The sequence below is a fragment of the Streptomyces sp. NPDC051563 genome (genome assembly GCF_044454225.1).
In the GTDB taxonomy this organism is placed as follows: Bacteria; Actinomycetota; Actinomycetes; order Streptomycetales; family Streptomycetaceae; genus Streptomyces.
In genome coordinates, this window is record NZ_JBITDL010000004.1 from 1 (window position 1) to 55,517 (window position 55,517).

53 protein-coding genes (1 of these 53 running past the window's edge) are annotated in these 55,517 nt (G+C 72.0%); 22 read left to right on the top strand and 31 right to left on the bottom strand.

Translation table 11 applies throughout. The annotated features are described in order from the left end of the window. Nucleotides 1–398: 398 nt before the first annotated feature. On the bottom strand, nucleotides 399–1,040 hold the full coding sequence (locus tag ACIA8F_RS05965; RefSeq protein ID WP_399377005.1) for a DNA-3-methyladenine glycosylase: 642 nt from the start codon (nucleotides 1,038–1,040) through the stop codon (nucleotides 399–401). Between the two features lie 143 nt (nucleotides 1,041–1,183). Here ACIA8F_RS05965 and ACIA8F_RS05970 point away from each other — a divergent pair, with 143 nt between their 5' ends. The 3 genes from ACIA8F_RS05970 to ACIA8F_RS05980 all read left to right on the top strand — a co-directional run bounded on the left by ACIA8F_RS05970 (nucleotide 1,184) and on the right by ACIA8F_RS05980 (nucleotide 3,258). Next, the gene (locus tag ACIA8F_RS05970) at nucleotides 1,184–1,966 is read left to right on the top strand and encodes a sporulation protein (protein ID WP_399377006.1); all 783 of its coding nucleotides are present in this window, start codon (nucleotides 1,184–1,186) and stop codon (nucleotides 1,964–1,966) included. 82 nt (nucleotides 1,967–2,048) lie between these two features. Continuing rightward, complete coding sequence (locus ACIA8F_RS05975) at nucleotides 2,049–2,582, top strand: YbhB/YbcL family Raf kinase inhibitor-like protein (RefSeq protein ID WP_399377007.1); 534 nt, start codon at nucleotides 2,049–2,051, stop codon at nucleotides 2,580–2,582. Between the two features lie 172 nt (nucleotides 2,583–2,754). Continuing rightward, nucleotides 2,755–3,258 (top strand): HNH endonuclease, encoded by a 504-nt coding sequence (locus ACIA8F_RS05980; protein ID WP_399377008.1) that lies wholly within the window; start codon nucleotides 2,755–2,757, stop codon nucleotides 3,256–3,258. A gap of 79 nt (nucleotides 3,259–3,337) precedes the next feature. On the opposite strand, the gene ACIA8F_RS05985 is transcribed toward ACIA8F_RS05980, so the two are convergent. The 4 genes from ACIA8F_RS05985 to ACIA8F_RS06000 form a co-directional block, all read right to left on the bottom strand. After that, nucleotides 3,338–4,108, bottom strand: coding sequence for a sulfite exporter TauE/SafE family protein (locus ACIA8F_RS05985; RefSeq protein WP_399377009.1), 771 nt, complete (start codon nucleotides 4,106–4,108; stop codon nucleotides 3,338–3,340). 108 nt (nucleotides 4,109–4,216) lie between these two features. Then, a complete protein-coding gene (locus ACIA8F_RS05990) occupies nucleotides 4,217–5,221 on the bottom strand; it encodes an SPFH domain-containing protein (protein ID WP_399377010.1) in 1,005 nt (334 codons plus the stop codon). Between the two features lie 148 nt (nucleotides 5,222–5,369). Beyond that, entirely contained in the window at nucleotides 5,370–5,801 is a 432-nt protein-coding gene (locus ACIA8F_RS05995) for an NfeD family protein (protein WP_399377011.1), read from the bottom strand. Between the two features lie 84 nt (nucleotides 5,802–5,885). After that, a complete protein-coding gene (locus ACIA8F_RS06000) occupies nucleotides 5,886–6,680 on the bottom strand; it encodes an ABC transporter ATP-binding protein (protein ID WP_399377012.1) in 795 nt (264 codons plus the stop codon). Nucleotides 6,681–6,822: 142 nt separating this feature from the next. Here ACIA8F_RS06000 and ACIA8F_RS06005 point away from each other — a divergent pair, with 142 nt between their 5' ends. Beyond that, nucleotides 6,823–7,602, top strand: coding sequence for a hypothetical protein (locus tag ACIA8F_RS06005; RefSeq protein WP_399377013.1), 780 nt, complete (start codon nucleotides 6,823–6,825; stop codon nucleotides 7,600–7,602). Nucleotides 7,603–7,964: 362 nt separating this feature from the next. Here the strand turns inward: ACIA8F_RS06005 and ACIA8F_RS06010 are convergent, their stop codons facing one another. The 3 genes from ACIA8F_RS06010 to ACIA8F_RS06020 form a co-directional block, all read right to left on the bottom strand. Continuing rightward, nucleotides 7,965–8,210, bottom strand: a complete 246-nt coding sequence (locus ACIA8F_RS06010) for a chaplin (protein ID WP_399377334.1) — start codon at nucleotides 8,208–8,210, stop codon at nucleotides 7,965–7,967. 128 nt (nucleotides 8,211–8,338) lie between these two features. After that, on the bottom strand, nucleotides 8,339–8,998 hold the full coding sequence (locus ACIA8F_RS06015) for a response regulator (protein ID WP_399377014.1): 660 nt from the start codon (nucleotides 8,996–8,998) through the stop codon (nucleotides 8,339–8,341). Further along, nucleotides 8,991–10,148, bottom strand: coding sequence for a GAF domain-containing sensor histidine kinase (locus ACIA8F_RS06020; protein WP_399377016.1), 1,158 nt, complete (start codon nucleotides 10,146–10,148; stop codon nucleotides 8,991–8,993). The genes ACIA8F_RS06015 and ACIA8F_RS06020 overlap by 8 nt, the downstream gene beginning before the upstream one ends. A gap of 1,721 nt (nucleotides 10,149–11,869) precedes the next feature. Here ACIA8F_RS06020 and ACIA8F_RS06025 point away from each other — a divergent pair. After that, nucleotides 11,870–12,307, top strand: coding sequence for a hypothetical protein (locus ACIA8F_RS06025; RefSeq protein ID WP_399377017.1), 438 nt, complete (start codon nucleotides 11,870–11,872; stop codon nucleotides 12,305–12,307). Here the strand turns inward: ACIA8F_RS06025 and ACIA8F_RS06030 are convergent. Beyond that, entirely contained in the window at nucleotides 12,292–12,525 is a 234-nt protein-coding gene (locus ACIA8F_RS06030) for a hypothetical protein (RefSeq protein ID WP_399377018.1), read from the bottom strand. The two genes, ACIA8F_RS06025 and ACIA8F_RS06030, sit on opposite strands and share 16 nt — an antisense overlap. Before the next feature lie 950 nt (nucleotides 12,526–13,475). Here ACIA8F_RS06030 and ACIA8F_RS06035 point away from each other — a divergent pair. Then, nucleotides 13,476–14,174, top strand: coding sequence for a transglycosylase SLT domain-containing protein (locus tag ACIA8F_RS06035; RefSeq protein WP_399377019.1), 699 nt, complete (start codon nucleotides 13,476–13,478; stop codon nucleotides 14,172–14,174). A 124-nt stretch (nucleotides 14,175–14,298) separates the two neighbouring features. Here the strand turns inward: ACIA8F_RS06035 and ACIA8F_RS06040 are convergent, their stop codons facing one another. Next, on the bottom strand, nucleotides 14,299–16,824 hold the full coding sequence (locus ACIA8F_RS06040) for an FHA domain-containing protein (RefSeq protein ID WP_399377336.1): 2,526 nt from the start codon (nucleotides 16,822–16,824) through the stop codon (nucleotides 14,299–14,301). 474 nt (nucleotides 16,825–17,298) lie between these two features. Between ACIA8F_RS06040 and serB the strand changes: the two genes are divergently transcribed. Further along, nucleotides 17,299–18,498, top strand: coding sequence for a phosphoserine phosphatase SerB (gene serB / locus ACIA8F_RS06045; protein ID WP_399377020.1), 1,200 nt, complete (start codon nucleotides 17,299–17,301; stop codon nucleotides 18,496–18,498). Nucleotides 18,499–18,593: 95 nt separating this feature from the next. Here the strand turns inward: serB and ACIA8F_RS06050 are convergent, their stop codons facing one another. From ACIA8F_RS06050 to ACIA8F_RS06065, 4 genes are all read right to left on the bottom strand, one after another. After that, nucleotides 18,594–19,112, bottom strand: coding sequence for a SixA phosphatase family protein (locus ACIA8F_RS06050; RefSeq protein WP_399377021.1), 519 nt, complete (start codon nucleotides 19,110–19,112; stop codon nucleotides 18,594–18,596). A 120-nt stretch (nucleotides 19,113–19,232) separates the two neighbouring features. Further along, nucleotides 19,233–19,448 carry a hypothetical protein gene (locus tag ACIA8F_RS06055; protein WP_399377022.1) on the bottom strand — a complete coding sequence of 72 codons (216 nt, stop codon included), beginning with the start codon at nucleotides 19,446–19,448 and terminating at the stop codon, nucleotides 19,233–19,235. Between the two features lie 139 nt (nucleotides 19,449–19,587). Next, on the bottom strand, nucleotides 19,588–19,707 hold the full coding sequence (locus tag ACIA8F_RS06060) for an SGM_5486 family transporter-associated protein (RefSeq protein WP_328297916.1): 120 nt from the start codon (nucleotides 19,705–19,707) through the stop codon (nucleotides 19,588–19,590). Nucleotides 19,708–19,712: 5 nt separating this feature from the next. Continuing rightward, entirely contained in the window at nucleotides 19,713–21,005 is a 1,293-nt protein-coding gene (locus tag ACIA8F_RS06065; protein WP_399377023.1) for a CynX/NimT family MFS transporter, read from the bottom strand. Between the two features lie 135 nt (nucleotides 21,006–21,140). On the opposite strand from ACIA8F_RS06065, the gene ACIA8F_RS06070 reads away from it, so the two are divergent. Then, on the top strand, nucleotides 21,141–21,845 hold the full coding sequence (locus ACIA8F_RS06070; RefSeq protein ID WP_399377024.1) for a FadR/GntR family transcriptional regulator: 705 nt from the start codon (nucleotides 21,141–21,143) through the stop codon (nucleotides 21,843–21,845). Here ACIA8F_RS06070 and ACIA8F_RS06075 read toward each other — a convergent pair. From ACIA8F_RS06075 to fabG, 3 genes are all read right to left on the bottom strand, one after another. Beyond that, nucleotides 21,826–22,260 carry a hypothetical protein gene (locus tag ACIA8F_RS06075; RefSeq protein ID WP_399377026.1) on the bottom strand — a complete coding sequence of 145 codons (435 nt, stop codon included), beginning with the start codon at nucleotides 22,258–22,260 and terminating at the stop codon, nucleotides 21,826–21,828. The two genes, ACIA8F_RS06070 and ACIA8F_RS06075, sit on opposite strands and share 20 nt — an antisense overlap. Nucleotides 22,261–22,528: 268 nt before the next feature. Further along, complete coding sequence (fabI, locus tag ACIA8F_RS06080) at nucleotides 22,529–23,302, bottom strand: enoyl-ACP reductase FabI (RefSeq protein WP_399377027.1); 774 nt, start codon at nucleotides 23,300–23,302, stop codon at nucleotides 22,529–22,531. Nucleotides 23,303–23,307: 5 nt separating this feature from the next. Further along, on the bottom strand, nucleotides 23,308–24,027 hold the full coding sequence (fabG, locus tag ACIA8F_RS06085; protein ID WP_399377028.1) for a 3-oxoacyl-[acyl-carrier-protein] reductase: 720 nt from the start codon (nucleotides 24,025–24,027) through the stop codon (nucleotides 23,308–23,310). Nucleotides 24,028–24,173: 146 nt separating this feature from the next. Between fabG and ACIA8F_RS06090 the strand changes: the two genes are divergently transcribed. From ACIA8F_RS06090 to tyrS, 3 genes are all read left to right on the top strand, one after another. Continuing rightward, entirely contained in the window at nucleotides 24,174–25,736 is a 1,563-nt protein-coding gene (locus tag ACIA8F_RS06090) for a TldD/PmbA family protein (protein WP_399377029.1), read from the top strand. Continuing rightward, nucleotides 25,733–27,133 (top strand): metallopeptidase TldD-related protein, encoded by a 1,401-nt coding sequence (locus tag ACIA8F_RS06095; protein ID WP_399377030.1) that lies wholly within the window; start codon nucleotides 25,733–25,735, stop codon nucleotides 27,131–27,133. Before ACIA8F_RS06090 ends, ACIA8F_RS06095 begins: the two co-directional genes overlap by 4 nt. 114 nt (nucleotides 27,134–27,247) lie before the next feature. Further along, a complete protein-coding gene (gene tyrS / locus ACIA8F_RS06100) occupies nucleotides 27,248–28,513 on the top strand; it encodes a tyrosine--tRNA ligase (RefSeq protein ID WP_399377031.1) in 1,266 nt (421 codons plus the stop codon). A gap of 103 nt (nucleotides 28,514–28,616) precedes the next feature. Here the strand turns inward: tyrS and ACIA8F_RS06105 are convergent, their stop codons facing one another. After that, nucleotides 28,617–28,895, bottom strand: a complete 279-nt coding sequence (locus ACIA8F_RS06105; protein ID WP_399377032.1) for a GlsB/YeaQ/YmgE family stress response membrane protein — start codon at nucleotides 28,893–28,895, stop codon at nucleotides 28,617–28,619. Between the two features lie 178 nt (nucleotides 28,896–29,073). Between ACIA8F_RS06105 and ACIA8F_RS06110 the strand changes: the two genes are divergently transcribed. Further along, nucleotides 29,074–29,406 carry a DUF3099 domain-containing protein gene (locus ACIA8F_RS06110; RefSeq protein ID WP_399377033.1) on the top strand — a complete coding sequence of 111 codons (333 nt, stop codon included), beginning with the start codon at nucleotides 29,074–29,076 and terminating at the stop codon, nucleotides 29,404–29,406. A gap of 136 nt (nucleotides 29,407–29,542) precedes the next feature. Then, nucleotides 29,543–29,803 carry a hypothetical protein gene (locus tag ACIA8F_RS06115; protein WP_399377034.1) on the top strand — a complete coding sequence of 87 codons (261 nt, stop codon included), beginning with the start codon at nucleotides 29,543–29,545 and terminating at the stop codon, nucleotides 29,801–29,803. A 48-nt stretch (nucleotides 29,804–29,851) separates the two neighbouring features. On the opposite strand, the gene moaA is transcribed toward ACIA8F_RS06115, so the two are convergent. The 3 genes from moaA to ACIA8F_RS06130 all read right to left on the bottom strand — a co-directional run bounded on the left by moaA (nucleotide 29,852) and on the right by ACIA8F_RS06130 (nucleotide 33,068). Then, nucleotides 29,852–30,841: a GTP 3',8-cyclase MoaA gene (gene moaA, locus ACIA8F_RS06120; RefSeq protein ID WP_399377035.1), complete on the bottom strand. Its 990-nt coding sequence runs from the start codon at nucleotides 30,839–30,841 to the stop codon at nucleotides 29,852–29,854. Nucleotides 30,842–31,050: 209 nt separating this feature from the next. Continuing rightward, entirely contained in the window at nucleotides 31,051–32,706 is a 1,656-nt protein-coding gene (locus ACIA8F_RS06125) for a cation acetate symporter (protein ID WP_399377037.1), read from the bottom strand. Then, nucleotides 32,703–33,068, bottom strand: coding sequence for a DUF485 domain-containing protein (locus tag ACIA8F_RS06130; RefSeq protein ID WP_399377038.1), 366 nt, complete (start codon nucleotides 33,066–33,068; stop codon nucleotides 32,703–32,705). The genes ACIA8F_RS06125 and ACIA8F_RS06130 overlap by 4 nt, the downstream gene beginning before the upstream one ends. Nucleotides 33,069–33,354: 286 nt before the next feature. Between ACIA8F_RS06130 and ACIA8F_RS06135 the strand changes: the two genes are divergently transcribed. Continuing rightward, nucleotides 33,355–34,905, top strand: coding sequence for a S8 family serine peptidase (locus ACIA8F_RS06135; RefSeq protein WP_399377040.1), 1,551 nt, complete (start codon nucleotides 33,355–33,357; stop codon nucleotides 34,903–34,905). 75 nt (nucleotides 34,906–34,980) lie between these two features. Here the strand turns inward: ACIA8F_RS06135 and ACIA8F_RS06140 are convergent, their stop codons facing one another. Genes ACIA8F_RS06140 through ACIA8F_RS06150 form a run of 3 tightly spaced genes read right to left on the bottom strand, consistent with a single transcriptional unit; the run spans nucleotide 34,981 to nucleotide 37,706 of the window. After that, nucleotides 34,981–36,024 carry a zinc-dependent alcohol dehydrogenase family protein gene (locus ACIA8F_RS06140; RefSeq protein ID WP_399377041.1) on the bottom strand — a complete coding sequence of 348 codons (1,044 nt, stop codon included), beginning with the start codon at nucleotides 36,022–36,024 and terminating at the stop codon, nucleotides 34,981–34,983. An 18-nt stretch (nucleotides 36,025–36,042) separates the two neighbouring features. Further along, a complete protein-coding gene (locus ACIA8F_RS06145; RefSeq protein ID WP_399377042.1) occupies nucleotides 36,043–36,771 on the bottom strand; it encodes a lysoplasmalogenase in 729 nt (242 codons plus the stop codon). Beyond that, nucleotides 36,768–37,706 carry a sterol desaturase family protein gene (locus ACIA8F_RS06150; protein ID WP_399377043.1) on the bottom strand — a complete coding sequence of 313 codons (939 nt, stop codon included), beginning with the start codon at nucleotides 37,704–37,706 and terminating at the stop codon, nucleotides 36,768–36,770. Before ACIA8F_RS06150 ends, ACIA8F_RS06145 begins: the two co-directional genes overlap by 4 nt. 128 nt (nucleotides 37,707–37,834) lie before the next feature. Here ACIA8F_RS06150 and ACIA8F_RS06155 point away from each other — a divergent pair, with 128 nt between their 5' ends. Next, entirely contained in the window at nucleotides 37,835–40,801 is a 2,967-nt protein-coding gene (locus tag ACIA8F_RS06155) for an NACHT domain-containing protein (RefSeq protein WP_399377044.1), read from the top strand. A 44-nt stretch (nucleotides 40,802–40,845) separates the two neighbouring features. Here ACIA8F_RS06155 and ACIA8F_RS06160 read toward each other — a convergent pair whose 3' ends face one another. Genes ACIA8F_RS06160 through ACIA8F_RS06175 form a run of 4 tightly spaced genes read right to left on the bottom strand, consistent with a single transcriptional unit; the run spans nucleotide 40,846 to nucleotide 45,064 of the window. Beyond that, nucleotides 40,846–42,087 carry an amidohydrolase family protein gene (locus ACIA8F_RS06160; protein WP_399377045.1) on the bottom strand — a complete coding sequence of 414 codons (1,242 nt, stop codon included), beginning with the start codon at nucleotides 42,085–42,087 and terminating at the stop codon, nucleotides 40,846–40,848. Beyond that, nucleotides 42,084–43,370, bottom strand: coding sequence for an amidohydrolase family protein (locus ACIA8F_RS06165; protein ID WP_399377046.1), 1,287 nt, complete (start codon nucleotides 43,368–43,370; stop codon nucleotides 42,084–42,086). The genes ACIA8F_RS06160 and ACIA8F_RS06165 overlap by 4 nt, the downstream gene beginning before the upstream one ends. 12 nt (nucleotides 43,371–43,382) lie before the next feature. After that, the gene (locus tag ACIA8F_RS06170) at nucleotides 43,383–44,267 is read right to left on the bottom strand and encodes an SDR family NAD(P)-dependent oxidoreductase (RefSeq protein WP_399377047.1); all 885 of its coding nucleotides are present in this window, start codon (nucleotides 44,265–44,267) and stop codon (nucleotides 43,383–43,385) included. Continuing rightward, nucleotides 44,267–45,064 (bottom strand): acetoacetate decarboxylase family protein, encoded by a 798-nt coding sequence (locus ACIA8F_RS06175; protein ID WP_399377049.1) that lies wholly within the window; start codon nucleotides 45,062–45,064, stop codon nucleotides 44,267–44,269. Before ACIA8F_RS06175 ends, ACIA8F_RS06170 begins: the two co-directional genes overlap by 1 nt. A 141-nt stretch (nucleotides 45,065–45,205) precedes the next feature. Between ACIA8F_RS06175 and ACIA8F_RS06180 the strand changes: the two genes are divergently transcribed. The 6 genes from ACIA8F_RS06180 to ACIA8F_RS06205 all read left to right on the top strand — a co-directional run bounded on the left by ACIA8F_RS06180 (nucleotide 45,206) and on the right by ACIA8F_RS06205 (nucleotide 51,706). Beyond that, nucleotides 45,206–45,829: a TetR/AcrR family transcriptional regulator gene (locus tag ACIA8F_RS06180; protein WP_399377050.1), complete on the top strand. Its 624-nt coding sequence runs from the start codon at nucleotides 45,206–45,208 to the stop codon at nucleotides 45,827–45,829. A 145-nt stretch (nucleotides 45,830–45,974) separates the two neighbouring features. After that, nucleotides 45,975–48,593 (top strand): MXAN_6230/SCO0854 family RING domain-containing protein, encoded by a 2,619-nt coding sequence (locus tag ACIA8F_RS06185; RefSeq protein ID WP_399377337.1) that lies wholly within the window; start codon nucleotides 45,975–45,977, stop codon nucleotides 48,591–48,593. A gap of 59 nt (nucleotides 48,594–48,652) precedes the next feature. Further along, the gene (locus tag ACIA8F_RS06190; RefSeq protein ID WP_399377051.1) at nucleotides 48,653–49,642 is read left to right on the top strand and encodes a DEDDh family exonuclease; all 990 of its coding nucleotides are present in this window, start codon (nucleotides 48,653–48,655) and stop codon (nucleotides 49,640–49,642) included. Between the two features lie 174 nt (nucleotides 49,643–49,816). After that, nucleotides 49,817–50,050: a hypothetical protein gene (locus ACIA8F_RS06195; RefSeq protein ID WP_112453882.1), complete on the top strand. Its 234-nt coding sequence runs from the start codon at nucleotides 49,817–49,819 to the stop codon at nucleotides 50,048–50,050. Between the two features lie 93 nt (nucleotides 50,051–50,143). Then, a complete protein-coding gene (locus tag ACIA8F_RS06200) occupies nucleotides 50,144–50,941 on the top strand; it encodes an SURF1 family protein (RefSeq protein ID WP_399377054.1) in 798 nt (265 codons plus the stop codon). A gap of 9 nt (nucleotides 50,942–50,950) precedes the next feature. Continuing rightward, a complete protein-coding gene (locus tag ACIA8F_RS06205) occupies nucleotides 50,951–51,706 on the top strand; it encodes an SDR family oxidoreductase (protein WP_399377055.1) in 756 nt (251 codons plus the stop codon). 133 nt (nucleotides 51,707–51,839) lie between these two features. Here ACIA8F_RS06205 and ACIA8F_RS06210 read toward each other — a convergent pair whose 3' ends face one another. The 3 genes from ACIA8F_RS06210 to ACIA8F_RS06220 all read right to left on the bottom strand — a co-directional run bounded on the left by ACIA8F_RS06210 (nucleotide 51,840) and on the right by ACIA8F_RS06220 (nucleotide 54,960). Then, nucleotides 51,840–52,619, bottom strand: coding sequence for an enoyl-CoA hydratase/isomerase family protein (locus ACIA8F_RS06210; protein WP_399377056.1), 780 nt, complete (start codon nucleotides 52,617–52,619; stop codon nucleotides 51,840–51,842). A 170-nt stretch (nucleotides 52,620–52,789) separates the two neighbouring features. Continuing rightward, complete coding sequence (locus tag ACIA8F_RS06215; RefSeq protein WP_327307398.1) at nucleotides 52,790–53,011, bottom strand: helix-turn-helix domain-containing protein; 222 nt, start codon at nucleotides 53,009–53,011, stop codon at nucleotides 52,790–52,792. 350 nt (nucleotides 53,012–53,361) lie between these two features. Next, a complete protein-coding gene (locus ACIA8F_RS06220) occupies nucleotides 53,362–54,960 on the bottom strand; it encodes an ABC-F family ATP-binding cassette domain-containing protein (RefSeq protein ID WP_399377057.1) in 1,599 nt (532 codons plus the stop codon). Nucleotides 54,961–55,247: 287 nt separating this feature from the next. On the opposite strand from ACIA8F_RS06220, the gene ACIA8F_RS06225 reads away from it, so the two are divergent. Then, nucleotides 55,248–55,517, top strand: the 5' portion of a protein-coding gene (locus tag ACIA8F_RS06225; RefSeq protein WP_399377059.1) for a neutral zinc metallopeptidase. The gene runs 621 nt beyond the window's last position; the window shows 270 of its 891 coding nt (coding positions 1–270); the start codon lies at nucleotides 55,248–55,250; its stop codon lies beyond the right edge, outside the window.

Here is a 55,517-nt window from a genome sequence, read left to right on the forward strand (position 1 = left end):
AGGAACCTCATCCACCGAAATGGACGGGGTATCAACTTTTTGGCGTTGATTTTTGGCACGCTGTTGAGTTCTCAAGGAACGGACGCTTCCTTTGTTCCTGTTTCCAGGCCCTCCGGGCGCTTCCTTCGTTTCCAACTCTACCAGATCATTTCCGTTGTCGTTTCCGACTTGGATTTGAATTCGGTGACCGTTGGGGGTCTGTGCCTTTCGGCGCTCCACCACATTAGCGCTTATCCCGTGCGGCTCATAATCGGCCGTTCGGAATCGAATTCGGACATGCCGAATAAGACCCCGCCAGGGGTAAGTCGTAGGTAGTGGGTTGGCCGCTCTGGGGGTCTGCCGATAGCAGTGCCCCGTTCAAGCGGCTCGGGCTACGTTAGGTGTCCGTCCGCGCCGAGTCAAGTTGAGCGGCGGCGCGGCGCGTGGGCCCGGTGGGGGCTCACCGTCGGGTCGTGGGTGATCCAGTAGCGGTACGGGTGGGTCGCGCCGGCGCCGCCCACCCCGGTGCGGGGGCCGCTGCTCAGCAGGTCCGGCGGTGCGGGGGTGCCTGCCAGCAGGGACAGGGGGGAATCCGGGCCGGTGCAGAGGTCGGTGCCGTCCAGCGAGCGGTCCACGTCCAGGGCGGTGGCCAGGCGGGCCGGACCCTTGGCCAGTTCTCGGTCGTTTCTGGCTGAGACTCGGCGTTTGCGGGCCAGGTCCGCGCCCACGGTGATCTCCCCGGCCCTGAGCAGGACACCGCTCGCGTGGTCCTGCGGGCCGCAGACCAGGTTGAGGCTGAACCACATGCCGTAGATGAAGTAGACGTACGCGTGTCCGGGTGGGCCGAACATCGACGCGTTGCGCGCGGTGCGGCCGCGGTAGGCGTGGGAGCCCGGGTCGGCTTCCCCCTCGTACGCCTCCACCTCCGTGATGCGCAGTTCCATGGGGCCGTCCGGGGTGCGGCGGACCAGGGTGCGGCCGAGGAGGTCCGGGGCCACGGTGAGGACCGGGCGGTCGAAGAAGGACCGGGGCAGGGGCGTACGGTCGGGGCGCGCGCTCATCCGGTCGAGCGTAGTGGACTGCGCCCTCCTGCAACCGGGGCCTAAGGTTCCGCGTTTGTAGGGGTAGTGCCGCGCGCAATGGCGGGCACCTTGCCGAGCAGGGCCTTTTCGAGCACGTCGTAGTCGTATAGGGGAGTCAGAGCATGGGGTTCAGGAAGCTGTTCGCGAGCCTGGGTGCCGGTGGTGCTTCGGTCGACACCGTCATCACCGAGCCGAACGTCGTGCCGGGCGGGATCGTCCAGGGCGAGGTTCGGATCCAGGGCGGATCCGTGGAGCAGCAGATCGAGGGGCTGTCCGTCGGCCTCCAGGCGCGGGTCGAGGTGGAGGGCAACGACCAGGAGTACAAGCAGGACGTGGTCTTCACCAAGCAGCGTCTCGGTGGTGCCTTCCAGGTGCAGGCGGGCGCCCTGCACGTGGTGCCGTTCGGGCTGGAGATCCCCTGGGAGACGCCGATCACCCACTTCGGGGGGCGTCAGCTGCACGGGATGAACATCGGGGTCAGCACGGAGCTGGAGATCGCGCGCGCGGTGGACGCCGGCGACCTCGATGCCATCAACGTGCACCCGGTGCCGGCGCAGCAGGCGATCCTCGACGCCTTCGGCCAGCTGGGCTTCACCTTCCGCAGTGCGGACATGGAGCGCGGGCACATCCGGGGGACGCGGCAGACGCTGCCCTTCTACCAGGAGATCGAGTTCCTGCCGCCGTCGCAGTACCGGGGGCTGAACCAGGTCGAGCTGACCTTCGTCTCCGACGGGCGGGAGATGGACGTCGTGCTGGAGATGGACAAGAAGCCGGGCCTGTTCAGCGAGGGGAGCGACACCTTCCGCTGCTTCCAGGTGGGGCTGCAGTCCTACCAGGGCACCGACTGGGCGGCCTACCTGAACCAGTGGATCTCGTCGGTGGGTTCGCAGCGCAACTGGTTCTGAGCGGATCTAGGCTCGGTGCCGGTACAGCGACCGGTGTGCAGGCGCCGGTCGGCGTCGACTCGATCCAGTAGGAGGTTCCGCAGTGGCCGAGCAGAGCAGGGCGCCGCTCCCCCACGATTTCCACCCGGCGGTGCACGCGTTCAAGGTGAGCAGTGCGGACCTGGAGCCGGGGGCCGATCTGGGCTCCGGCCAGGTGCTGTCGGGTGGGAACGTATCGCCGCACCTGCGGTGGGAGGGGTTCCCGGAGGAGACGAAGAGCTTCGCCGTGACCTGCTTCGACCCGGATGCTCCGACGGGGAGCGGGTTCTGGCACTGGGTGCTCTTCGATCTGCCGGTCTCGGTCACCGAGCTGCCGGCCGGGGCGGGCAGCGGGACGTTCGAGGGGCTGCCCGCCGGGGCCGTGCACGTGCGCAACGACTACGGCACGCAGGACTTCGGCGGGGCGGCTCCCCCGGCCGGGGAGCGGCACCGCTACGTGTTCACCGTGTATGCGGTGGACGAGGAGAAGCTCGGTCCCGGTGCGGAGGTCTCGCCGGCCGTCGTCGGGTTCAATCTGCGGTTCCACACGCTGGGGCGTGCGCAGCTCGTCGGTGAGTACGAGGCTCCCGCGGGCTGAGCATTTCCGGGCACGACCCGGCTTCGTTCTCCGAGCGTTTGCCCGGTCCTGGTCTAAAGACGGCCAGGACCGGGCATTTTTATTGCGTTGTCCCGCGTGGCGCGCGCGACCAGAGTGGTTGCGGGCCCTGCCGCCAGGGTGGTCGCGGGCCTGCACACGGGAGGTGGGCGAGATGCGGGACACGCTGGTGCTGAACGCGAGCTTCGAGCCGCTGTCGACGGTGACGATGAACCGGGCTGTGGTGCTGGTGCTCCAGGACAAGGCCGTGGTCGAACAGGCGCATCCCGAGTTCCGTGTGCGCGCTGCCACGATGGATCTTCCGCTGCCGCGGGTGATCAGACTCTGCAGGTACGTACGGGTGCCCTTCCGGAGACATGCTCCCTGGTCACGGAGGGGGGTGCTGATCCGCGACCAACACCGTTGCGCCTACTGCGGGAGGCGCGCGACGACCGTGGACCACGTGCTTCCGCGGGCTCAGGGGGGTGGGGACACCTGGCTGAACACGGTGGCCTCCTGCTCCGAGGACAACCACCGCAAGGCCGCCCGGACTCCGGAGGAGGCGGGGATGCCGCTCCTCCGGAAGCCCTTCGTTCCCTCTCCCGCCGACGCCATGCTGCTCGCGCTGGGCGTGGGCGGGCGGGATGCCCTGCCGGAGTGGCTGGAGCGGTCCGCCTAGGGCTGCGAGTGATCGCGTAGGGCGGGATCGTCCCGCCGGGTAGACGGCTGCGCTGGGCGACGTACGTTTTCTACGTCGCTCAGCGGAGCAGCAGTTGGACGATCGCGATGATCCCGACGGTCACGATGACCCCGCGCAGCACGGTGGGCGGCAGCTTGCGGCCGACCTTGGCGCCGAGTTGGCCGCCGATGGTGGAGCCGACGGCGATGAGCAGGACGGCCGTCCAGTCGAACTCGGCGACGAAGAGGAAGAAGACGGCCGCGATGCCGTTCACCATCGCCGCGACGACGTTCTTCACCGCGTTGATCCGCTGGAGGTCCTCGCGGAGCAGCAGGCCCATCAGGCCGAGGTAGAGGACGCCTTGGGCGGCCCCGAAGTAGCCCCCGTACGCGCTGGAGAGCAGCATGCCCGACAGCAGGAGCGGGCCTCCGTCGGGATGGCCGGTATCGCCTCCGGCGGCCTCCTGGCGCTTGCGCAGGGCGGCGGCGAGCCGGGGCTGGAAGACGACGAGCAGGAGGGCCAGGCCGATCAGGACGGGCACGATCGTGTCGAAGGAGTCCGACGGCAGGGTGAGCAGCAGGATCGCTCCGGCGAGTCCGCCGACGAGGGAGACGGCGCCGAGCCGGATGATGCGGGCGCGCTGGCCCTGGAGCTCCTTGCGGTAGCCGATGGCTCCGCTGATGGAACCGGGTACGAGGCCCAGGGTGTTGGAGACGTTGGCGGTGACCGGCGGCAGGCCGGTGGCCAGCAGCACCGGGAAGGTGATCAGGGTGCCGGAACCGACGATGGTGTTGATGGTGCCGGCGCCGATGCCGGCCGCGAAGACCGCGAGTGATTCCCAGATGGACATGGGCGGGGTCGTCCCCTTTGCATGAGTGAGTCGCCTCCCCGCCGTGAAGGTCGGGGGGCCTCACTGATCATGCCGGAGGGGACGTCCCGTTCGGGCCGTCGGGGCCGTTCAGTCGATCGGGGGCTGCTCGCGGCGTTCCGCGGCGTCCTTGTCGCGGGCGGCGGGGATCCCGCCGGTGCCCCCGGTGCCGCCGCCGTCCTTCCCGATGTTCTGCGGGTTGAAGCCGGAAGCGGCGCCCATCGGGCCGAAGTTGCCCATAGCTCCGGAGAGGCCCTTGAGGGCGTCGCCGATCTCGCTCGGCACGATCCAGAGCTTGTTGGCATCGCCCTCGGCGAGCTTCGGGAGCATCTGGAGGTACTGGTAGGCGAGCAGCTTCTGGTCGGCGTCGCCGGCGTGGATGGACTCGAAGACCGTACGGATGGCCTGGGCCTCGCCCTCGGCGCGCAGGGCCGCGGCCTTGGCGTCACCTTCGGCGCGCAGGATGGAGGACTGCTTCTCGCCCTCGGCGCGCAGGATCTCCGACTGGCGGACACCTTCGGCCTGGAGGATCGCGGCGCGCTTGTCGCGGTCGGCGCGCATCTGCTTCTCCATCGAGTCCTGGATGGAGGTCGGCGGCTCGATGGCCTTGAGCTCGACGCGGTTGACGCGGATGCCCCACTTGCCGGTGGCCTCGTCGAGGACTCCGCGCAGGGCCGCGTTGATCTCCTCGCGGGAGGTCAGGGTCCGCTCCAGGTCCATGCCGCCGATGATGTTGCGCAGCGTGGTGACGGTGAGCTGCTCGATGGCCTGGATGTAGCTGGCCACCTCGTACGTCGCGGCGCGGGCGTCGGTCACCTGGTAGTAGATGACGGTGTCGATGTTGACGACCAGGTTGTCCTGGGTGATGACCGGCTGCGGCGGGAAGGGGACGACCTGCTCGCGGAGATCGATCCGGTTGCGGATCGAGTCGATGAACGGGACGACGATGTTGAGGCCCGCGTTGAGGGTGCGGGTGTAGCGCCCGAACCGTTCGACGATGGCGGCGCTGGCCTGCGGGATCACCTGGATCGTCTTGACCAGTGCGATGAAGACCAGAACCACCAGAATGATCAGAACGATGATGATCGGTTGCATGCGGTTCCCCGTGCCCTTCCGGCTGTCTGTGCTGCCCCGTTCAGCGGAGTCTCGCAGACCCCGGGGCCGCGGGTCGGCTGCTTGCCCACATGTGGTGTGCACACAAGGGAGTTGCTCACGTGCTGGTCCGTCACATACTGCCGGTCCGTCACATGACGACCGCGGTCGCCCCGTCGATCTCCACGACGTCGACGGACTGGCCCGGTTCGAAGGTGGTGTCGGCGTCCAGGGAGCGCGCCGACCAGATTTCGCCGGCGAGCTTGATGCGGCCGCCGGCGCTGCCGTCCACGCGTTCCAGGACGACGGCGCTGCGGCCCTTCAACGCGTCGATTCCGCTGCGGTGTTGGGGTTTCTGATTGCGGTGCCGGCCGGCGATCGGGCGGACGACCGCGAGGAGCGCGACCGACACGGCCAAGAAGACCAGTACTTGGGCGACCACTCCCCCGCCGAGGGCCGCCGTGACGGCGGCCGCCACCGCTCCGGCGGCGAACATGCCGAACTCGGGCATCGCGGTCAGGACGAGGGGAATGCCCAGTCCGACCGCGCCTATGAGCCACCACACCCATGCGTCGATGTCCACATGGTCATGGTAGGTCGGGTGGGCGCGGTCCGGACAGGGTGCGGGCGGACCGGCCGGTGCCGCGGGGCCCGGCCGGTGCGCGGACTACCGCAGGGGCAGGCCCTGGGCGGTCCAGCGGTCGCTGTCGTTGCGCTCGACGACGAGCGGCAGCCCGAAGCAGAGCGAGAGGTTGCGGGAGGTCAGTTCGAGGTCGATGGGTCCGGCCGCGACCACCCGGCCCTGACGGATCATCAGCACGTGCGTGAAACCGGGGGCGATCTCCTCGACGTGGTGCGTGACCATGATCATCGACGGGGCGAGCGGATCGCGGGCGAGCCGGCCGAGGCGTCGCACGAGGTCCTCGCGGCCGCCGAGGTCGAGACCGGCGGCGGGCTCGTCGAGCAGCAGCAGCTCGGGGTCGGTCATCAGCGCACGGGCGATCAGGGTGCGCTTGCGCTCGCCCTCGGAGAGGGTGCCGAACTTCCGGTCGAGGTACGGCGTCATCCCGAGGCGGTCGAGGAAGGCGCGGGCGCGCTGCTCGTCGATCTCCTCGTACTCCTCCGTCCAGGTGGCCGTCATGCCGTACGCGGCGGTGAGGACGGTCTCCAGGACGGTCTGGCGCCTGGGCAGCTTGTCGGCCATCGCGATGCCGGCCATGCCGATGCGGGGACGCAGCTCGAAGACGTCCACCTTGCCGAGGGTGCTGCCGAGGATGGTGGCGGAGCCCTTGGTGGGGAAGAGGTAGCTGGAGGCGAGGTTCAGCAGCGTGGTCTTGCCGGCGCCGTTGGGGCCGAGGATCACCCAGCGCTCCCCCTCCTTGACCGACCAGGAGACCTGGTCCACCAGAGCCCGGCCCTCGCGGACCACGGATACGTCCACCAGCTCCAGAACATCGCTCATGAGCGTGTTGTCTCCCCTTGCAGTCTCGGTTCGTCTGTGCGCCGCCCCGTCGGTGGGCGCAGCCCCAGGGGAAAACCTACGCCACTCGGGGAGGGCTCCGGGCGCGGGCCCGGGTCCGGGGGGCCGTCCGTAAAGTGGGGGGATGCTTTTCGAACCGCGTTCAGGGCGGCTGGCCGCCTGGGGGAACGCTCTGCTGGCCGGTCTCGTCTCGCCCGACGAGGCCGCGCTGTCGATCGTGGGCGAGGACTCCGTGCACCGGGTGGAGGGACTGCCCGGGGAATCCGGGCCGGTGGGTCTCACCCTGGCGCTGGGCCGGCTGCGGGTGCTGGGCGTGACCGGGCTGCGGATCGCGCTCCCGGCGCCCGGGCATCCGCTGGGGCTGAGCGGGCCGCCGGAGTTCAACGCGAGGGCGCTGGACGCGGAGGAGGCGGTCGTGGCCGTGGGCGCCGCGGTCGGTCTGGTCCCCGAGGTCCGGGAGGTCGGGCCCGCGGGTGATGTGCACGTGACGGTGACCTGGCACTGCCTGCCGGTACGGGAGGCCCCGCCGGCGGACGTGCCGTCGCTCGGCGAGGCGGAACGGGAACTCGCGGAGGCGCTGCGCGAGGCCACGGTGGTGCTGACCCGGCTGGACGTGGCCGGATCCGGGCCGGTCGCGGAGGCCGCGCTGTCCGCGTACCGGGCGCGGACGGAGGCCGGGCGGGACGCGCTGGCGCCGGGGTATCCGCCGCGGGCGGTACGGGTCCTCTCGCTGGCGCAGCGGGTGGACCTGATGGTGTCGCTGGCGACGGAACGGGGACACGGGGCGGCGGTGGCCGCCTCGGAGATGGCGGCACGGGCGGAGGCGCTGCGGCCCGTGGAGCGGGTCGCCCGGCGGGCGCTGGTCGCCGCGTACAACTCGGCCGTTGAGGAGCGGATGCGGTAGCCGCTGGCCGCGGGGTGCGGGATCGGGGTGCGGCACCGCTGCGCGGGGCCGGGTGTGCCCGGCTGCGCGCCGGCGTGCGGTGGTGGGCGGAGTTCCGTGCGGCGCCGTTGCGCAAGCGGTCCCGGCTGCGCCGGGCTTTCCGGGGCTCCGCCCCGGACCCCGCTCCTCAAACGCCGGAGGGGCTGTTCTGGGACGGCTGCCGGCTGTCGCCGGATGTGGCTCGGCCCCGCTTCCCAGGGAGAGGGGGGAAGCGGGGCCGGGTGCGGGGGCGCCGTGCAGGGCGTCTGCCTTCGTCGGCCGGAGGCCGGCGGGGCGCAGCCTGCGGAGCAGGCGGGGTCCGCGTCGAGGAGGTGCGGTGCGGGCTAGCCGTTCACGCCGGTGTTGCCGAAGGCGCCGTTCAGCAGGCCGATCACGTTGACCGTGTTGCCCACCACGTTCACCGGGATGTGGACGGGGAGCTGGAGCTGGTTCCCCGAGGCCACGCCGGGCGAGTTCAGGGTCTCGCCCTCCGCCGACGCACCGCCGTGCGCCGACGAGACACCCGCGCCGGCGGCGAGGAGGCCGCCCGCGATCATGGTGACGGCGGTGGCCTTCTTGAAGTTCTTCACGTTCTCGTCCTCCAGTACGTCTGCCGCGGCCAGCCGCCGCGGCACGTCATGAAGAACGCTCATCCGACGAACGGGATACGCCATGTGGGCTACATACACCCGACCGTATGAATCACCGACCGTATGCGTTACTGCCCGATGCCGTGTCTGACGGCCCACAGCGCCGCCTGCGTCCGGTCGGAGAGGTCCAGCTTCATCAGGATGTTCGAGACGTGCGTCTTCACCGTCTTCTCCGACAGGACGAGCGCGCGGGCGATCTCCCGGTTCGAGCGCCCGTCCGCTATGTGGTGCAGCACCTCGCGCTCGCGGTCCGTCAGGTTGCCGCCGCGGCCGGAGGACGGGCCGGGGCCCTCCTCGGCGAGCAGGGCCCCGGCGACCTCCGGCTGGAGGAGGACGTGGCCCGCGTGCACCGAGCGGATGGCGGCCGCGAGGGCGTCGGGGTCGATGTCCTTGTACACGTAGCCGGCCGCGCCCGCCCGGAGGGCGGGGACCACCGTGCGCTGCTCGGTGAAGCTGGTGACGATCAGCACCCGCGCCGGGTTCGCCAGCGCGCGCAGTCTGCGCAGGGCTTCGACGCCGTCGGTGCCCGGCATCTTGACGTCCATCAGGATGACGTCCGGGTGCAGTTCCTCGGCGCGGTCGATGCCCTCCTCGCCGTCGGCCGCCTCACCGACCACTTCGATGTCGTCCTGGACCTCCAGGAAGGTGCGCAGGCCCCGGCGGACCACCTGGTGGTCGTCGACAAGCAGGACCCTCACGCGGGCGCGACGGCCCGGTGTGTCAGCCACCGGGTACCTCCAGTTCGATCGTGGTGCCGGTGCCGGGCTCGGACCGCACGGTGAGTCTGCCCGCGACGCCCGCGGCCCGGTCCCGCATGGAGACCAGGCCGAGGTGCCGGCCCGCGCGGCGGACGGTGGGAGGGGAGAAGCCGGTTCCGTCGTCGGTCACCCGGAGCAGCGCTCCCCCGGTCTCCCGACGGGTCAGGGTGACGTCGATCCGCTCGCCGGCGGAGTGGCGCAGGGCGTTGTGCAGGGCTTCCTGGGCCACGCGCAGGACCGCCTCCTCCTGGGCCGCGGGCAGGGCCCGTACGCCGTCGCAGGTGAAGGTGACGTGCGCGGTGTGGGCCCGGTCCAGGACGCGGACCTGGTTGCGCAGGGTGGCGACCAGGCCGTCCTCGTCGAGGGCGGCGGGGCGGAGCTCGGTGACGGCCGCGCGCAGTTCGTCGGCGGCCTCCGCCGCGAGGACGGCGACCTGGTGCAGCTCTTCCTTGGCACGGGCCGGGTCGCGGTCCACCAGGGCGGCGGCGGCCTGGGCGGTCAGGCGGAGCGAGAAGAGCTTCTGGCTGACCGCGTCGTGCAGCTCGTGGGCCAGGCGGGAGCGCTCCTCAGCGATCGTCAGCTCGCGGCTGCGTTCGTAGAGGCGGGCGTTGGTGAGGGCGATCGCCGCGTGCTGGGCGAGGAGGGAGAGGAGTTCCTCGTCCTCGTCGGTGAAGCCGGGCCCGCCGCGCGGGGAGCTCCGCTTATTCGCGAGGAAGAGCGCGCCGAGGGTCTCCTCGCCGTCGCGGATCGGCAGCCCGAGGAAGTCGGACATGTCGGGGTGCGCCGCGGGCCAGCCCTCGAAGCGGGGGTCCTTGCGTACGTCGGCCAGCCGCTCGGGGCCGTCCTGGTGGAGCATCGCGGCGAGGATGCCGTGCTGGCGGGGCAGCGGGCCGATCGCCCGCCACTGCTCCTCGCTGATGCCGTCCACGACGAACTGGGCGAAGCCGCCGTGGTCGTCCGGGACGCCCAGGGCCGCGTACTCGGCGTCGAGCAGCTCGCGGGCCGAGACGACGATCGTGCGCAGCACGTCGCGGACCTCCAGCCGACGGCTCATGGCCAGCAGCGCGGTGCTCACGGCGGCCAGGCCGCCGCCGCGGGGTGCCAGGGGTCCGGAGTCCATGGCCTCACCGTACTCGCGGCGCGGGGGCGGGCGGATCGGGCCGGGGGCGTAGGCCTCTCCGGTCGGCGGCGTAGGGCTGGGCGTAGGGCTGGGCGTAGGGCTCGGCCTGGGCCGAAGAGACCTGGCGGGGTGCGGCCGATGGCCGCGGCGGCGGGGGCGGGGGGCGGGTTCCTGCGTTGGGGGCATCCGCAGGGCGGTTCGGAAGCTGGGGGTGCGGTCATGGCGGTGGCGATGGTGACGGGGGCGTCGAGGGGGCTGGGGCCTGTCGTCGAACTCCCGTCGTCGCCCCGAGGGCGGCCGCGCGGCGTCTGGTGCGTGCTCTCGGTGCGGCGAGAGCGTGTGCCGGGCGTCGCGAGTCAGACGACAGGCCCCTGGGGCGGGCGTTGGCCGGGAAGCCGGCGGCCCGGGGCCGGGGCCGGGTGCTGAGTGCACCGGGTGCCGGTCCGCCGGCGGAGGCCGGGGAGACTCTGCGCGCTGCGGGGGTGCGGGTCGCGGTGGGTGGTGGCCGGGGACGTGGGCTCGGCGGCGTGCCGGGCGGAGCTGGTGGTGGCGCGGGGCGCTGGGCGCGGGGCGAAGCTGGTGGTGGCGCTGGGCGCTGGGCGGGCTGGACCTGCGGGTGAACAACGCGGGCGTGCTGGGCGCGGAGCCCCTGGTGCCGCCGGCGGTGCACCCGCTGGAGGGGCTGCGCGAGGCGGGGCCGCTGGGGCTGGTCCAGGAGGCGCTGCCGCTGCTGCGGGCGGCGCACGCCGGGGCGGAGCTGGGCATCAGCTCGGACGTGGCGGTGCTGGCGTGCCGGACCTGGGGGCCTACGGGGCGACGAAGGCCCCCGGGGGACCTGATGTCGGCGGTACTGGCGGTCGAGGAGCCGGGGCTGCGCGGGTGGTGGGCGGATCCGGGCTCGATGCGGACGCGGAAGACGGCGGCGGCCGGGCCCGGGGTGGGCCTGGCAGGGATGCCGGGTCCCGGGGAGGTGGCTCCGCTGCTGCTGAGGCTGGTGGAGGAGGGGCTGCCAAGCGGCCCGTACACGGCGCGGGGCCCGTCGGGGGTGGAGCGGAGAGCGGCCGGTACACGGCGCTGGGCCTCTCGGGGGTGGAGCGGGGAGGGGCTCGGGGGTACGGGAGAAGGGACTGCATATAAGGGACATTCCGCCAGGTCTTGCGGCCCGGGTTCCGGCCGGGCGGTGGGGCCCGGGCGAGCAGCGGGTTCCGGCCGGGCAGCGGGGCTCGGGTGCAGCGGGCCTGGGCGGGACCTCGGTGCGGCTACTGGTCTCGCGGGGCGCCTCGGAGGTGTCACTGCACGCCTTCCGGAAGCTGCCGGGGCTGCTGCGGGCCGGGCCGGGGACGCGCTGGTGGTGAACACCTGGTCGATGCCGCCGGCCGCGGTGGGCGGGCGGCTGGGCCCCGGGCGGCGAGGAGCTCGTCGCGCACGTCTCCACGCGGGGCGAGGGCGGCCGCTGGGCCGCGGAGCTCTCCGCGGCCGGGGCCGGGCCGTACGGGGGACGACCCGGCCCCGGCCCGGAGGGCCCGCCGGGCCGTCGAGCTGCCGGGGGCGGGTGGCGCTTCGCCCTGGAGGAGCCGCTCGCTCCGGGGCGGACGGGCTGTGGTGGGTGCGGTACGCGCCCACCCGGCCCCGGCCCCGGCCCGGAGGGCCCGTCGCGCCGCCGTGGAGCTGCCGGGCAGGTGGCGCCTCGCCCCGATGGAGCCGCTCGCGGACCGGCTGCCGTGGGTGCGGTACGCGCCCACCCGGCCCCGGCCCCGGCCCGGAGGGCCCGTCGCGCCGCCGTGGAGCTGCCGGGCAGGTGGCGCCTCGCCCTGGAGGAGCCGCTCGCCTCGGGGGCGGACCGGCTGCGGTGGGTGGGGTACGCGCCGCCGGCGGGGTCCCCGGAAGAGGAGGTGCCGGTGTTGCTGCGCTCGCACGGGCGGCCGACCCGGTACGCCTGCACGGAGCGCGAGCAGACGCTGTCGGCGTACCAGACGGTGTTCGCGATGCCGCGGGCCGGCGGGGCAGGTGCGGCGGAGATGCCTGCCGAGCGCGGGCCGGCCCCTCACGGCGGAGCTGGTGCCGGAGCTGGCGCGCCGGGGGGGCGCCTCGCCCCGCTGACCCTGCACACGGGGGTGGCTTCGCAGGAGGCGCACGAGCCGCCCTACTCGGCGCGGTAGGAGATGCCCGCGGCCACGGCCCGGCTGGCGCTGGTGAACGCGACTAGAAGGGCGGGTGGGTAGGTGATCGCGGCGGGGACCACGGCGCTGCGGGCGATGGAGTCGGCGGCCGGCGGGGATGGGGCCGTGCGGGCCGCCGCGGTCCGGACCCGGCCGGTCGTGACGCCGGAGCCCGAGGTGCGGGATGCGGGGGGGGCGGGCCGGACCCGGCCGGTCATGACGCCGGAGCGCGAAGTGCGGGACGCGAGTGGCGGACGGGCCGCCGCGGGCCGGACCGGGCCGGTCCTGACGCCGGGCCACGAGGTGCGGGATGCGGACCGGCCGCCACAGGCCGGACCCGGCCCGTCGTGACGCCGGAGCCCGAGGTGCGGGATGCGGGGGGGGCGGGCCGGACCCGGCCCGTCATGACGCCGCAGCCCGAGGTGCGGGTGGTCGGCGGACGGGCCGCCGCAGGCCGGACCGGACCCGTCGTGACGCCGGAGCACGAGGTGCGGGTGCGGGGGGGGGCGGGCCGGACCCGGCCGGTCGTGACGCCGGAGCACGAGGTGCGGGTGGCGGAACGGCCGCCGCGGGCCGGACCCGGCCCGTCGTGACGCCGGAGCCCGAGGTGCGGGATGTGGACCGGCCGCCGCAGGCCGGACCCGGCCGATCGTGACGCCGGAGCCCGAGGTGCGGGACGCGGGTGGTGGACGGGCTGCCGGCCGGGCTGCGGGGGCTCGGGGGCTTGCAGCTGGTGATGGTGGAGGGGGTGGCCGGGTGGGAGGGCGTGCTGCGCGGGTGCGCCTCAGTTGTAGCGGGGCTGTGCCTTAGGTACGAGTTCGGGGGCGGCCGCCTGCTACTCAAGGATGAGAACGGTCACTGAGCGGATTGCTGTCGCAACTGCTGGTGAGATTGATACGTGACCGATGTGAGCCCGCACATAGGACGCACATCACTTACGAAGCTCCCTAGTGGACGCATAAGAGCGCTGTTAGCGCGGGCTCACGTACGCCGGTCCGTGAAATCGGGGCTCGGCTCCGGGGCCTGATCCACTAAGCGGGATCGTACGTCACACCTTTGCCACAGGATTTTGCCACCGCTAAGAATTGCTCCCGTCGCACAGCGCCGCGGATCCCGGATCCGACAGGCGCTTTCCTGCGGCCCCCGCTATTCGAAGAGGTTGCTACTCATGACCGAGACCACCACTCCCGGCCACAGTCGTCGTCTGACGAAGGCCCACAAGCTTTCCGTCGCCGGCGTAGCCACCCTGGGCGCCGCCGCTCTCGCCTTCTCCCTCGTTCCGGCCTCCGCCGGTGAGGCCTCCGCGACCGCGACCGTGGCCACGGCCCCCGTCGCCTGGTCCAAGGTCGTGGACAGCGCGCAGACGCAGGCCATGCAGCAGCACCTCACCGTTCAGCAGGTCGTCGCGGGCCAGCAGGCCAAGGTGGCGAAGGACGCGAAGGACGCCCAGGCCGCGGCCGCCAAGGCCAAGGCCGAGGCGGACGCGAAGAAGGACCGCGAGCAGAAGGCGGCCGCCAGCCGTTCCGCGACCCGCACGCCGGTCTTCGCGAACAACCTGGACGGCTGGATCAAGGAAGCCCTCTTCATCATGAAGCGCGAGGGCATTCCGGGCACCTACGCCGGGATCCACAAGAACATCATGCGCGAGTCCAGCGGCAACCCGATGGCGATCAACAACTGGGACATCAACGCCCAGAACGGCATCCCCAGCAAGGGTCTGCTCCAGGTCATCGCCCCGACCTTCAAGGCGTACCACGTCAAGGGCACCAAGTTCGACCTGTACGACCCGGTCGCCAACATCGTCGCGGCCTGCAACTACGCGGCCGACCGCTACGGCTCCATGGACAACGTCAACAGCGCCTACTAGGCCCCTGGCGTCCTTCCAAGCCCCCCATGCGCCTCAGGGCGGCCCCGGTGTTCCGGAGCCGCCCTGAGGCGTTTCGTGTGGACCCGCGTGCGCTGCGCGGCTCCGCTGCCTACTTGCCCGCTGCCTACTTGCCCGCGCGCATGACCTCCGGCTCGTGGCGGCGCAGCAGACGCTGCACGGCGAAGCCGCAGGCGACGCCGAGGAGCAGCAGGACCGTGATGTTCAGGCTCCACTGGCCGATCGTGGCGTCCCAGAGCGGGTCGGTGTTCGTCGGGTTCTCCGCGTCCCACGGCGGCATGAGCTTGCCGAGGTTCAGCGTGGTGCCGGCGGCGGCGATCGCCCAGCGGGAGGGCATCAGCCAGGCGAACTGCTCCAGGCCGGGAGAGTCGTAGACCTGGAAGAGGATGCCGGTGAAGACGACCTGGACGATCGCGAACATGACGAGCAGCGGCATGGTCTTCTCGGCGGTCTTCACCAGCGAGGAGATCACCAGGCCGAACATCATGGAGGTGAAGCCCAGCGCGATGACCGACAGGCAGATCTCCACGGCCGGCGGCATCAGGAGGCCTTCGGCGGGCAGCTCGCGCGGGTAGAAGCCGATCGCGCAGATGATCACGCCCTGGATGGCCGTGATGAACCCGAGGACGATCACCTTCGAGGCGAGGTACGCCGACCGGGACAGGCCGGTCGCGCGCTCGCGCTCGTAGATCACGCGTTCCTTGATCAGCTCGCGGACCGAGTTCGCGGCGCCGGAGAAGCACATGCCGACCGCGAGGATCAGCATGATCGTGCCGGCGTCGCCGTTGAAGCGGGAAGGCGCCACGGGCGGCCCGAGTCCGAACTTCGCGGGGATGACGACGGAGACCACGCCGAGGACCGCCGGGAGGATCAGCATCAGTCCGATGAAGCCCTTGTCGGACGCGATGACCGACATGTAGCGGCGCATCAGCGTCCAGAGCTGGGACCCCCAGCCCTGCGGCTTGGGCGGCCGGGTCTGCTGCACGGCGGGGTGGACGGACTGGGGGGCGACGGCGTCGATGTCGGCGGCGTAGAGCTGGTAGTGCTGCGAGCCCTTCCAGCGGCCGGCCCAGTCGTAGTCGCGGTAGCTCTCGAAGGCGGAGAACACGTCGGCCCAGGTGGAGTAGCCGAAGAAGTTCAGCGCCTCGTCCGGCGGGCCGAAGTACGCGACCGAACCGCCCGGGGCCATGACCAGCAGCTTGTCGCAGATGGCCAGCTCGGCGACCGAGTGCGTGACGACGAGGACCGTGCGGCCGTCGTCGGCGAGGCCGCGCAGCAGCTGCATGACATCGCGGTCCATGCCCGGGTCGAGGCCCGAGGTGGGCTCGTCCAGGAAGATCAGCGAGGGCTTGGTCAGCAGCTCCAGGGCCACGGACACGCGCTTGCGCTGGCCGCCCGAGAGCGAGGTGATCTTCTTGTCCTTGTGGATGTCGAGCTTGAGCTCGCGCAGCACCTCGTTGATGCGGGCGGCGCGCTCGGACTCCGCGGTGTCGCCGGGGAAGCGGAGCTTGGCCGCGTACTTGAGGGCGGTGCTGACCTTCAGTTCCTTGTGCAGGATGTCGTCCTGCGGGACCAGGCCGATGCGCTGGCGGAGCTCCGCGAACTGCTTGTACAGGTTGCGGTTGTCGTAGAGGACGTCGCCCTCGTTGGCCGGGCGGTAGCCGGTCAGCGCCTTGAGGAGCGTCGACTTGCCGGAGCCGGAGGGGCCGATGACGCCGATCAGCGACTTCTCGGGGACGCCGAAGGTGACGTCCTTGAGGATCTGCTTGCCGCCGTCGACCGTGACCGTGAGGTGGCGGGCCGAGAAGGAGACGTCACCGGTGTCGACGAACTCCTCGAGGCGGTCCCCGACGATCCGGAACGTCGAGTGGCCGACGCCGACGATGTCGTTCGGGCCGAGCAGTGCGGTGCCCGACTTCGCCAGCGGCTGGCCGTTGACGTAGGTGCCGTTGTGGCTGCCGAGGTCGCGGATCTCGAAGCGGCCGCCCGGCATCGAGCGGAATTCCGCGTGGTGGCGGGAGACCTGGAGGTCGGAGACCACCAGCTCGTTCTCCAGCGCACGGCCGATCCGCATGACGTGACCCAGCGCGAGCTGGTGGAACGTCGTCGGGCTGCGATGGTCGCCGTAGCCCGGGGTCCCGCCGCCGCCCGGCTGCTGCTGGTGCTGCTGGTGCTGCTGCGGGAAGGACTGCGGCTGCTGCTGGGCCTGCTGCTGCGGGAACGGCGGGGCCTGCTGGACCTGCTGCTCCCAGGGCTGCGGTGCCTGCTGCGGCGTCTGCTGCTGGGCCTGCGGCTGCTGCGCGTAGGCCTGCGCGGGCGACTGCTGCGCCACCGCCGGCTGCGGCGCCTGGCCGGCGGCCGCACCCGCGACGGGATTCAGCCTCGGCCCGTCGGTGGCGTTGCCGAGGTGCACCGGCGTGCCGGGTACGAGCTCGGCCTGCTGGACCCTCGCCCCGCGCACGTACGTGCCGTTGGTGCTGCCGTGGTCCTCGATTCCCCAACCGCGCCCGTTCCAGGCGATGGTGGCGTGCCGCCACGACACCCGGGCGTCATCGATCACCACGTCTCCCTGGGGATCGCGCCCCAGCGAGTACGACCTGGACGGATCGAGCGTCCAGGTCCTTCCATTCAATTCCAGTACGAGTTCCGGCACTCCAGCCCCACTTAAGTCCCCCGAGAATCCCCCATGACGTCAGGGAGTCTAGGGATGGCGAACATCCGGGGGAACTATTTCAGGCGCACGGCCGCAAGGGGAATCCGGGCCACGTCGCGGGAGCCGGAGGACCCCGGCGAGGGGGCCGAAAGCCTCCCGGAAGGTGTGTTTCCGGACGCCACGGCATCCCTCCGGGCGGGCCGGGGCATCGCTTCGTCCCGCCGGGCGGGCTCGCACGCCCGTGCTCGCCCCGCGTTCCGCGCGCAGGCACCTGCCGTCCGGCGTCCCCCGTCGCCGGACCTCCACGCGCCCGCTCCAGGGTCCGCCCATGGCCACCGCACGACCTCCACACGTCCACCGGGTGGCTCCCGCACGTCCGTACGGAGCGAATCGGTTCCGCCAGGTGGGACGGGGCTCCGTGCGCGCAGGCCGGGGAGATACGGTGAAGGCACCATGAGCGCTTCGCAGACCTCCGACGTCCCCACCCTCCTCGTCAAGATCTTCGGCAAGGACCGTCCCGGGATCACCGCCGGGCTGTTCGACACCCTCGCCGCCTACTCCGTCGACGTCGTCGACATCGAGCAGGTAGTCACCCGAGGCCGCATCGTCCTGTGCGCCCTCGTCACCCACCCGACCGCCGGCACCGAGGGCGAGCTGCGGGCCACCGTCCACAGCTGGGCCGAGTCCCTCAAACTGCAGGCCGAGATCCTCTCCGGCACCGGTGACAACCGGCCGCGCGGAAGTGGCCGTTCGCACGTCACCGTGCTCGGGCATCCGCTCACCGCCGAGTCCACGGCCGCCATCGCCGCACGGATCACCGCGACCGGCGGCAACATCGACCGCATCTTCCGGCTCGCGAAGTATCCGGTGACGGCCGTGGAGTTCGCCGTCTCCGGCACCGCGACCGAGCTGCTGCGCACCGCGCTGGCCACCGCCGCCGCGCAGATCGGCGTCGACGTGGCCGTGGTCTCGGCCGGGCTGCACCGCCGGGCCCAGCGCCTCGTCGTCATGGACGTGGACTCGACCCTGATCCAGGACGAGGTCATCGAGCTCTTCGCCGCGCACGCCGGCTGTGAGGCCGAGGTCGCCGAGGTGACCGAGCGGGCCATGCGCGGGGAGCTGGACTTCGAGCAGTCGCTGCACGCCCGGGTCGCCCTGCTGGCCGGACTGGACGAGTCCGTGGTGGACAAGGTCCGGGCCGAGGTGCGCCTGACCCCGGGCGCCCGGACGCTGATCCGCACCCTCAAGCGCCTCGGGTACCAGGTGGGCGTGGTCTCCGGCGGGTTCACGCAGGTGACGGACGATCTGCGGGAGCGGCTCGGGCTGGACTTCGCCTCCGCCAACACCCTGGAGATCGTCGACGGGAAGCTGACGGGCAAGGTCACGGGCGAGATCGTGGACCGGGCCGGGAAGGCCCGGCTGCTGCGCCGCTTCGCCGCGGAGGCCGGCGTACCGCTGGCCCAGACGGTGGCCATCGGTGACGGTGCCAACGACCTCGACATGCTGAACGCGGCCGGGCTGGGCGTGGCCTTCTGCGCCAAGCCGGTGGTCCGCCAGGCCGCGCACACCGCGGTGAACGTGCCCTTCCTGGACGCCGTGCTCTACCTGCTCGGGATCACCCGCGAAGAGGTCGAGGCCGCCGACCTGGCCTGACCTCGGATCCCTCTCCCCCTACGACGCAGCGGGCCCCGGCACTGTCGACGTGCCGGGGCCCGCTGCGTCGGCGGAGTCGTCGGGGCGCGTGCGCGTCAGCTGTGCGGGGTCCAGAAGTCCAGCAGGGTGCCCACGCCGTGTTCCACGGACTTCCAGGAGCCGGCGAAGGAGACGACGGCGATCCCCGAGGTCGGGAACCCGCTGCGGTTCATCCGGGCCAGTACGTCGCCCTGCGCGCTCCCCGCGAGGGCGTCGGCGAGCGCGTGCATGCCGGGGTTGTGGCCGATGACGAGGAGGTTCTTCACCTCGTCGGAGGTCTCGTTGACCAGGGCGATGAGCTCGCCCAGCGAGGCCTCGTAGAGCCGTTCCTCGTACGTGGTCTTCGGCCTGTGCGGCAGCTCCTGGACGGCCAGCTTCCAGGTCTCCCTGGTGCGGGCCGCGCTGGAGCAGAGGGCCAGGTCGAAGGTGATGCCGGTCTGGGCCAGTTTCTGGCCGGCGGCCGGGGCGTCGTGACGGCCGCGCTCCGCGAGGGGGCGGTCGTGGTCCGTGCCGTCCGACCATTCGGCCTTGGCGTGCCGGAGGAGGACGATCCTGCGGGGTGTGTCGGCGCTCATGACTCCCAGCTTCGCATGAATCGAGCCACGGGGCGCAGGGTGTTGGGGCGCTCACCCGCAGGTGTGGGGCGTGTCCGGGCGCACGGGGGCGCGGGCGGGCTTCCGGTGGCTGGCGGCCCGTCAGCCGACGGCGCTCAGCAGCCGTTCGGTGACGTGGACGAGCGTGGAGCCCTCGTCGGAGGCGGCGTGGGCCTGGCCGGATCCCGCGAGGAGTATGAGCAGGAGGCCGAAGGCGAGGGCGGGCAGGGCGAGTGCCCACCAGGGCAGCCGGGCGTCGGCCCCGGCGGCGCGGGGGGCGGACGGGTGGCGGGGGGCCAGGTGCGTGGGGGCCGACATGGCCGCCTCCGTGGGTGCGTCGGACGGGCTCGCTCTTGCTCTTCGAATCTAAGGATTCGAGCAGGCGGTTCCCATCGGGGACGCACCCCAGATGACCCTGAGCCTGACCCCCTAGGGGTTGGGGGGTTAACCCCACCCCTTACGGGGAGGCGAGGGTGGCGATGACGGCGATGATCACGGTCACCAGCAGCATCGCACCCAGCACGAGGCCGAGCTTCCGGTGGCCGTTCTGGGGGTTCGGTTCAAGTACGGGCGACATGCCGATCAGTCTCGCATGCCGCATTCGTCCTCGATCGTGCGGTCCCGGCCGGCCAGCACGCCGAGCGCGATCTGCGGGACGAGCAGACCGGCCATCAGGGCGAGGGGCAGGTCCCAGCCGCCGGTGTGCTGGTAGAGGGTGCCGATGAGGAGCGGTCCGGGGATGGAGATGAGGTAGCCGGTGCTCTGGGCGAAGGCGGACAGCTTGACGACGCCGGCCGGGGACTTGGCCCGCAGTCCGATCATGGTGATGACGAGCGGGAAGGCGCAGTTGGAGACGCCGAGCAGGAGGGCCCAGGCCCACGCTCCGGCCGCGGGGGCGAAGTAGAGCCCGAGGTAGCCGAAGAGGCCGAAGAGGCCGAGCGCGACGGCGATGGGCCCCTGGTGCCGCATCCGGCCGGCGAGGCCCGGGATGACGAAGGCGAGCGGGACGCCCATGACCATGGTGACGGCGAGCAGGATGCCCGCCGTGGAGGCGGAGACGCCGGCGTCGCGGAAGATCTGCGGGAGCCAGCCCATGGTGATGTACGCGCCCGTGGCCTGGAGTCCGAAGTAGCAGGCGAGGGCCCACGCGGTGCGGCTGCGCACCACGCTCGGCCCGGCGTCGGGGCGGACGGCCGGTGCGCCCGCGGCCGCGGCCTTCTCCTTGCGGGCCGCCGCGGCGATGGCCAGCCAGGGCAGGACGGCGGCCACGGCGAGGAAGGCCCAGATGAGCAGGCCGCTGCGCCAGCTGCCGCCGAGGGCCTCGGTCATCGGGACGGTCGCGGCCGCGGCGAGCGAGGTGCCGGCGGCCAGGGCCATGGAGTAGAGCCCCGTCATGGTGCCGACCCGGTCGGGGAACCAGCGCTTGACGATCACCGGCAGGAGCACGTTGGTCAGGGCTATGCCCGCCAGGGTCAGGGCGCTGGCCGCGAGGAATCCGGCGGCGTTGCTCGCGAAGGGCCGGATCAGCAGGCCGGCGGCGACGGCGGCCATGCCCGCGCAGACGACGGCGGCCGGGCCGAAGCGGCGGGAGAGCCGGGGTGCGGTGACGCCGAAGACTGCGAAGCAGAGGGCGGGCACGGAGGTGATGAGTCCGGCGACGGTGCCGCTCATGCCGAGGCCCTCGCGGGTCTCCTCGAAGAGGGCGCCGAGGCTGGTGATGGCGGGCCGCAGGTTGAGGGCGGCCAGCACGATGCCGACGAGGAGCACGGGTCCGAGCCACGCCGGCTGCGGGGCGGCGGGGGCGGAAGGGGGCTGGTGGGATGCCGTGCGCGCGGCCGGGGGCCGGTTCAGGGTCTGGATTTCTTCGTCGGACATTCCGACATCATAGAATCATGGGATGATTGGTTGTCCACCCCGCAGCCGTATCGTGCCCGTCACGCGCACCGCTCCCACGGCTCTTACGGCGCCCGACACGCCCGCCGCGCCCGCCCCGAGAGGAACCCCGACCGCATGCCGCTGACCTCGCCCCGGCGATCCGCGCTCGTCGACCAGGTGATCGCCCAGCTCAGGAACCAGATCACCACCGGCGAATGGCCCGTGGGCTCCCGCATCCCCACCGAGCCGGAGCTCGTGGAGCTGATGGGCGTCGCCCGCAACACCGTGCGGGAGGCCGTCCGGGCCCTCGCGCACAACGGCCTCCTGGACATCCGCCAGGGCTCGGGGACGTACGTCATCGCCACCAGCGAGCTGGCCGGGGTCATGCACCGCCGCTTCGCCGGGGCGGACCCGCGGCACATCGCGGAGCTGCGCTCGACGCTGGAGTCCTCGGCGGCCCGTCTCGCGGCGGAGCGGCGGACGCCGCGGGACCTCGTACAGCTGGACGCGCTGCTGGCGAGGCGCGAGGAGGCCTGGTCGGGCGGGGAGGCGGAGACGTTCATCGCGGCGGACGTGGCCCTGCACATGGCGGTGGTGGCGGCCTCACACAACGAGGTGCTGATCGAGCTGTACGCGGACCTCGGCGATCTGGTGGCCGACTGGCTGCGCACCGACGTGGGTACCGAGCTCGACGCCGCCTCGCACCTGGACCACGCCCGGCTGATCGAGGCGATCCGGCGCGGGGACGGGGACACGGCGGCCTCGGAGGCGGCCGGCTATCCGTTCGTCTGCCTGGCCAAGGAGGGGCGGCCCGCGGGGGTCACTGCCGCTGGTGGCTGACCCAGGCGGAGCGGACTTCCTTCCAGCAGCGGCCGGAGAGCTCCACCCGGCCCGCCGGGCCGACGGCCACGGCGGCGCCGTCCCCGTCCACGTCCCACCAGCGGTCGCACTCCACGTGCAGGCGGACCAGGTCGGTCTGGGGATAGCCGTTGTGGCAGAACGCGACCACCTGCGAGCCGTTGATCTCGGTGTCGCAGTCGGCCCCGAAGAGCTCCCGGGCGGCGGGCTTCGCGGGCTGTACGGGCGGTTCGGCGGGGATCTGGGCCAGGTCGACCACGGCCGGGGCATGGACGTCCGTGCCCGGCGCCGGGGCGGCGGGCCCCTCGTCCTGCGCGAGGGCTCCCGGGAGCAGGAATCCGGTCAGGACCACCGAGGTGACCAGCAGGGATACCGCTCGGCTACGCCTCGCGCGCACTCCCGTACCTCCTCCCCGCAGGAGCCGGGAAGATCCCGACGGGCCCAGTTTGCAGGGAAATGTCCGGATTCTCGACTCGGGAAGATCCGGCCCGGGGGCGGACATCTGATCGAGCAACCCCGTACGGTCCCCTCCCCGCGCGCCGAAACGGCGGCGGCCGCGCCTCCCGGAAGGGAAGGCGCGGCCGCCGCCGTACGGATGGAACGGGCCGCCCTCGGGCAGCGGCCCGGCCGCCCCCGATCAGGGGCGGCCGGGCCGGCCGGGAAGGTCAGGCACCCACCGCGTGCAGGCCGCCGTCGACGTGGATGATCTCGCCGGTGGTGCTGGGGAACCAGTCCGACAGCAGGGCGACGACGCCCTTGGCGGCCGGCTCCGGGTCCGACATGTCCCAGGCCATCGGGGAGCGCTGGTCCCAGATGTCCGCCAGGCCGGAGAAGCCCGGGATGGACTTCGCGGCCATGGAGCCGATCGGACCCGCGGAGATCAGGTTGCAGCGGATCTTGTCCTTGCCCAGGTCACGGGCGAGGTAGCGGCTGGTGGCCTCCAGGGCGGCCTTGGCCGGGCCCATCCAGTCGTACTGCGGCCACGCGTACTGCGCGTCGAAGGTGAGGCCGACGACCGCGGCGCCCTCGTTCTCCGGGAAGAGCGGCTTGCAGGCCATGGTCAGCGACTTCAGCGAGAACGCCGAGACGTGCATGGCGGTGGCGACCGACTCGAACGGGGTGTTCAGGAAGTTGCCGCCGAGCGCGTCCTGCGGCGCGAAGCCGATGGAGTGGACGACGCCGTCGAGGCCGCCGAGCTCCGCCCGGACGAGCTCCTCCACGCGGGCCAGGTGCTCGTCGTTGGTGACGTCGAGCTCGATCACCTTGGCGGGCTTGGGCAGCTTCTTGGCGATGCGCTCGGTCAGGGTCGGGCGCGGGAACGCGGTGAGGATGACCTCGGCGCCCTGCTCCTGAGCCAGCTTGGCGACGTGGAAGGCGATGGAGGACTCCATCAGCACCCCGGAGACGAGGATGCGCTTGCCGTCGAGAATTCCGCTCATGGTGATCAGTGACCCATGCCCAATCCGCCGTCAACGGGAATGACGGCACCAGTGATGTACGCGGCGTTGTCGGACGCCAGGAAGCTGACCGCGGCCGCGATCTCCTCGGGCTGCGCGTAGCGGCCCAGGGGCACCTGGCCGACGATGCCGGCCCGCTGCTCGTCCGTGAGCACCTTCGTCATGTCGGTGTCGACGAAGCCGGGAGCGACGACGTTGAAGGTGATGTTGCGGGAGCCCAGCTCACGGGCGAGGGAGCGGGCGAAGCCGACCAGCGCCGCCTTGGAGGCGGCGTAGTTGGCCTGGCCGGCCGAGCCGAGGAGGCCGACGACCGAGGAGATCAGGACGACACGGCCCTTCTTCGCGCGGAGCATGCCGCGGTTCGCGCGCTTGACCACGCGGAAGGTGCCGGTGAGGTTGGTGTCGACGACCGAGGCGAAATCGTCCTCGGACATGCGCATCAGCAGCGTGTCCTTGGTGATGCCGGCATTGGCCACCAGGACCTCGACCGCGCCGTGCGCGTCCTCGACCTGCTTGTACGCCTGGTCGACCTGTTCCGAGTCGGTGATGTCGCAGCGGACCGCCAGCACGCCCAGAGCCGTGAGCTCCGCCGGCGGTTCGCCCGACCGGTACGTGATCGCGACCTTGTCCCCCGCTTCCGCGAAGGCTCGGGCGATGGCGAGGCCGATGCCCCGGTTACCTCCGGTGACGAGAACCGAGCGGCTCAACGGATCACCCTTTCGACTAGCGGTCTGAATACCAAAAACCTATAGGTCAAGTACCCCTTACGGAGAATCCGGCTCCGACAGGGCCGCGGTACCCGCTCTGTCGAGTCCCTACAGAAAGATGTAGGCACCGCGAGCCCCGGCGCGACATGATCGTGCCTGCTGCCCCAACCCCCGGGAGGACCTCCGTGCCCCATTCCATCGACGCGGCCTTCACCGCGCTGCCCTTGCGGGCGCTCGCCGACGCGGCGCTCGCGCGGGCCCGCGCACTGGGCGCCGACCATGCCGATTTCCGTCTGGAGCGCATCCGCAGCGCCTCCTGGCGCTTGCGCGACGCCAAGCCCTCCGGCGGGTCCGACACCACGGACCTCGGCTTCGCGGTCCGTGTCGTGCACGGGGGCAGCTGGGGGTTCGCCTCCGGTGTGGACCTGACCATGGACGCCGCCGCCAAGGTGGCCTCGCAGGCCGTGGCCATGGCGAAGCTCTCCGCCCAGGTGATCAAGGCGGCCGGATCGGACGAGCGGGTCGAGCTCGCCGACGAGCCGGTGCACGCCGACAAGACCTGGATCTCCGCCTACGACGTGAACCCCTTCGAGGTGCCGGACACCGAGAAGGCCGCGCTGCTCGCCGACTTCAGCGCGCGTCTGCTGGCGGCCGACGGCGTGGCCCACGTGGACGCCTCGCTGCTCGCGGTCCACGAGAACAAGTTCTACGCCGACACCGCGGGCACCTCCACCACCCAGCAGCGGGTGCGCATTCACCCGCAGCTCACCGCCGTCGCCGTGAACGCCGCCACCGGCGAGTTCGACTCGATGCGCACCATCGCCCCGCCGGCCGGGCGCGGCTGGGAGTACCTGACCGGCACCGGCTGGGACTGGAACGCCGAACTGGAGCAGATCCCCGGGCTGCTCGCCGAGAAGATGCGGGCCCCGAGCGTCGAGGCCGGGCGCTACGACCTGGTCGTGGACCCCTCGAACCTGTGGCTCACCATCCACGAGTCCATCGGCCACGCCACCGAGCTGGACCGGGCGCTGGGCTACGAGGCGGCGTACGCCGGCACCTCCTTCGCCACCTTCGACCAGCTCGGCAAGCTGGCCTACGGCTCCCCCGTCATGAACGTCACGGGCGACCGGACGGCCGAGCACGGGCTGGCCACCATCGGGTACGACGACGAGGGCGTCGAGGCGCAGAGCTGGGACCTGGTCAAGGACGGCACCCTGGCCGGCTACCAGACGGACCGGCGGATCGCGAAGCTGACCGGCCTCGGCCGCTCCAACGGCTGCGCCTACGCCGACTCCCCCGGGCACGTGCCCGTCCAGCGCATGGCGAACGTCTCGCTCCAGCCGGATCCGGGCGGCCTCTCGACCGAGGACCTGATCGGCGGGGTGGAACGCGGGATCTACGTGGTCGGCGACCGTTCCTGGTCCATCGACATGCAGCGCTACAACTTCCAGTTCACCGGGCAGCGCTTCTTCCGCATCGAGAACGGCGAGCTCGCCGGACAGCTGCGCGACGTCGCCTACCAGGCCACGACCACGGAGTTCTGGGGCTCGATGGAGAAGGTAGGCGGTCCGCAGACCTACGTCCTGGGCGGCGCCTTCAACTGCGGCAAGGCCCAGCCGGGCCAGGTCGCGGCGGTCTCGCACGGCTGCCCGTCCGCGCTGTTCCGCGACGTGAACATCTTGAACACCACGCAGGAGGCCGGACGATGACCTCGTCGAGTCGCACCACCAAGCCCCACGAGATCGTCGAGCGGGCGCTGGAGCTGTCCACCGCGGACGGCTGCGTCGTCATCGCCGACGAGCAGTCGAGCGCCAACCTGCGCTGGGCGGGCAACGCCCTGACCACCAACGGGGTCACCCGCGGCCGGACCCTCACGGTCATCGCCACCGTCGACGGCAAGGAGGGCACGGCCTCGGGGGTCGTCTCGCGCTCCGCCGTCACGGCCGCCGAGCTGGAGCCGCTGGTCCGGGCCGCCGAGGCGGCCGCCCGCGGCGCCGGACCGGCGGAGGACGCCCGCCCGCTGGTCACCGGTACCCCGTCCGCGCCCGACTTCGCCGACGCCCCGGCCGAGACCTCCTCGGCGGTGTTCGCGGACTTCGCCCCGGCCCTCGGCGAGGCCTTCGCCCGGGCCCGCGCGGGCGGCCGCGAACTGTACGGGTTCGCCAACCACGAGCTGGTCTCCACGTACGTCGGGACCTCTACGGGGCTGCGCCTGCGCCACGACCAGCCCAACGGCACCCTGGAGCTGAACGCGAAGTCCCCGGACCGCCAGCGCTCGGCCTGGGCCGGCCGCGCGACGCGGGACTTCAAGGACGTGGACCCGACCGTGCTCGACGCGGAGCTGGCCGTACGGCTCGGCTGGGCGGAGCGGAAGATCGACCTGCCGGCCGGGCGGTACGAGACGCTGCTGCCGCCCACGGCGGTGGCCGACCTGCTGATCTACCAGATGTGGTCGGCTTCGGCGCGGGACGCGGTGGAGGGCCGGACCGTCTTCTCCAAGCCCGGCGGCGGCACCCGGCTCGGCGAGCGGCTCTCCCCGCTGCCGCTGAACCTGCGCAGCGATCCGAACGCGCCGGGCCTGGAGTCCGCGCCGTTCGTGATCGCGCACAGCTCCGGCGACGACGCCTCCGTCTTCGACAACGGCCTGCCGGTCCCGGCGACCGAGTGGATCAAGGACGGGGAGCTGGCCCGGCTGACCACGACCCGGCACACGGCGGAACTGACCGGGCTGCCGGTCACCCCGTCGTTCGGGAACCTGATCCTGGAGGCCGGCGGGGAGAAGTCGCTGGAGGAGATGGTGGCCTCGACGCAGCGCGGGCTGCTGCTGACCTGCCTCTGGTACATCCGCGAGGTGGACCCGGCGACGCTGCTGCTCACCGGGCTGACCCGGGACGGGGTCTACCTGGTGGAGGACGGCCAGGTCGTCGGCGAGGTCAACAACTTCCGGTTCAACGAGTCCCCCGTGGACCTGCTGTCGCGGGCCTCGGAGGCCGGCCGGACCGAGAAGACCCTGCCGCGCGAATGGAACGACTGGTTCACCAGGACCGCGATGCCGGCGCTGCGCATCCCGGACTTCAACATGAGCTCGGTCAGCAAGGGAGTCTGATCAACAAAGCGTGAGAGCTGTCCGCCTTCCCCGCCTAGACTGGCGGGGAAACCCTCAGCTTTCCGTTTCATCTCGTTCCACCCCGTTTCATCTCGCTCAAGGAGACCCAGAACCGTGACGGACATCGTCGACGAACTGAAGTGGCGCGGGCTCTTCGCCCAGTCCACCGACGAAGAAGCGCTGCGCAAGGCGTTCGCGGACGGTCCCGTCACGTTCTATTGCGGCTTCGACCCGACGGCGGCCTCGCTGCACGTGGGTCACCTGGTGCAGGTCCTCACCGTGCGCCGGCTCCAGCAGGCGGGCCACCGCCCGCTGGCGCTGGTCGGCGGTGCCACGGGTCAGATCGGTGACCCGCGGCCGACCGCCGAGCGCACCCTGAACGACCCGGAGACCGTCGCGAACTGGGTGGCGCGCCTGCGCACCCAGATCGAGCCGTTCCTGTCCTTCGAGGGCGAGAACGCGGCGCTCATGGTGAACAACCTGGACTGGACGGCGGGCCTGTCCGCCATCGAGTTCCTCCGGGACATCGGCAAGCACTTCCGCGTGAACAAGATGCTGACGAAGGACTCGGTCGCCAAGCGGCTGGAGTCCGACCAGGGCATCAGCTACACGGAGTTCAGCTACCAGCTGCTCCAGGGCATGGACTTCCTGGAGCTGTACCGCCGCCACGGCTGCGTGCTCCAGCAGGGCGGCTCGGACCAGTGGGGCAACCTGACGGCCGGTCTCGACCTGATCCACCGCGTGGAGCCCGACGCGCACGTCCACGCCATCGCGACCCCGCTGATGGTCAAGGCGGACGGCACCAAGTTCGGCAAGTCCGAGAGCGGCGCCGTCTGGCTCGACCCGGAGATGACCACCCCGTACGCGTTCTACCAGTTCTGGCTGAACGTGGACGACCGGGACGTCTCCACCTACATGCGCATCCTGTCCTTTCAGACCCCCGCGGAGCTGGAGGCGCTGGAGGCGCAGACCGCCGAGCGGCCGCAGGCGCGTGCCGCCCAGCGGGCGCTGGCGGAGGAGCTGACCACGCTGGTGCACGGCGCGGACCAGTGCGCCGCCGTGATCGCGGCGTCCAAGGCGCTGTTCGGCCAGGGCGAGCTGGCGGAGCTGGACGAGGCCACCCTGGCCGCGGCCCTGTCCGAGCTGCCGCACGCGAAGGTGGCCGAGCCGGGCCTGGTCGTCGACCTGCTGGCGGAGACCGGGCTGGTCGCGAGCAAGTCGGCCGCCCGCCGGACCGTGAAGGAGGGCGGCGCCTACGTCAACAACGTGAAGGTCGCCTCCGAGGACGCGGTCCCCGCGAAGGAGGACCTGCTGCACGGGCGCTGGCTGGTGCTGCGCCGCGGCAAGAAGAACCTGGCGGCGGTCGAGGTCACCGGCTAGACGCCGCCCGCGGTACGACGCAGGGGCCGGCCCGGACGTATCGTCCGGGCCGGCCCCTGCGTCGTGCTCCGTCGCGCTGCGCCGCGCGGCGGGGCCGGAGCCCTCAGGTCATCTGCCTCTTGTTGCCGCGGAGCGAGCTGTAGATCAGGTCACCGAGACCGACGATCACGACGGCTCCGGCGATCTGCAGCAGGTGCCGGATCCAGTCGATGCCGCGCGTTTCGTTGACGCCGATCCAGGTGGCCACGGCGTTGCCGAGGACGGCGCCGATGATGCCGAAGATCGTGGTCAGCCAAAGGGGCTGGTGCTGCTTGCCCGGCAGGATCGCCCGGGCAATCAGTCCCAGTACAAAGCCGACGATGATCGCCCACAACCAACCCATGTCGAGCCTCCTCCTTGCGCGTTGTGCGCATGTGGGCCCAGTCTCGACCCGTCCGGCCTACTGCGCATTTCGGACGGCTCCATTCGGGGGACACCCCCTCTGCCGGGCTGCGGGCGGGCGGCGTACCGTGGAGGCGTCCGGGCCGGGGAGTGCCCGGCGGTCGATCGGGTGGTGGGTTGTGGAGCGGACGAAGCGGAACGGGTCCGAGGTCTTCCGGATCACCGGGGCCAGGATGAGCCTCGCCGAGGACGTACGGGGACGCCAGCGCCGGTACGTGATCTCGATGCTGATCCGGACCCTGTCGGTGATCGCCACGATCGTCCTGTGGAACGTGGAGCGGCCCGTGGCCGTCGTGACGCTCGTCGCGGGGGCGCTGCTGCCGTACATCGCCGTGGTCATCGCCAACGCGGGGCGCGAGTCGACGCCCTCCCTGCCCTCCCACTTCGTCCCGGCGCCCGTGCACCCCGCGCTGGGTGACGGGAACCTCAAGAAAAGCTCAGATCAATCATGAAGTTCCAGTGCACCGCACCGGGTCCTGCGTGACATACTGCCTACGCGCTCCGCATCCCCCGTCGGAGCGACGGACCGACGCCGGGCAGCTCCCCCCGTGGCTGCTCGGCGTCGCCATTCCGTCTTAGGGTTGAGCCGTGACTCCCCTTGATGCGCTTCTGAACGACGCTTCCGCCCCCGACGTACCCACCTGTTCCGCCAAGGCCTGCCGCGCGCCGGCCGTCTGGGTCCTGGCGTGGAACAACCCGAAGCTGCACACCCCAGAGCGCCGCAAGACCTGGCTGGCGTGCGAGGAGCACCGCGAGCACCTCTCCCAGTTCCTGGGGGTCCGCGGCTTCCTCAAGGACGTCGTGCGGCTCGACGCGTGGGAAGCGCCCGAGGGCTCGCAGCGGCCGTAGCCGCTGCGAGCCCTCGGGGTCGCTCGGAGCCGTTGCCGGCGGCGGAGCTCAGCCGCCGATCGCCGACATCGGGCGGTCGGGCTGCAGGAAGGTCGGGTCGTCGAGACCGGATCCGGCCTTCTTGCCCCACATCGCCACCTTCCACAGGCGGGCGATCTCCTCGTCCGGGGCGCCCGAGCGCAGGGCGGCGCGCAGGTCGGACTCCTCGGTGGCGAAGAGGCAGGTGCGGATCTGGCCGTCGGCCGTGAGGCGCGTACGGTCGCAGGCTCCGCAGAAGGGGCGGGTGACCGAGGCGATGACCCCGACGGTGGCGGGGCCGCCGTCGACGACCCAGCGCTCGGCCGGGGCGGAGCCGCGCTCCTCGGACCCCTCTTCGGTGAGGGTGAAGCGGGTGCGCAGGGATTCCAGGATGTCACCGGCGGTGATCATGCCGTCGCGCTTCCAGCCGTGCTGGGCGTCGAGCGGCATCTGCTCGATGAAGCGGAGCTCGTACTCGTTCTCCACGGCCCAGGCCAGCAGGTCGGGGGCCTCGTCGTCGTTGAGTCCGGGCATCAGGACCGCGTTGACCTTGACGGGGGTGAGGCCGGCTTCGCGGGCGGCGGCCATGCCCTCGATGACGTCCTTGTGGCGGTCGCGCCGGGTCAGGGTCTTGAAGACCTCGGGCCGCAGGGTGTCCAGGGAAACGTTCACCCGGTCCAGGCCGGCGGCCTTGAGCGCCTGGGCGGTGCGCTTGAGGCCGATGCCGTTGGTGGTCAGCGACATCTTGGGGCGGGGCTCCAGGGCCGCGCACTGCTCGACGATCCCGACGAGGCCGGGGCGGAGCAGCGGTTCGCCGCCGGTGAAGCGGACTTCCTTGATCCCGAGCTCGGTGACCGCGATGCGGATCAGCCTGACGATCTCCTCGTCACTGAGCAGATCCGACTTGCCGAGCCACTGCAGGCCCTCCTCGGGCATGCAGTACGTACAGCGCAGATTGCACCGGTCGGTGAGTGAGACGCGCAGGTCAGTGGCTACGCGGCCGTAGGTGTCGAGAAGCACTGTAAGCCCCCTCCCCTGTCCGGTTTGTAGAGGTTTGCGTCGCGATGGATGAGAGTACGAGCGCTATCAACGAGCCTACGCGACACCTGTGACGTATAGGGGTGCCCGAATGAACGAGACGAGGCGTGGCCGTGTCGTAGGGAAATACGACACGGCCACGCTCGGTGTTCGGAGCATCCGTTTAGGTGCCGGCGCCGAGGCGCAGGGGGTCAGTGCGCGCCGGTTCCGGTGAGCGAGCGGACCTCGAGCTCGGCGAACTTCTGCGGGTCCGCCTTCTCCTTGGACAGGACGGTTCCCAGCCACCCGAGCAGGAAGCCCAGCGGGATGGAGATGATGCCGGGGTTCTCCAGGGGGAACCAGTAGAAGTCGGCGCCCTTGAACATCGAGGTGGGCTTGCCGGAGACGACCGGCGAGAACAGCACCAGGACGACCGAGGAGACCAGGCCGCCGTAGATGGACCACAGGGCGCCCTGGGTGGTGAAGCGCTTCCAGAAGAGGCTGTAGAGGATGGTCGGCAGGTTCGCCGAGGCGGCGACCGCGAAGGCCAGGGCGACGAGGCCGGCCACGTTCAGGTCGCGGGCCAGGGCGCCGAGGCCGATGGCCACGGCTCCGATGACCACGGTCGACCAGCGGGCCGCCCGTACCTCCTCCTTCTCGCTCGCCTTGCCCTTGCGGATCACGTTCACGTAGATGTCGTGGGCGAAGGACGAGGAGGAGGCCAGCGTCAGGCCCGCGACGACCGCCAGGATCGTGGCGAAGGCCACCGCGGAGATCACGGCGAGCAGCACCGCGCCGCCGGTGGAGCCGGCGCCGCCGCCGATCTCCTGGGCGAGCAGCGGGGCCGCGGTGGTGCCGGCCTTGTTGGAGGCGATGATGTCGGCCCGCTTGAGCAGGGCCGCGGCGCCGAAGCCGAGGACGATCGTCATCAGGTAGAAGGCGCCGATGATGCCGATGGCCCAGTTCACGGACTTCCGGGCGGCCTTGGCCGTGGGGACCGTGTAGAAGCGGATCAGGATGTGCGGCAGGCCGGCGGTGCCCAGGACCAGGGCGAGGCCGAGGGAGATGAAGTCCAGCTTCGTGGTCGAGTCCTTGCCGTACTTCAGGCCCGGCTCCAGGAACTTCACCCCCTGACCGCTGTTGTCGGCGGCCTTGCCCAGCAGGTCCGAGATGTTGAAGCTGAACTTCCACAGCACCAGGAAGGTGATCAGCAGCGTGCCCGCGATCAGCAGGACCGCCTTGATCATCTGCACCCAAGTGGTGCCCTTCATGCCGCCGATGGTGACGTAGAGGATCATCAGGACGCCGACCAGGGAGACGATCACGACCTTGCCGAGGTCGCTGGTGATGCCGAGGAGCAGCGAGACGAGCACGCCGGCGCCGGCCATCTGGGCGAGCAGGTAGAAGATCGAGACCACGATGGTGGAGGTGCCGGCGGCGGTGCGCACGGGGCGCTGGCGCATCCGGTAGGCGAGCACGTCGCCCATCGTGTAGCGGCCGGAGTTGCGCAGCGGTTCGGCGACCAGGAGCAGGGCCACCAGCCAGGCGACGAGGAAGCCGATGGAGTAGAGGAAGCCGTCGTAGCCGAAGAGGGCGATGGCTCCGGCGATGCCGAGGAAGGACGCGGCGGACATGTAGTCGCCGGAGATGGCCAGGCCGTTCTGGAATCCGGTGAACTGGCGGCCGCCCGCGTAGAAGTCGGCGGCGTCCTTGGTCTGGCGTCCGGCCCAGATGGTGATGGCCAGGGTGGCGATGACGAACGCCCCGAACAGGGTGATGATCAGCGGGCGGTGCTCGGAGGCGCCGGCGGCGGTGGTCGTGCCCGCCGTGGCCGCTCCGGCCAGCGCCACGTACAGCGGGGCGCTCATTCGCCGGCCTCCATCCTTGCCTTGATGGCCGAGGCCTTGGGGTCGAGCTGGGTCGCCGCGTGGCGCGAGTACAGCCAGGCGATGAGGAAGGTCGTCGCGAACTGGCCGAGGCCCAGGACGAGCGCGACGTTGATGTTGCCGAAGAGCTTCGTCCCCATGAAGCCGCCCGCGTAGTTGGAGAGCAGGACGTAGAGCAGGTACCAGGCGATGAACGCCACGGTGAGCGGGAAGGCGAAGGAGCGGTGGGCGCGGCGCAGTTCGGCGAACTCCGGGCTCTGCTGGACGCGTACGAACTCTTCGGCCGCCGGGGTCGCCGGCGGCGCTCCCGGACTGCCCGGAGGCGGCGCTGCTTCGGTGGTCACGGGGGACTCTCCTTGTGACGCGGGGGCGGTGGGAACAGCGGGAACGGCAGGGAAGGCGGACAAAACAACCTCCGTGCGGGGGAAGGTGGTACCGGTCCCCCTGTCAACGGCACGTCCGGCGCGTCGGGGCGGTTCAACACCTGTTTGTTTCTTTGGGAACTGATTCCTCGAACTGATTCCTCGAACTGATGGCGCCGAGTCGAACGGCGGCACTAGGTTCACGTGTCATGAACCCGTCGGGTGCGACCGCGCCCGCACGGCTTTTTCACGATGATGTGGAGAACCCATGGCTCATCTGGGAACCGGTAACCGGCGGCGCGCCCTCGCCGTTCCGGTCGGCCTGGCGCTCACCGCCTCGCTCGCCTTCCTGCCCACGGTCGCGGCCTCCGCCGCCCCGGTCGGCGTGACGGCGGACTCGGCGGCCACGGCCAGGCCCGACACCTCCGGCCCCAAGCTTTCCTACGTGGCCAACCTGACCTCGTACGGAAGCGTGAAGCAGGCGAAGAAGGCGATCGAGCGGGCCGGTGGCACCGTGGTGATCGCATATGAGCAGATCGGTGTGGTCGTAGCCCACTCCCAGAACCCGGAGTTCGCCAAGCAGCTCCGCGGGCAGCGCGGCCTGTTCGTCTCGGTGGGCGCCACCCGTACGGCCCCGCTCTCGGTCGTGCAGACCACCGAGGAGGGCACCACGCAGCGGCTGAGCGACTCCGACGCCGCGAAGGCGGCGGCGCAGGCCGAGCCGGGGCAGGAGCCCCTGGAAGCGAACCAGTGGGATCTGCGGGCGATCAAGGCCGATCAGGCTCACAAGATCAACGATGGCAGCCGCAACGTCACGGTGGGCGTCATCGACACGGGCGTGGACGACACCCACCCCGATCTGGCCCCGAACTTCTCCAAGGGCCAGTCCGCCAACTGCGTGGGCGGCGTCGCCGACACCACCGAGGGCGCGTGGCGTCCGTACGCGGACGGCAGCGACCACGGCACCCACGTGGCGGGCACCATCGCGGCCGCGCGCAACGGCATAGGCATCAGCGGTGTGGCGCCCGGCGTCCAGGTCGCCGCGATCAAGGTGAGCGAGCCCGCGACCAGCCTCTTCTTCACCGAGGCGGTCGTCTGCGCGTTCATGTTCGCCGCCGAGAAGGGGATCGAGGTGACCAACAACAGCTACTACGTCGACCCCTGGCTCTACAACTGCAAGTCGGACGACGACCAGAAGGCGCTGGTGGAGGCCCTCGGCCGGGCGACGAAGTACTCCGAGCGCAAGGGCGTGCTCAGCGTGGCCTCGGCCGGCAACTCCAACCACGACCTGGCGTCCGACGCCATCGTGGACGACACCAGCCCGGACGACGTGGAGACCCCGGTCACCCGCACCATCGACCCGCACGTCTGCCTGGACCTGCCCACGCAGCTCCCGGGCGTGGTGACGGTGAGCGCGACCGGCGTCCAGGGCTTCAAGTCCTACTACTCCAGCTACGGCCTGGGCGTCGTGGACGTCGCGGCCCCCGGCGGCGACAAGTGGCAGATCCCCGCCACCCCGGACGCCAACGGCCGCGTACTGTCCACCCTCCCCGGCGGCGGCTACGGCTACAAGCAGGGCACCTCGATGGCCGGCCCGCACGTCGCCGGTGTCGCGGCGCTGCTCAAGAGCGCGCACCCGTGGGCGAACCCGGCGCAGCTCCAGCTGCTCCTCAAGGCGCAGGCCACGAAGACGGCCTGCCCCGAGAAGGTCTACGACGCGGCCGGCGTGCTGGTCGACGCCACCACCTGCAACAGCAAGTGGGGCCAGAACAGCTACGACGGCTTCGGCGTGGTCGACGCGCTGAAGGCCGTGAAGTAGCGGCTCGGACCTGAAGGAGGGGCCGGCCCGGGGGTGATCCCCCGGCCGGCCCCTCCGTCGTCTTCCCGGCACGCCCTACGGCTTGATCATGACCTTGAGCGCGCTGCGGTCGTCCATCGCCCGGTAGCCGTCCGGGACCTCGGCCAGGCTGACGGCCCGGTCGAAGACCGGCGACGGGTCGATCGCACCGCTGAGCACGTCCGCGAGCAGCTCGGGGATGTACGCGCGGACCGGCGCGACGCCGCCGCGCAGGGTGAGGTTGCGGTCGAACATGACGCCGAGGTCCAGGCCGGTGCCGCTGCCGTGCGGGACGCCGACGTAGCCGATGGCCCCGCCGTCGCGGGCGATGTTCACGGCCGTGCGCATGGACTGCTCGGTGCCGACCGCCTCGATGACCGAGTGGGCGCCCTGGCCCCCGGTGAGCTCGCGCACGGCCGCCTCGGCGGCCTCGCCGCGCTCGGCGACCACGTCGGTGGCCCCGAAGAGCTTCGCGATGTCCGTACGGACGGTGTGGCGGCCCATCGCGATGATCCGGTCGGCGCCCAGGCGCTTGGCCGCGAGGACCCCGCACAGGCCGACCGCTCCGTCGCCGACGACGGCGACCGTGGAGCCCCTGCGGACCCCCGCGCCGAGCGCCGCGTGGTGGCCGGTGCCCATGACGTCGGACAGCGCGAGCAGCGCGGTCAGCAGGTGGTCGTCGGAGGCGGCGTCGGCGGGCAGCTTCACCAGCGTGCCGTCGGCGTGCGGGACCCGGACGGCCTCGCCCTGGCCGCCGTCGTGGCCGACCGAGCCCCAGAAGCCGCCGTGCTCGCAGGAGGTGTAGAGGCCCTCGGTGCAGTAGGCGCAGGTGCCGTCGGACCACATGAAGGGGGCGACGACGAGGTCTCCGGCGCGCAGGTCCGAGACGGCGGAGCCGGTCTCCTCGACGACGCCGAGGAACTCGTGCCCGATCCGCTGGCCGGGCTGGCGCTTGGCCACGCCCTGGTAGGCCCAGAGGTCGCTGCCGCAGATGCAGGCGCGCAGGACGCGGACGACGGCGTCCTCGGGGCGCTGGATCGCGGCGTCGGGCACCTCCTCCACGCGGATGTCGTGCGGGGCGTGGATGACGGTGGCGCGCATGGTGGTGCAGTCCTCCGGTTAGGAAATGGTGGGGCCCTGTAGGGCTTCCCTACCGTACGCCCGCTGCGGCGCGAGCGCTCCGGTGGCCAGCAGGTACTGGGCCGCCGCGTACGTGGCCATGACCCAGAAGTCGGGGCGGGGCAGCTGGGGCCACTCGGCGACCCCGGTGGCGATGAGCGTGTCGGAGAGCAGGAACAGCGCCCCGCCGATGGCGGCCCGCCGCCCCAGGGCGCTGGAGCGGTAGGCCATCGCGGTGAGCAGCAGGCTGTACCCGGCGACCGGGATCCGCAGCTCCGCGGGCAGGTCGCCCCAGAGCAGCGTGACGGTGGACAGCAGCGCGGCGGCGTACGCGGCCCCGAGCAGGGGTCCCGTACGGCGGCGGCCGAACAGCACCAGGTAGCAGACGTGCCCGGCGGCGAAGGAGCCCATGCCGATCAGGAAGGCGGGATCGGCGTCGAAGAGCAGGGCCAGGTCCCCGCCCCAGCCGAACAGCAGGGCCGCGATCAGCAGGCGGGGGGCGCGGCGGGTGGCGGCGTAGGCGACGAGCAGCGGCATCAGCAGCGGCTTGGCGATGAGGTGCCCGGTGTGCCAGCCCGCGAGCAGGGATCCGAGGTCCACGGCGGTGGCGGCCGCGAAGGCGACGAGCAGCACCCTGGTGGCGGGGCCGGAGCCGGGGGGAAGGGCGGGGCGCGCCCAGGAGGGCGTACGGGCCTGCGTGCGATCGGGGGCGGACCCGGTGGCGCTCACGCGGCGTGCTCCGGGGCGGGGGCGGAAGCGGGGGCAGGGGCGGGGGCAGGGGCAGGGGCGGAAGCGGGGGCGGGGGCGGGGGCGGGCGCCTCGGCCTGCGCCGGCTGCGCGGGCTGCCAGCCGGGGCCGCGGAACACGCGTCCCGCGCGCTCGCGCCAGGTGGCGGCCCCGCGGACGTCGCGGGCGATGGAGGCGTACTCGTGGGTGGCGACGCGCAGCGGGTTGTAGGTGCCGATGTTCTTGGTGAGGCCGAAGACGGGCTTGTCGGTCTCCCCCACCCAGGAGCCGAACATCCGGTCCCAGACGATCAGGATGCCGCCGAAGTTCCGGTCCAGGTAGCCGCCCTGGGAGGCGTGGTGGACGCGGTGGTGGGAGGGCGAGTTGAAGACGAACTCGATCGGCCGGGGCAGTTTGCCGATGCGCTCGGTGTGGATCCAGAACTGGTAGACGAGGTTGACCGAGTAGCAGAACGCGATGGCGGCCGGGTGCACGCCCAGCGCGATCATCGGGAGGTAGAACGGCCAGGAGGTGGCGCTGGTCCAGGGCTGGCGCAGGGCGGTGGTGAGGTTGAACTTGCGGCTGCTGTGGTGGACGACGTGGCAGGCCCACAGGATCCGGATGACGTGGTGGCCGCGGTGCTGCCAGTAGTAGAGGAAGTCCTGGGCGAGCAGCATCAGCGGAACGGTCCACCACAGGACGGGGACGCGCAGCGGGGTGAGCTCGTAGACGGCGGTGTAGATCGCGACGATCGGGATCTTCCAGAGGAAGTCGAAGCCGAGGCTGCCGATCCCCATGCCGAGGCTGGTGACGGCGTCCTTGGTCTCGTACCCGGCGGAGTCCTCGTCGGGATGGATGCGGTAGCTCACGAGCTCTACGACGGTGAGCAGGACGAAGGCGGGTATGGACCACAGCACGACATCGGGCAGGTTCGGCATGTCCGCACCATAGAGGCGGGTTCGGGGGCTCGGCTAGAGGTTGTTACCGATCGGTATCCATCGGTGTTACCGACGGTTCACGAGATGCTTCCGGGTGACGGCGTCCGGGACCGGGGGAAGGCGTGGGCATGGGGCACGAAGCGGGATTCGGGGAGATCGCCTCGGCGGCGGCGGACGCGGTGGCACGGGCCCTGGTCAGGGCGCGGCCGCCGGGGGGACCCAGGCTCAGCCGTCCGCGGGAGGACGCCCCCGGACGGCTGCGCCGCGCCCAGCGGCTGGCCGCCCTGCTGACGGAGGGGAGCGCGGGGCTGGACGAACCCGCCCGCCGCGCGGCGGTGGGCGCCGTCGGCCGGGCGTTCGCGGCGCTCGGTGCGCGGCAGGCCGGGGCCCTGCTCGTGGCCGCCTCCGGACCCGCGCCCGTCCCGGTGCCCCCGGCGCCCGCGGAGCTGTCCCCCGCCGCGGAGGCCGCCTACCGGAAGCTGTTCGTGCTGTGCCTCGGCGGCCGGCCGCAGGAGCAGGAGGAGGACCCCGCCGCGGTCTTCGAGGAGCGGTACGCCCGGTACGTGGCCGGGGCCCAGGGGCGGGTCCAGCTGTACGGGCTGACGCTCAGCCAGGCCCGCCAGGACTGGTCGCTGGACCTGGCCTACATCAGCCTCGCGGTCAGCGGCGGGGAGTTCCTCGAGGAACCCGGCCTGCAGAGCTCGGTGAAGGCCGAGGTGGCGCTGAACGCGACGGAGCGGGTCCTGCTGCGGGGCCCGGCCGGCTCGGGCAAGAGCACCCTCGTGAAATGGCTGGCCCTCAATGCCTCCCGGAGCAGCTTCGGGCCCCAGCTGCGGGACTGGAACGGCCTGGTGCCCTTCGTCCTGCCGCTGCGCTCGTTCAACTCCCCCGCCGGACTGCCCCGGCCGCAGGACTGGCTCGGCGCCACCGGTGTCCCGCTGCCGCCGCCGGAGGGCTGGATCGCCGGACTCCTCGCCTCCGGCCGGGCGCTGGTGCTGATCGACGGAGTGGACGAGGTGCCCCCGCGGCTGCGCGACCGGACCGAGTCCTGGCTGCGGGACCTGCTCACCGCGTACCCGGCGGCCCGCTTCGTGGTCACCACCCGTCACTCGGCGGTTCCCGAGGACTGGCTCACCGCCCACGGTTTCACCTCCCTCGCCCTGCTGCCGATGGACCGGGACGACGTCGGCGCCTTCATCACCCACTGGCACGCCTCCGCCCGGGCGGAGGCGGACGGCGAGGGAGCGGGGCCCGAGCGCGACCTCCTCGACCGGTACGAGAAGGCGCTCCTGGAGGCCGTGGGAACGCGCCGGGACCTGGGCAGGCTGGCGACGAACCCGCTCATGTGCGCCCTGCTGTGCGCGCTGAACCGGGACCGCCGGATGCATCTGCCCCGGGCCCGCAAGGAGCTGTACGACACCGCGCTGGACATGCTGCTGATCCGCCGCGACAGCGAGCGGGACATCTCCGGGGTCGAGGGCGTCTACCTCAGCCGGGACGAGCAGACCCTGCTGCTCCAGCGGCTGGCCTACTGGCTGATCCGCAACGGGCAGGTGGAGGCCTCCGCCGAGGAGGCGGTCCGGATGATCGACTCCTCGCTCGACTCCATGCCCCAGGTCAAGGCCCAGGGTGACGCGCGGACGGTCTTCCGCCATCTGCTGATCCGCAGCGGGCTGCTCCGCGAGCCGGTACCGGGCTCGGTCCTGTTCGTCCACCAGACCTTCCAGGACTACCTCGGCGCCAAGGCGGCCGTGGAGGCGCGGGACTTCGGGGTCCTGGTGCGCAATGCGCACGAGTACACCTGGGACAACGTGGTCCGGATGGCCGTGGGGCACGCCCGCCCCGACGAACGCGCCTACTTGCTGCGGGAGCTGCTGGCACGGGTCGACCGGTCGGAGCCCGAGCGCAGCCGGCTCGTGCTGCTCGCGGCGGCTTGTCTGGAACACGCGCCGGAGCTGGATCCGGAGGTCCGGGGCGAGGTGACGGCCCGGACGGCGCTCCTGCTGCCCCCGCGCTCCCCGGGCCAGGCCGAGGAACTGGCCAAGGCCGGGGAACTGGTGCTGGAGCTGCTGCCGGAGCCGGGCGGGCTCGTGGAAGCCGAGGCGGCCGCGACGATCCGTACGGCGGCGCTCGTCGGCGGCGACCGGGCGCTCCAGGTGATCGCGGGCTTCCGCGGGGACGACCGCTACGAGCCCGCCCGCGAACTCTCCGACGCCTGGGGGCGGTTCCCCGTGGACGTGTACGCGGACACGGTGCTCGCGGACGCCCCCATGACCACGGCCCACCTGCACGTGCGCACGCCCGGACAGTTACGGGCCCTGGACCGGCTCCGGCACGTACGCCGGCTGCACGTCACCTGGGACGGCCCGGTCCCGCCGGAGATCGCGGGGCGGCCGGACCTGGAGTCGCTGACCCTGCACCGCAACCCGCGGCTGGCCGACCTGTCCCCGCTGGCCGGCCGGTCCTCGCTGCGGCACCTGGGCGTCCTGGACTGCCCGCAGGTCACCGGGATCGAGGTGGTGGGCGAACTCCGGGCGGACAGCCTCGCCTTCGGCTACCTCCGCGACGACCTCTCGCTCGCCCCGCTCGCGGGGGCGGCCGGGCTGCGCTCCCTGATCATCGGTTTCGAACCGGAGGAGCGGCGGATCGGGGACGTTCCCGCCGCGGACTCGCTGACCGCGCTGCACCTGTGGCAGGGCGCCCGGCGGATGACGCTCGACGGGATCGAGCGCTGGCCGCGGGTGGAGAAGCTGACGGTCGCCGGGAGCACCCAGTACCGGCAGCTGGTGCGCTCGCTGCCGCTCAGGGGGCTGACCGCGCTGCAGATCCGGCACGCCGCGCCCGTATCGGCCGGCGCGCTGCTGCCGTACGAGCGCCTGGGCCGGCTCACGCTGATCCGGTGCGCCCTGGAAGGGTCGCTGGAGGCGCTGCGCGAGGTCCCGGCACTGCGCCGGCTGGTGCTGAGCGAATGCCTGGGGACCGTGGACCTGGCCCCGCTCGCCCCCTTGGCGGACCTGGTGATCGAGCTGCGCCGGGGCACGCACGTCACCGGGGCGGAGCTGATCCCGCCGGAGCGGCTCGTCCGCAGGGACTGAGCCGCCCCGGTGGGGCGCGGGTACCGCGGGGCGGGGCGCCGGTGCTACCAGACCCGGACCGAGCCCCCGCGGGCGAAGGCCGGGCTGGTGGCGGCGGGCGGGACCTCGGTCAGGGGCTGTGCGACCTCCGAGACGAGGGGGCCGTGTTTGGCGGCGACCGCGTCGAGGAGGGCGAGGTCGAAGCCGTAGACCCGGGCGGCGTTGCCGCCGACCATGGCGGCTACCTCCTCGCGGGGCAGGCCCGCGTAGGCGATGCGCAGGCCCTCCCGGGAGTAGGGCGTGGTGCCCTCGTCGTGGGGGTAGTCGCTGCCCCACATGATCTTGTCGAGGCCGATCCGGTCCCGCAGCGGGACCTCGTGGGGGCGCATGAAGCTCGCTCCCACGAAGCAGTTCTCCCGCCAGACCTCGCTCGGCCCCTTGCCCATGGACTCCGCCAGCCCGGCCCCGAACTTGGCCTCGGCGGTGGCCGAGGCCGCGACCAGGCGGCCGTGGTAGTAGTCCAGCATCTCGATCACGCCGGGGATCCAGCCGGAGCCCTGCTCCGTCAGGACCAGTTTCAGCCCGGGGTTGCGGCGGAAGGCACCGCCGAAGATGAGGTGCCACAGGGCCCGGTGGGAGAACCAGGTGGTCTCCACCATGAAGACGGCCCGCGCCGCCGGTTCGTCGCCCAGCGGCGGCGAGGCGGAGCCGCCGTGGTGGTTCACCGGCACGTCCAGCTCGTCGCACACGGCCCAGATCGGGTCGTAGACCTCCGAGTAGAGCTCGGGAACGGTGGAGCCGGGCGGGACGCCGGGCAGCAGGATGCCGCCGGTCAGGCCCGCGTCGCGGGTGCGGCGGATCTCCTTGACCGCCGCGTCCACGTCGTTGAGCAGGATCTGGACCACGCCCGCCCGGCGGCCCGGCGCGTCCGCGCAGAAGTCCGCCAGCCACCGGTTGTGGGCCTGGAGCCCGGCCCAGCGCATCTCGTACTCGGCCGCCGTCGGGGGCTGGGCCATCAGCGAGGCCTTGGGGAAGAACGGCGGGATGGTGTTCGGGAAGAGCACCTCCGCGACGATCCCGTCGGCTTCGAGCTCGGTGAGGCGGCGCTGCGAGTTCCAGTTGCGGTCGGCCGTGTCCGCGAGGAGGTCCTCGTACGGGTTGACGTAGGTCGCGGCCCAGGCGTCGAACTCCTCGTGGTGGCGCTTCTCCAGGTACGGCTTGTAGTCCAGCAGGTCGGCGCCCGCGTGGCAGTCGGCCGAGATGACCGTGTAGCGGTCCTCCCCGGCGGCCGGGTTCTCGGTGCTCACGGGTTCACCCCCAGCACCGGGAAGTCGTTGTCGGTCAGCCAGTGCCGGCCCACGTCGCGCGAGCGCGCCCAGGAGGCCTCCACGGCCGCCTGGTCCTCGCTCTGGCCGAGCTCGGCCGGGGTGGGGCCGATGCGGCGGGCGACCGGCGCCAGCTTCTCGGTGTCGAAGCCGAAGACCTCGGCCGCGGCCAGGCCCAGCATCCGGCGGGTCTCCCCGACCGGGATGTCGTGGAAGGTGTTCTTCAGCCAGCCGCGGGTGTTCGGCCAGGTCCCCTCGGGGTGCGGGAAGTCCGAGCCCCACAGGATGTTGTCCACGCCGATCTCGTAGCGCTGGGCCAGCTCGCGCCGCTTGGTGTTCGTCGCGCAGATGAACACCTGCCGGTCGAGGTACTCGCTCGGCGGCCGCTTCAGCTCCTCGAACGGCGAGAGCTTCTTGCCGCCGTGGGCGCCGAGGTAGAGCCGGTCCATGAACCAGAGCTGGTTCGGCAGCCACCAGCAGCCCGACTCGGCGACGCCGAACTTCAGCCCCGGGTGCCGCTCGAAGACCCCGGACCAGAGCAGGAACCACAGCGGGCGGGCCGGCCACCAGGTGACCTCGGAGACGAAGATGCCCAGGTGGTCCCCGTACTCGTGGCGCGGCGAGGAGCCGGAGTGGGTGACGATCGGCATCTGCGTCTCGGCGGCGGCCGCCCACACCGGGTCGTAACGGCGGTCGTGGTACGGGGCCTTGTCGACCCACATCGCCGGGATCATCAGGGCGCCGAGCCCGGAGGCCTTGGCGCGGTATATCTCGGCGACGACCTTGTCCGGTTCGCCGGTGATGGGCAGCAGGGCCACCCCGCAGTGCCGTTCGGGGTTCTCCGACACGAACTCCGCCAGCCACCGGTTGTGGGCCTGCGCGCCGGCCATGCCGAGCTCGGGGTCCTGGTCGCCGGAGAGTCCGAGGCCCACTCCGAAGGGGGCCGCGGTCTGGCTGTCCACGGCGTCGGCGTCGGGGAAGACGACTTCGGCGGCCACGCCGTCGCCGTCGAGTTCCTTCAGGCGCTGCCCGACGTCCCAGCCGCCCTTGAGGCCCTCCTCGTGGTCGTGGAACCACTTCTCGGCGAAGGCCTCGTTGCGCACGCCCAGCTTGGTGGCCTCGGCGCGGCGGGCGTCGCGCTGGCCGAGGAACTCGTCGAACTGCGGGTGGAAGGCGCTGTCCAGGTAGGGGCGGTACTGCTCGGTGGGCAGTCCCGCGTGGCAGTCGGAGGAGATGATCAGGTACGGGTCTTCGTACGCACTCACGATTGAGGCTCCTCAGTCGAGGATGAAGCTTTCCAGGTAGGCGGGGTTGGCGCGGTCGAGCATCGACTGCGACCGGGCGCGGATCTGCCGGTCGCTGTGCTCGCTGTCGGGCAGCATCCAGAAGCGGTCGGCGCGGATGCCGTCCACGACGTGGTCGGCGACGTCCTCCACCGGGGTGAAGTTCACCTCGTGGCCGGCCTGCTTCATGGCGGCCTCGTACTGGTCGAGGCTGCGGTACGGGGACTTGCGCGGGCGCTCCTTGGCGTACCGGTCGGGCCGGTTGCGGTGCGACTCCCACAGCCCGGTGCGCAGCATGTGCGGCCCGGGGAAGAGCACGGAGGCGCCGATCTGCGCGCCCTCCGCCTTGAGGTGGGCGTAGAGCGACTCGGTCATGGTGACCACGGCCGCCTTGGTGACCGCGTAGACCGAGGCGGTGGGCAGGGGGGCGATGCCGCCGTCGCCGGAGGAGGTGTTGACGATGTGGCCGGGGCCGCCGGCCGCGATCATGCGGGGGACGAAGGCCTGGATGCCGTGGAAGACGCCCCAGACGTTGACGGAGAAGGCCCATTTCCAGTCGTTGGGCTCGTGCTCCCACATGCGGCCCTCGGCGCCGGAGCCGACGCCGGCGTTGTTGCAGAGCACGTGCACGGCGCCGAAGGTCTCATACGCGGCGTCGGCCAGCGAGATCACGGAGTCGCGGTCGCTGACGTCGACGCGTCGGGCGAGCACCTCGGCGCCGTCGGCGGCGAGTTCGTCGGCGGCCTTGCGCAGGGCGCCCTCCTCGACGTCGGCGAGGACCACCTTCAGCCCCTCGGCGGCGAAGCGGCGGGCCATCGCGAGGCCGATGCCGCTGGCGGCTCCGGTGACCACGGCCACCTGCCCGGGTTCGAGCCGCATCAGACGCTCCCCTCGGGCGGTCCGTCGAGGATCTGCATGGGGTCGTCGTAGCGCTGGTGGATGTACGGCAGCAGGGCCTGGGCGCTGACCCGCTCGACGACCCTGCCCCGCTGGTCGGTGGTCTTCTCGCCGATGGTGAGCTCGACGAGGCGGCGTACGGGGAGGTCGGCGATCGGGTCGAACATCGACTCGCGGAGCACCACGTCGCCGGTGATGTGCTCCAGCTTGCGGACCTTCTCGTTGCGGGTGCAGTGCACCAGCACCGGATCGGCGTCGAAGCCCGAACCGTCCACCGCGGGCAGGAACTTGAAGTAGAAGTCGGTCTTCACGGTGGGCTCGGGCAGCGGCAGCTCGCGGTCCACCGCCCCGCGCACCTCCACGAAGGCGATCCCGTGCCGGGCCAGGGAGGCCCGGACGACCAGGCCCTCGCGCTCGACGGTGATCTCGCCGAGCTTCTTCGGCTCGCCGAAGACCTCGCGGCCTCCGATCAGGGCGCGCTCCATGCTCATCGGCATGACCAGCGGGTACCAGCCCTCGACCCCGTCGTGCTGGGCGGCGACCGCCACCGAGCCGGCGCCGAGCGGGTAGCCGGGCAGGTCCACCTTGCTGATGTTGGCCCGCACGAGCGGCCGTTCGGTGGGCTTCAGGGGCGGCGGGAGGACCGCCGCCACCACGTCCGGGTCGGTCTCCCAGACGGCCACCACGCCGGTGGACCAGATGTCGGGGAGCTTGGAACTCTTCTCGCGCGAGGCGGCGATCTCGGCCTCGGTGCGCGCTCCGTACCGTACGCGTGCCATCTATCGCACCATCCTTCGTCCAGGACTCGGTCGGTTCTGACGCAGCTGGTTCTGTAACACAGTTACACCGCTGCCGATGAAGGGTAAAGACCCGTGCACGTAACCGATCTGACGGATCGACAGAAAGTTGGGACGGACACGATGACCAGAACCACGCTGACCCGCGCGGAGGTACTGGACGCCGCCGCGTCCCTGGTCAAGCAGCACGGCCCGGCCGCCCTCACCATGCGCAAGCTCGCCGCCGAGCTGGGCACCGCCGTGACCTCCATCTACTGGCACGTCGGCAACCGCGAATCACTGCTCGACGCCCTCGTGGAGCGGACCGTGGAAGAGGTGGGTGCCATCCGGCCGGCCGGCCGCAACCCGGGCGACCGCATCCTCTCGGTCGCCCGGATCCTGCGCCGCGAGCTGCGCGAGCGCCCGCACCTGATCGCGATGGTCCACGAACGCGGCCTCACCGAAAGGATGTTCCTGCCCGCCCAGCAGGCCCTGGTCCACGAGGTGCACGCGGCGGGTCTGCGCGGGGCCCGGGCCGCGGACGCGGTGCGCGCGATCCAGTTCCAGATCATCGGCTTCGTCCTGGTCGAGCGCAACCGCGAACGCTCCCCCGCCCAGTCCCCCGCCGAGAGCGAGCTCTGGGACCCGGCCGACGCCCCGCACGACCCGGCGCTGGCCCGTGCGCTGGCCCGGCCGGTGGATCCGGAGCGGCTGTTCCAACTGACCCTGAGGGCCCTGGTGCGGGCCCTGCTGACACCGGGCGGGTAATTCCTTTGCGCCCGGCGGCGGCCCCGTGATGGGATCCGTGGACACGGGGGCGGCTCCCCGGCGCGCATCCTTCTCACCCTTCCTCCGACGACCCCGCGCGCCCACTCCCCGCCCCCGTTCTGCACGTTCACGGAGGGGAACACCCATAGCAACCGCAGAATCCGTCCTGCTGCGCCGCCTTCAGACCTGCTACGTCGCCGGTCCGCCCGCCCCGCCCGGCGGCTCCGCCGGGCCCGCCCTGCGCCGCCTCGAAACCGAACTCCTGGGACGCGGCCACACCCTGCACCCGGAGCTCTACGGGGCCCTGGCCGCACTGCCCCCCGAGGAGCTGGCCGCCTCCCACGTCCGCATCCTCGCCCTGGTCGACGACCTGCTCGGCGCCGACCGGACCCACACCCCGCTCTTCCGCCGCTTCCCGGCGACACCGGTGGTCGCCCCGCGCGACACCGAACGGCTCTACGTGGACCGGGTCTTCGCGCACCTCCTCCAGCAGGCCGACCACCCGTGCGTGCTCTGCGGCGAGCAGCGCACCGTCTTCCCCGTGTCCCCCTGCGCCCACCTGGTGTGCCGGCTCTGCTGGGACGGCGCCGACTACGCGGGCTGCCCGCTGTGCCACCGGCGGCTCGATCCCGCCGATCCGTTCCTGCGCCCCGTACGGGCCGTCGGCGCGGCCAAGCCCGCACACCCGGGCCCGCTCCGGCTGCTGCGGCGCGGCACCAGCCCGGCTGCGGACGCCACCCCGGTCGTGGCGGCGCTGCTCGCCCGCGCGACCCCCCTGTCCCCGCAGGACCGCCAGGACCTGGTCACCCTGCTGCCGCTGACCCCGGCGGCGCGCGGGGAACTCCCGGACGAGATCCCCGTACGGGAGACCAAGGCGCTGGTGCTGGCCACCCTGCTCACGTGTCCCGGCGCCCGGGACTTCGTACGGCCGCTGCTCGCCGAGTGGCTGACCACGGCGACGGACGTACTGCGGCTGCTCGCCGTGGCGTCCGGGGGCAATCCCGGGCTGCTGCCCCTGCCCCCGTTCGTCTCCCTCAGCCGGCCGCTGCGCCGCGAACTCCTCTCCCTGCTCGACGCGTTGCCGGTCCCCTTCCTCGTCGAGGACCTGCTGCGCCATCCCACCGCATGGAAGCGGGCCGCCGAGACCCTGCACCCCTTCGAACGGCACGCCCGTCATCCGCGGGCCGCACTGGCCTTCGCCGTCCTGCGCGGGACCCGGCTCGACGGAACCCTGGGCGCGGCCCTGCGGGAGACCGCCGCCGCGCATCCGGACGCCGTGCGCGTGGAAGCGGACCTGATCCGCCCCGCGTCCTGGGGCGGACGCCTGGAACGGGCCCTGGCCGACGGAGCCCCCGGGGCCGCCGCGGCGCTGGCCGGGCAGCGCCCCGGCGAACTCGTCCGGCGCCTGGACCACCTGCTGCGCCTGCACACCGGCGACCGTCCCGTCCCGGAGCTCGTGCGGGCGCTGGAGCGCGGGCTGCCCTCGGTGGGCCCCGGCCCGCTGCTCTCCGCCTTCGGGGCGCTGCGCGTGCGCGCCGAGGAGCGGCGCGGTGCCCGCCGGGTGTTCTTCCCGCGCGGCGAGGTCACCCGAGCCCTGTCGGTGGCGGAGGACCGGCCGCCGCTGCCGGAACCGCTGGTCCGGGAGGTCGCGGGGCTCCTGGAGGCGGAGGTGCTGCGCCGGTTCGCCCGGCCCGGCGAGGAGCCGTACGGGCTCGCGGTGCTCGATTCCGCACTCGCGGACCTGGCCGTCCCCTTCGCGGAACACGATGCGGCCAGGACCCTGGTCGCGGTGCCGCGGGGCAGCACCCAGAGCCTGCCCGCGGGCGAGGTCCTGCGGCTGTTCCTGCACTGGACGGAGCCTGACGGCCGGCGCACCGACCTGGACCTGTCCGTCGCCTTCTTCGACGCCGACTGGCGGTTCACCGGGCAGTGCGACTACACGCGGCTGCGGCACGGGCCGCAGGACGCCGCCGTGCACTCCGGCGACCTGACCTCGGCGCCCGCCCCGGCCGGGGCCACCGAGTACGTGGACCTGGACCTGGCGAAGCTGGCCGCGCACGGGGACGCGTACGCGGTGCCCCTGGTGTTCAGCTTCAACAACGTGCCGTTCGAGGAGCTGCCGGACGCCTTCGCGGGCTTCATGGCCCTGCCGGCGGACGGGCCGCGCGACGCCTCGTACGATCCGAGGTCCGTGCGCCAGCGCTTCGACCTGGCGGGCGAATCCAAGGCCTACCTGCCGATGGTGGTGGACCTGCGCGCCCGGCGGGCCCTGTGGGCGGACGTCCACCTGCCGCCTTCGGGCTCCTTCCAGAGCGTCGGTGCCTCCGGCGGCGAACGGCTCGCCGCCGCCGCGGAGGACGTCTGCGCCCACTTCGGCTCGGGCACCCGCACCACCCTGTGGGACCTCACCGTGTGGCGGGCCGCGGCCCGTACCCGGGAGGTGGCGGTGATCCGGCGGGCCGCTGAGAGTTCGGTCTCCGACGAGGTGTGGCTCTACCGGGCCGCGGACGGCGAGAGCGCGGCCGCCTTCGCCGCCCGGATCGGCGCCCTGGAGCCGCCCGAGGAGCGCCGGGCCCCCGCGGACGCGGACGCGGACGCCGCCGAACTGGCCGCCGGGAAGCGCGCGTTCCTGGCGCTGACCTGCGCGAGCGTGGCCCCCGAAGGGGGTTCGGGGACGGCTTACCGGCTCTTCCCCGGACCTGCCGAAGTACCCGGGTCCTTCGCCCGGGTGACGGCCGGGGACCTCGTGGCCGAGCTGGGCTGAGCCGGGCTGAAAGGCCGTAGGGCTTCGAGTGTCGGCGCGGGCCGATATCCTCTGTGACCATGCTCGCCGACCGTACGACCGCAGAGACGATGTGGCCGACCGCGTACCCACAGGGGTACGCGGTCGTCGACGTGGAGACCACCGGGCTCGCTCGCGACGACCGGATAATCTCCGCCGCCGTCTACCGGCTCGACGCTCAGGGCAACGTCGAGGACCACTGGTACACGCTGGTCAACCCGCTCCGGGACCCCGGTCCCGTGTGGATCCACGGCCTGACCAGCGACATGCTCCAGGACGCGCCGCTCTTCAAGGACATCGCCGAGGAGTTCGCGGGCCGGCTCGCCGACCGGGTGCTGGTCGCGCACAACGCGATCTTCGACTGGCAGATGATCGCCCGCGAGTACGCGCGGGCCGAGACCACCCCGCCGGTGCGTCAGCGGCTGTGCACCATCGCCCTGTCGAAGGAACTGAACCTCCCGCTGCCCAACCACAAGCTGGAGTCGCTCGCCGCGCACTTCGGGGTGGTCCAGCAACGCGCCCACCACGCGCTCGACGACGCCCGCGTCCTCGCGGAGGCGTTCCGCCCGTCCCTGCACGCGGCCGCGCGGGACAACGTACGGCTGCCGCTGCTGGAATGCCGGCCGCTGACGGAGTGGTCGGACACCCCCGCCGCCCCGCGCGTCGGGTACCAGGCCTCGTACGCAGGAGGCGGCGGGAGCGCCGGGTCGAGCTGGCGGCCCTCGCGCAAGCGGCCGCCGTGCCCGTACCCGAACCCGGGGCGGTGGACGGACGGCACCCCGCTCAAGCAGGGCATGCGGATCGCCTTCTCCGGCGACACCTCGGTGGACCGGGAGCTGCTGGAGGACCGCGCCGTGGAGGCCGGCCTGCACGTGGCGACGAGCCTGTCCCGGCTGACGAGCCTGCTCGTGACGAACGACCCGGAATCCTCGACGTCCAAGACGGTGAAGGCGAAGTCCTTCGGGACCCCCGTCGTCGACGAGGCGGCCTTCACCCAGCTGCTGCGGGACGTGGCTCCGGCGCAGGACTGACGCCGACGAGGTCCGGGGCCGCCGCTCGGGCCGCCCCCCGGCCCGGCCGTGGGCAGGTCGTGGGCAGGTCGTGGGCCGGCCGCCGGACCGCGCGTTGGGCCGGCCGGGTGCACGCGCGGCGACTCACCCCGGTGGATCTTGTTCCGGCGGTCCGCCCTGCGCAGCATGCCGCGCATGGCACGTTGCGAAGTCTGCGGGAACGATTACGGCATGTCCTTCGAAGTCCATGCACAGGGTGCTGTGCACGTCTTCGACTGCTTCTCCTGCGCCATTCACCGCATGGCGCCCATCTGCGAGCACTGCCGGGTCCAGATCATCGGGCAGGGCGTCGAGGTCGAGGGACAGTGGTTCTGCGGAGGGCACTGCGCCCGCGCTGAGGGGAAGGTGGGCATCACCGACCGCGTCTGAATCCCGTCCGCTCCCCTCCCCTCCACCTCCGCCACGACCCCGGACGGCCACCCGGCCGCCGGGGTCCTCGGCCCTGGGGGTACCGTCGTGGGCGTGTACCGCTTTGTACTGACCCGGCAGTGGGTGTGCCTCACCCTCATCGGCCTCGCCGTGATCCCCGCGATGATCAAGCTGGGGTTCTGGCAGTTCCACCGCCATGAGCACCGGGTCGCGCAGAACCAGCTGATCGACGCGAACCTGCGGGCGAAGCCGGTCCCCATGACCGAGGTCACCTCCCCCGGCCACGTGGTCCCGCGCTCCGACTACTGGCGGGCCGTGACCGCCACCGGTACGTACGACTCCGCGCACGAGGTCGTGGTGCGCATGCGCACCGACAACGACGACAAGGTCGGCTTCCACGTCCTCACCCCGCTGGTCCTGGCCGACGGCCGGGTCGTGCTCGTCAACCGCGGCTGGGTCGCGGGCGGCGACGACCCGCGCGCCTACCCGCCGGTGCCGGCCCCGCCCACCGGCGAGGTCACGGTCACCGGGCGGCTGAAGGCCGACGAGACCAGCGGCGGCAGCGGCATCAAGGACCGCAAGGGCCTGCCGGACCGCCAGGTGATGCTGATCAACAGCAAGCAGCAGGCCGAGTACCTGGGCAAGCCCGTCCTCGGCGGCTACCTGGAACTCACCGCCCCCGTCCCGGCCGACGGCAGGCCCGAGGCGGTCGCCGAGCCCGACCACGACTCGATCGGGCCGCACATGGCCTACGCCATCCAGTGGTGGCTGTTCACCTTCGCGGTGCCGGTGGGCTGGATCGTGCTCGTACGGCGCGAGAAGCGCGACCGCGAGGCGGCGGCAGCCGCCGGGACCGCCGCTTCCGAGCGGGAGCCGGTGGCGACCGCGTAGCGTGTCGGCATGGATCTTGGACTGAAGGACCGTGTCTACGTAGTCACCGGCGCCACCAGGGGCCTCGGCTACGCATCCGCCCGCGAGCTGACGGCCGACGGCGCGAAGGTGGTGCTGACCGGCCGGGACGCGGCGCGCGCCGAGGCCGCGGCCAAGGCGCTGGGCCCGAACGCGGTCGGCGTGGCCGCCGACAACTCCGACCCCGGCTCCGCCGCCCGGCTCGTCGCCGCGGCCCGGGAACACTTCGGCCGTCTCGACGGCATCCTCATCAGCGTCGGTGGACCGGCGCCCGGTTCGGCGGCCGACAACACCGACGCACAGTGGACGGCCGCCTTCGAGTCGGTCTTCCTCGGCGCGGTCCGCCTCGCCCGGGCGGCCGCCGCCGAGCTCTCCGACGGCGGGGTCATCGGCTTCGTGCTGTCGGGCTCCGTGCACGAACCGATCCCGGGCCTCACCATCTCCAACGGCCTGCGCCCCGGCCTGGCCGGCTTCGCCAAGTCCCTCTCCGTGGAGCTGGGCCCGCGCGGCATCCGGGTGGTCGGCCTGCTGCCCGCCCGCATCGACACCGACCGGGTCCGCGAGCTCGACGCCCTGTCCGGGGACGCGGACCTCGCCCGGACCCGCAACGAGGCCGGGATCCCGCTCCGGCGGTACGGCACCCCGGAGGAGTTCGGCCGCTCGGCGGCGTTCCTGCTGTCCCCGGCGGCTTCCTACCTGACCGGCGTCATGCTCCCGGTGGACGGCGGCTCCCGGCACGGGTTCTGAGCCGCCCGCCCTCGCGGCCCGGCCGCCTGCACGTCACCCGTCGCGCCCGGCGGGGGGTGACGTGCAGGCGGGCCTCGCCTCGCCCGGTTCGCTCCCGATGCCGGTGGGCTCGGAAGTGGGGCGCCGCCCGCCGTCAGTCGGACAGGCCGGCCAGATCGCGGAGGCGGCGGGCCTGGGCTGCGCGCTCGGCGGCGCGCTGGTCCTCGTACGGGCGCGATACCGCACCGCGCAGCAGGGCCTTCGTCTCGGTCACCGCGTCCCGCGGCGGAGCCAGCAGCGCGGTGGTGAGGTCCTGGACGGCCGCGTCGAGCTCGCCCGCGGGGACGACCAGGTTCGCGAGGCCGATCCGCTCGGCCTCCTCGGCATGGACGAAGCGGCCCGTCGCGCAGATCTCGAGCGCGCGGGCGTAGCCGACCGCCGAGGTCAGCGGCTGGGTGCCGCCGAGGTCGGGCACCAGACCCAGTCCGGTCTCGCGCATGGCGAACTGCACGTCGTCCGCGACGACGCGCAGATCGCACGCGAGGGCAAGCTGAAAACCGGCACCGATCGCGTGCCCCTGGACGGCGGCGACGGAGATGATGTCGTTGCGCCGCCACCAGGTGAACGCCTCCTGGTACTCGGCGATAGTGGAGTCGAGCAGTTCCTCCGAACCGCGCGCCAGGTCGAGGAAGGACGGCTCGCCCTCGAAGCCTTCGGGGGTGAAGGCCTGCCGGTCGAGCCCTGCGGAGAAGGACTGCCCTTCGCCGCGCAGCACGACGACCCGGACGGTGCCCGGCAACGACCGTCCAGCCTCCGTCAACGCCCGCCAGAGCGCGGGGGATTGAGCGTTTCGCTTGGCTGGATTGGTCAGTGTCACCGTGGCGACCGTGTCGTCGACGGTGAGCCGTACGCCGTCCTTGTCGAGCAGAGCCATCTGTGTGCCTCCGGTGTCGTGCCGTCGTTCGGCCGTGATCTCGGCCTAAGTGACTGCACAGTAACCACCCAGCCGGCCATGGAGCCGACCGGGGGGTCACCGAAGGACGGTGGAACTGGAACCGTGAAGCTGATTACGGAAAACCGTTGGAACCAAGGGGAACCAAATGGTCAGGCCGTAGCCGCCTTCTTGCCGCGCGTCGCGCCTCCGCGACCACGCAGCGTGACTCCGGACTCACTGAGCATCCGATGGACGAATCCGTAGGACCGGCCGGTCGATTCGGCCAGCGCCCGGATACTCGCACCGGAGTCGTACTGCTTCTTCAGGTCTGCCGCGAGCTTGTCGCGCGCGACGCCGGTTACCCGGCTGCCCTTCTTCAGAGTTTCGGCCACCCGTGCCTCCTCATGGGAAGTGCGCTCTGACTTCTCATGATCACCCCTCCCCGGCTTCCTGGCCACCCATTCGGCAAGGTGGTAGGGCGTCATTTCTTCGGGCGTGGACACACGAGCAGAACGGAATCTTCTCTTCCGCTGCATGACCTCCGTCACATTTCCGCTCGCCCGGTATGAATCACCAGGTCAGGGGCCGGAGCGGATAAGCGGAAGGCCCCGGCCGCATCTCCTGGGAGATGCGGCCGGGGCCTTCGCCGAGCGCGGAACGGTATGAGACCGACTCACTCAGATGATGGATCACGTCTGAGCCGAATGATCCATAAGCAAAGGATCACGGAAGCGGAAGCGCCTCAGGCGAGCGCCACGAGGTCCCGGTAGTCCGGACCCCACAGGTCCTCGACGCCGTCCGGGAGCAGGATGATCCGCTCCGGCTCCAGCGCCTCGACCGCACCCTCGTCGTGGGTGACGAGGATGACGGCGCCCTTGTACGTGCGCAGGGCGCCCAGGATCTCCTCGCGGCTGGCCGGGTCCAGGTTGTTGGTGGGCTCGTCGAGGAGCAGCACGTTGGCCGAGGAGACGACCAGCGTCGCCAGGGCCAGGCGGGTCTTCTCCCCGCCGGACAGGACGCCCGCGGGCTTGTCCACGTCGTCGCCGGAGAAGAGGAAGGAGCCGAGCGTCTTGCGTACGGAGACCAGGTCCAGGTCCGGCGCCGAGGAGCGCATGTTCTCCAGGACCGAGCGCTCCGGGTCCAGGGTCTCGTGCTCCTGGGCGTAGTAGCCGAGCTTGAGGCCGTGGCCGGGGACGACGGTGCCGGTGTCGGGCTTCTCGGTGCCCGAGAGCAGCCGCAGCAGCGTGGTCTTGCCGGCGCCGTTGAGGCCGAGGATGACGACGCGGGAGCCCTTGTCGATGGCCAGGTCGACGTCGGTGAAGATCTCCAGCGAGCCGTAGGACTTCGACAGGCCCTCGGCGGTCAGCGGGGTCTTGCCGCAGGGCGCCGGGTCCGGGAAGCGCAGCTTGGCGACCTTGTCGGAGACGCGGACGGCGTCGAGGCCCGCCAGCAGGCGGTCGGCCCGCTTGGCCATGTTCTGGGCGGCCACGGTCTTGGTGGCCTTGGCACGCATCTTGTCGGCCTGCGAGTTCAGCGCCGCGGCCTTCTTCTCGGCGTTCTGGCGCTCGCGCTTGCGGCGCTTCTCGTCGGCCTCGCGCTGCTGCTGGTAGAGCTTCCAGCCCATGTTGTAGACGTCGATCTGGGCGCGGTTGGCGTCCAGGTAGAACACCTTGTTGACGACCGTCTCGACCAGGTCCACGTCGTGGGAGATGACGATGAAACCGCCGCGGTAGGTCTTCAGGTAGTCGCGCAGCCACACGATCGAGTCGGCGTCGAGGTGGTTGGTCGGCTCGTCGAGGAGGAGGGTGTCGGCGTCCGAGAAGAGGATGCGGGCGAGCTCCACGCGGCGGCGCTGACCACCGGAGAGGGTGTGCAGCGGCTGGCCGAGGACCCGGTCGGGCAGGCCGAGGGCGGCGGAGATGGTCGCGGCCTCGGACTCGGCGGCGTACCCGCCCTTGGTGAGGAACTCGGTCTCCTGGCGCTCGTACTGGCGCATGGCCTTCTCGCGGGTGGCGCCGGAGCCCGAGGAGATGCGCTCCTCGTTCATCCGCATCTTCTTGAGCAGCACGTCCAGGCCGCGCGCGGACAGGATCCGGTCGCTGGCCAGCACGTCGAGGTCGCCGGTGCGCGGGTCCTGCGGGAGGTAGCCGACCTCGCCCGAGCGGGCGATGCTGCCGCCGGCCGGGGTTCCCTCGCCGGCCAGGCACTTGGTGAGGGTGGTCTTGCCGGCTCCGTTGCGGCCCACGAGGCCGATGCGGTCGCCCTTGGCGACGCGGAAGGAGGCGTTCTCGATGAGGATGCGGGCGCCGGCGCGCAGCTCGATGCCGGTGGCGGTGATCACGGAAATACTCCAGGGCGGGTCGGGACGGCGGAAGGGGGGCAGGACGCGATGCTTCGACGCCGCTAATCCGCGAGGAGATTTGCCATGGGAGTCATTCTACCGGGGTGCCGCAACCACTTTCGGGCCCGCCCGCCCCCGCGGGGAGCCGTCGCGCCCCCGCCGCCGCGTCCCCCGTTCGGCCCAGGGAACACGCCTCCCGGCCGCAGGGCGTATGAGGATGAACGGGTTGATACTCGCCGCAGGGGCGTACACGTACCCCCCTTGGTAGGAATGGAGGGCGGTGCGGGATGCAGTTCGACGACAACGCCAATCTGGACACTTCCGAGGTCAAGGACGTACGCGGCAGCCGCATCCCGGGCGGCAGGGCCACGGTCGGCGGCGGCATCATCGGTCTCATCGCGCTGATCATGGGGCTGCTGTTCGGGGTGGGCCCGGAGCAGCTGGGCCTGTCCGACGGAAGTCCGGAACCCGCGGCGACCTCCTCCTCCGCCGCCCAGGTGCAGCAGAGCTGCAAGACCGGCGCGGACGCGAACGCCCGGGAGGACTGCCGGCTGGTG

Coding starts and splice junctions, on each gene's coding strand:
- ACIA8F_RS05965 (WP_399377005.1), bottom strand. CDS start 1,040: ATGAGCGCGCGCCCCGACCGTACGCCCCTGCCCCGGTCCTTCTTCGAC.
- ACIA8F_RS05970 (WP_399377006.1), top strand. CDS start 1,184: ATGGGGTTCAGGAAGCTGTTCGCGAGCCTGGGTGCCGGTGGTGCTTCG.
- ACIA8F_RS05980 (WP_399377008.1), top strand. CDS start 2,755: ATGCGGGACACGCTGGTGCTGAACGCGAGCTTCGAGCCGCTGTCGACG.
- ACIA8F_RS05985 (WP_399377009.1), bottom strand. CDS start 4,108: ATGTCCATCTGGGAATCACTCGCGGTCTTCGCGGCCGGCATCGGCGCC.
- ACIA8F_RS05990 (WP_399377010.1), bottom strand. CDS start 5,221: ATGCAACCGATCATCATCGTTCTGATCATTCTGGTGGTTCTGGTCTTC.
- ACIA8F_RS06000 (WP_399377012.1), bottom strand. CDS start 6,680: ATGAGCGATGTTCTGGAGCTGGTGGACGTATCCGTGGTCCGCGAGGGC.
- ACIA8F_RS06005 (WP_399377013.1), top strand. CDS start 6,823: ATGCTTTTCGAACCGCGTTCAGGGCGGCTGGCCGCCTGGGGGAACGCT.
- ACIA8F_RS06020 (WP_399377016.1), bottom strand. CDS start 10,148: ATGGACTCCGGACCCCTGGCACCCCGCGGCGGCGGCCTGGCCGCCGTG.
- ACIA8F_RS06030 (WP_399377018.1), bottom strand. CDS start 12,525: ATGACCGGCCGGGTCCGGCCCGCCCCCCCCGCATCCCGCACCTCGGGC.
- ACIA8F_RS06035 (WP_399377019.1), top strand. CDS start 13,476: ATGACCGAGACCACCACTCCCGGCCACAGTCGTCGTCTGACGAAGGCC.
- serB (WP_399377020.1), top strand. CDS start 17,299: ATGAGCGCTTCGCAGACCTCCGACGTCCCCACCCTCCTCGTCAAGATC.
- ACIA8F_RS06050 (WP_399377021.1), bottom strand. CDS start 19,112: ATGAGCGCCGACACACCCCGCAGGATCGTCCTCCTCCGGCACGCCAAG.
- ACIA8F_RS06055 (WP_399377022.1), bottom strand. CDS start 19,448: ATGTCGGCCCCCACGCACCTGGCCCCCCGCCACCCGTCCGCCCCCCGC.
- ACIA8F_RS06060 (WP_328297916.1), bottom strand. CDS start 19,707: ATGTCGCCCGTACTTGAACCGAACCCCCAGAACGGCCACCGGAAGCTC.
- ACIA8F_RS06065 (WP_399377023.1), bottom strand. CDS start 21,005: ATGTCCGACGAAGAAATCCAGACCCTGAACCGGCCCCCGGCCGCGCGC.
- ACIA8F_RS06070 (WP_399377024.1), top strand. CDS start 21,141: ATGCCGCTGACCTCGCCCCGGCGATCCGCGCTCGTCGACCAGGTGATC.
- fabI (WP_399377027.1), bottom strand. CDS start 23,302: ATGAGCGGAATTCTCGACGGCAAGCGCATCCTCGTCTCCGGGGTGCTG.
- ACIA8F_RS06090 (WP_399377029.1), top strand. CDS start 24,174: ATGATCGTGCCTGCTGCCCCAACCCCCGGGAGGACCTCCGTGCCCCAT.
- ACIA8F_RS06095 (WP_399377030.1), top strand. CDS start 25,733: ATGACCTCGTCGAGTCGCACCACCAAGCCCCACGAGATCGTCGAGCGG.
- ACIA8F_RS06105 (WP_399377032.1), bottom strand. CDS start 28,895: ATGGGTTGGTTGTGGGCGATCATCGTCGGCTTTGTACTGGGACTGATT.
- ACIA8F_RS06125 (WP_399377037.1), bottom strand. CDS start 32,706: ATGAGCGCCCCGCTGTACGTGGCGCTGGCCGGAGCGGCCACGGCGGGC.
- ACIA8F_RS06135 (WP_399377040.1), top strand. CDS start 33,355: ATGGCTCATCTGGGAACCGGTAACCGGCGGCGCGCCCTCGCCGTTCCG.
- ACIA8F_RS06140 (WP_399377041.1), bottom strand. CDS start 36,024: ATGCGCGCCACCGTCATCCACGCCCCGCACGACATCCGCGTGGAGGAG.
- ACIA8F_RS06150 (WP_399377043.1), bottom strand. CDS start 37,706: ATGCCGAACCTGCCCGATGTCGTGCTGTGGTCCATACCCGCCTTCGTC.
- ACIA8F_RS06155 (WP_399377044.1), top strand. CDS start 37,835: ATGGGGCACGAAGCGGGATTCGGGGAGATCGCCTCGGCGGCGGCGGAC.
- ACIA8F_RS06170 (WP_399377047.1), bottom strand. CDS start 44,267: ATGCGGCTCGAACCCGGGCAGGTGGCCGTGGTCACCGGAGCCGCCAGC.
- ACIA8F_RS06175 (WP_399377049.1), bottom strand. CDS start 45,064: ATGGCACGCGTACGGTACGGAGCGCGCACCGAGGCCGAGATCGCCGCC.
- ACIA8F_RS06180 (WP_399377050.1), top strand. CDS start 45,206: ATGACCAGAACCACGCTGACCCGCGCGGAGGTACTGGACGCCGCCGCG.
- ACIA8F_RS06190 (WP_399377051.1), top strand. CDS start 48,653: ATGCTCGCCGACCGTACGACCGCAGAGACGATGTGGCCGACCGCGTAC.
- ACIA8F_RS06195 (WP_112453882.1), top strand. CDS start 49,817: ATGGCACGTTGCGAAGTCTGCGGGAACGATTACGGCATGTCCTTCGAA.
- ACIA8F_RS06205 (WP_399377055.1), top strand. CDS start 50,951: ATGGATCTTGGACTGAAGGACCGTGTCTACGTAGTCACCGGCGCCACC.
- ACIA8F_RS06210 (WP_399377056.1), bottom strand. CDS start 52,619: ATGGCTCTGCTCGACAAGGACGGCGTACGGCTCACCGTCGACGACACG.